The organism is Thalassococcus halodurans (assembly GCF_900108225.1).
Classification (GTDB): domain Bacteria; phylum Pseudomonadota; class Alphaproteobacteria; order Rhodobacterales; family Rhodobacteraceae; genus Thalassococcus; species Thalassococcus halodurans.
On record NZ_FNUZ01000003.1, the window covers coordinates 1 to 56112 of the forward strand.

The following is a 56112-nucleotide window of genomic DNA, read 5'->3' on the forward strand; positions in this document are numbered from 1 at the left end:
CATCAGTTCTTTGATCTTGTTTTCGCCGATTTCCGGGTCACGGCCTTCCATCGCCGCCAGAGCGGAACCTGCGATGATCGGAATATCGTCGCCCGGGAAGTCGTACTCGGACAGAAGTTCACGAACTTCCATCTCAACCAGTTCCAGCAGCTCTTCGTCGTCAACCTGGTCAACTTTGTTCAGGAAAACAACCATCGCCGGGATACCAACCTGACGGCCAAGCAGGATGTGCTCGCGTGTCTGGGGCATCGGGCCATCGGCCGCGTTCACAACCAGGATCGCGCCGTCCATCTGCGCCGCACCGGTGATCATGTTCTTAACATAGTCAGCGTGGCCGGGGCAGTCGACGTGTGCGTAGTGACGTGCTTCTGTTTCGTACTCAACGTGCGCAGTCGAGATCGTGATGCCGCGCGCTTTTTCTTCAGGCGCACCGTCAATCTGGTCGTACGCTTTGAAGTCACCAAAGTACTTCGTGATCGCCGCTGTCAGCGTCGTTTTGCCGTGGTCAACGTGACCAATCGTGCCAATGTTGCAGTGCGGCTTGCCGCGCTCAAACTTTTCCTTTGCCATCTCTCAAGACGCCTCACCGTTGGGGGGCCGAAACGGGCCCGAATTGCATCGCGGGCGGAGATATTGACTCGCGACGGGAAAATCAAGGCGCAGTTGCACCAAGATCGACAGAAGTGCCCCGACAACACAGGCCGGGGACAGTCATTTAGGCTTAATTCGGCGCATCCAGTTCCGGTTCGATGACCGGAGCCATGACCTCAGACGCGGCGCTTTCATCAGAGTAATCCAGCGCGGGGCCGCCAATTACTACATCATATTCAACGGGTTCGCCGGTTGCAGTCAGGTTGGCTTCCGGTCCTCCGAACCAGCCGGCCTCCTGCTGCATGCGGCGCATCCAGTTTTCGATCTGCAGGGCTGCATTTTTCGTCAGATTTTCCATCTGCTCTTCGGCGGATTGCGTCACGCCAGAGCCGACAATCGTTTCGGCTGACGCCGCTTCGAGCGCTGTGATTTGCTCGGGCACTTCATTCAGTTTTTTGCCGGTCGCATCTTCGAACACCGTAGCACGGACAATCACCACCGATTTCGGGCTGAAGACCAGCGGAATACCCGGCTGGGCCAGAACGAAGCCTTCGACGCTGACGCCGATGTGGTAAAAGCTGTCACCCTCATAGCGGCGGAAGCGTTCTTCGAGCGCGGCATCCATGGCCTTGTTCCACTCATCCGCATCCGCCTGACGGGACGCAGGGCCTTTCGTAATATTGGGCGACGTGACAACCGCATGGCCCAGCTTGAAATCACCAAGCGGCACAAACGGTTCCTTCAGTTCGCGGGCGCCATCAGCACAGGCTGCCAGAAGGGCCAAAATCGGAACAAAAACAAAGGTAGACAGACGCATGATATAGCTTCCCACATAGCTGTAGACATTGGCATATCGCACCGTCGCAATTGTCGCAATCAAACTAGGCTGGAAACTGCCGTTGTTGATACTATCCTAGCCGATATGGACGTACCCTACCGTGAACGACATGCGCCAGCGCCTGCCTGTTAAGCCCGCCTTTGCCCGCGGGCCTTTAACCACGTTGCAGACGCTCAAACACGTGCGGAAGAATGTTCTAAACATCATTCCGCAAACCGCTCTGAGCGAAAAGATCGTCACCGATCACAAACGCCCCCGCTGGCATATGGTCACCGACCCCGATCTGCTGCGCCGCGTTTTGAAAGACAACGTCGACAATTATCCGAAATCGCTTGTGATGAAGGCGCTTTTGCGGCCTGGTCTGGGGAATTCGATCCTGCTGGCTGACGGTGCGCCGTGGCGATGGCAGCGCCGGACCACCGCGCCTGTTTTCGCCCCGAACTATGTGCGCGCCTTGGGTCAAACGATGACCACCGCCACCGATCAGATCAGCCGCAAAATCGCGCGCAAGGCGGCCTCCGGCCCTGTGAACCTTTATGACGATATGACCGAGGTCACGTTTGACATCATCGCAAACGTCACGTTTTCCGGCGACGAGGGGTTGGATGGCAAGGCCATGCACCAGTTGATCAACGACTACACCTATTCGGTGGGCAAGCTGTCGTTGATGGATCTTATGGCGGTGCCCGAATGGGTCCCCCGCCCGAGCCATTTGCTGAACCGCCGGACGATCAAGGCGCTTCACCGGCAGGCTGAACGGGCCATCGATCTGCGACGCGAACTGGGAAACGCGAACCGCCCTGATGATCTGCTTGATTTGCTGCTACGGACAGAAGACCCGAAATCAGGTCGACGGATGACCACCAAAGAACTGCGCGACAATCTTCTGACCTTTGTGATTGCTGGCCACGAGACATCCGCGCTCGCGCTGAGTTGGGCGTTTTATTTGCTTGGGTTCGATCCCGAACGTCAGGCCAAGGCCCGCGCCGAAGCACAAGCCGTACTTGGAACGCGGACCGCAACCGCCGACGATGTTGAAAACCTGCCCTACATCCGCGCCATCATTGACGAAGCACTGCGGCTCTATCCGCCCGCGTCCTTGGTTGGACGTGCGATTTTGCGCGATGACGTGCTGGGCGACACCAAGGTTTTCGCAGGCGAAGCGATCATGATCCCGATCTTCGCCCTGCACCGGCATCGCGAACTTTGGGATGCGCCCGATGATTTTGTGCCCGAAAGATGGCTTCAGACGAAGTGGTCGGAACGGCGTTATTCCTACCTGCCGTTCGGGGATGGCCCGCGTGTTTGCATCGGGGCCAGTTTTGCCATTCAGGAAAGCGTGATTGTGCTGGCGACGCTGCTGGCACGGTTCGCGTTTGAAGCGGTGCCAGACAAGACACCGGAACCGGTGATGATATTGACGATGCGCCCGAGTGGCGGCGTCTGGATGAAGGTGACGCCGCTAAACGCTTAGCGGCTTGCGCCCGGCACCCACAGAACGTCGGCTTTGCCATCATCATTGGCAATGCGTGCGGCCACAAAGAACCAGTCCGACAGGCGGTTCAGGTACGTGACGGTCGCCGCATTCACATCCTCGGTCACGGACAACTCGATCACCAGACGTTCCGCGCGACGTGCCACGGTACGGCATTGGTGCAGATGCGCCGATAGTGCCGACCCACCTGGCAGGATAAAGCTGCGCAGCGGCTCAAGACGTTGGTTCATCTCGTCGATCTCGGCTTCCAGACGTTTCGTCTGGGCCGAAATCATCCGCAGCGGCGGATAGTCGGCCTCATCATCGCGGTCCATGTCGGGGCGGCACAGGTCCGCGCCCAGATCGAACAGATCGTTCTGAATGGTGGCCAGCATGGCGTCCATTGCACCTTCGGAATGCAAACGGGCAATACCAACGACAGAATTCAGTTCATCCGTCGTGCCATAGGCGATGACCCGCGGGGAATGCTTGGCAACACGGTCGCCATTTCCCAAGGCCGTTTCGCCTTGGTCACCGGTGCGGGTGTAGATGCGGTTCAGGACAACCATCGGCTCAGGCTCCTCTTCTGATCCAAACGAACAAGAGGATCAGTACCACCGCAAAGAACTGCGCGTAAATGCGGTAGCGCATGATGCGGTTGGCGTGTTTGCGGTTAAATTCGCCACCCTTGGCGAAACCGCCGATTCCGACCATCAAAATCCCCAAAACAAGGAGGATGGAGAACCCCATGACGATAAATAGTGGATCCTGAAGCATAGCGGACCTTTCAGATGTCTACGCGTGTCTGCGAAGACATAGCTGCCCTTGCAGAAAAAGCGAATGCGACTTTCACGCCCGCTTTAGAATCCAGTCTAGCACAGATTGCGGCAGAATGCGCTTGGCCACGGCCATGGCCTGCGTTGGCATGGTCACACGGTAGCGCGCGGGTGGATCTATCTCGGTCACGGCCTGAAACAGCTTTTCCGAAACTGCCGAGGCAGGCAGCGTGCCCTTCATCTCGCCGCTTCCTTTGTACAGCTTGTCCAGCAAGGTGCTGCGATACTCGTCGGCGCGGCGGGAATTTTCCCAATCCACCCATTTTTCGAATTGCTTGATCGCGTTATTCCGAAATTCAGATGTGATTGGGCCGGGTTCAATCAATACGACCTGAATATTTTCGCTTTCCAATTCCAGCCGCATCACATCGGCCCAACCTTCCAACGCGAATTTGGTCGATACATATGCACCGCGCCATTTCGTTCCGATAAATCCGAGAATTGAGGAATTCAAAACAATACGACCATGCCCCTGATCGCGCATCACCGGCAAAAGCTTTTGCGTCAATTCGTGCCAACCAAGGAAATTCGCTTGGAAAATCGTGCGCATCGCATCAGGAGAGATATCTTCCAATGGCCCCGGAATAGCGTAAGCGCCGTTGTGGAACACCGCATCAAGGGTGCCACCGGTCGCGGCCAGAATTTCTTCGATCGCAGGGGTAAAGGTGATGGGGTTTTCGTAGTCGATCAGCGGGCTATCAAACCCCATCTCGCGCAGGCGATTGCAATCTTCGGGTTTCCGGCAAGAGGCAAAGACGCGCCATCCGCGTCGTTGCATCATCTGCGCTGCGTCCAATCCAATACCGCTCGAACATCCGGTGATCAGTATGGATTTGGTCATGTCTCAGTCCCGTCTTCATTGCAGTCAGGACTGAGATGATCTGTTAGGGGCGCCACTTCAAGCCTTTCAAAGGCTTAGTTTGAGGCTGTGACCAGATAATCAGCCATCCAGCCCACTTGGTTGCTAGATTTTACGCGCAGTTTGATCCAGCCGTCGCCATTGTTGGACAGAACCTGAACTTCATCACCGCGCACCAGCTTATCCAGAACCGAATACCGTGTGCCGGGACCGTTGCGCAGATTCACTCGCGATGCAGTCACTTCACGCAGGTCAACTTCGTTTGCGACAGCCGCGACAACTTCGGGTTCGGACACGTCAACTTCGATAGGTTCGGCTTGTGTGTAAAGAACGTTCACAACGCGCGCACCTTGCGTGCCGTCAGCATTGTAGGAAACCGGAGTGACCAAAGGCTTGGCTGTGGCAACAGCGCCAAGGTCGTTGATACGCGTATCCGCCCGCGTCACGACCGGTTCTTCTTCTACTTTCGGCAGAACTGTTTCTTCGACAGCAGCAATCTCAACGCCGTCTTTATTCTCAATATACCATCCGGGTTCAAAATCAGCGCCGCCGCTCATTTCGTAAAAACCCCAGAATAGAAATCCAAAAGATGCAATAATGAAGCGGGCCATCCGCTCACCCCCAAAAATAGACCGTGTTACTGAACTAACGCCAAAAGGCAGCTGGCGTTCCCTCGGTCCTAGCGATTCTCTTTTTACGGGATAAGGGGAAAACGAAATAAAATGCATCAAGCGCAACTTGCCGAAGCACTTTCGCAGCGGTATCACGATGCCCATGAACGATAACATAACCGAGCCGGACACCCCTTCGCACACAAGTTCTGAACCCCTTCGCCGCGCGATCGGGGAACGGTATCTGACGTATGCGCTGTCGACGATCATGCACCGTGCGCTGCCTGATGCGCGGGACGGTCTGAAACCTGTTCACCGCCGCATTTTGTACGCGATGCGCGAACTGCGTCTGTCGTCGACGGGTGGCTTCCGGAAGTCCGCCAAGATTTCCGGCGACGTGATGGGCAACTATCACCCGCATGGCGACGCCGCGATCTATGACGCGATGGCGCGTTTGGCGCAGGACTTTGCCGTGCGCTATCCGCTGGTGGATGGTCAGGGCAACTTCGGCAACATCGACGGCGATAACCCTGCGGCCTCGCGTTACACCGAAGCGCGACTGACCGTCGTGGCCGAGGCGATGCTGGACGGGCTGAACGAAAACGCCGTCGACTTCCGCCCGAACTATGACGGCACCCTGGAAGAGCCGGTTGTTCTGCCCGCGTCTTTCCCGAACCTTCTGGCGAACGGCGCCAGCGGGATCGCGGTGGGCATGGCGACGAATATCCCGCCGCACAATATTTCCGAATTGATTGATGCCTGCCTGCATCTGATCAAGTCGCCCAACGCGCAGGACGACACCCTGTTGAATTACGTCCCTGGTCCGGATTTCCCGACAGGTGGCGTTTTGGTGGAATCGCCCGAAAACATCGCGCAAGCCTACAGCACCGGTCGTGGATCGTTCCGCCTGCGGGCAAAATGGGCGATCGAGGATCTGGGCCGCGGCGTCTATCAGATCGTCGTCACCGAAATTCCCTATCAGGTTCAGAAATCCAAGCTGGTCGAACGACTGGCCGAGCTGATCCAGACCAAAAAGGTTCCGATCCTTGCCGATGTGCGCGACGAAAGCGCCGAAGACATCCGCATGATCCTTGAACCCAAGTCCAAGAACGTGGACCCCGATGTTCTGATGAACATGCTGTTCCGTAACTCGGACCTCGAGATCAAGTTCAGCCTGAACATGAACGTGCTGATCGACGGCGTGACGCCTAAGGTCTGTTCGATGAAGGAAGTGCTGCGTGCCTTCCTTGATTTCCGTCGCGATGTTCTGTGCCGCCGCTCGGCGCACCGGATGGAAAAGATCGACCACCGCCTTGAGGTGTTGGAAGGCCTGATCATTGCCTTCCTCAACCTTGACCGGGTGATCGACATTATCCGCTACGATGACGATCCCAAGGCCGCGTTGATGCGTGAAGACTGGTCTCAGGATCACAAACGCGCCACTTCCGAGGCCGATTATGTCGGGCCGTCCGATGTGATCCCCGCGTCCGCCGTGACCCTGACCGAGGTTCAGGCCGAAGCGATCCTGAACATGCGCCTGCGGTCCTTGCGTCGTCTCGAAGAGATGGAATTGGTCGCGGAGCGGGATCGCCTGATGGAAGAGCGCGCCGGTCTGGAAGACCTGCTGGCCAGCGAAGACCTTCAGTGGACCCGCATCTCGGAACAGCTGCGTGAAACCAAGAAGGCGTTCGGCAAGGGCTATGCCGGTGGCGCACGTCGCACCATGCTGGCCGAGGCCGCCGAAGCCGAAGACGTTCCGATCGAAGCGATGATCGAGCGCGAGCCGATCACGGTGGTCTGTTCGCAAATGGGCTGGATCCGCGCGATGACAGGCCACATTGATCTGACACGCGAGCTAAAGTTCAAAGACGGCGACGGCCCGCGCTTTATCTTCCACGCGGAAACCACCGACAAACTGCTGGTCGCTGCGTCGAACGGGCGCTTCTACACCATTTCTGCCGCGAACCTGCCCGGCGGGCGCGGCATGGGTGAACCGCTGCGTCTGATGGTCGATCTGCCGAACGAGGCCGAGATTATGGATATCCTGATCCACAATCCCGACCGCAAATTGCTGGTTGCGTCCTCGGCCGGTGACGGCTTTGTCGTGCCCGAGGCCGATGTCGTGGCGCAGACGCGAACCGGCAAGCAGGTTCTGAACGTCAAGGAAGGCATCCGTCTGCTGGTCGTGAAACCGGTTGAAGGTAATGCCGTGGCTGTCGTTGGCGAAAACCGCAAGGTCCTGATCTTCCCGCTGGATGAACTTCCGGAAATGGGTCGGGGCAAAGGCGTGCGCCTGCAAAAGTACAAAGACGGCGGATTGTCCGACGCGAAAACCTTTGTGCTTGAGGTCGGCCTGAACTGGCTTGATCCCGCAGGCCGGACCCGCACCGTCACGCATGAAGAGCTGGACGAATGGATCGCCAAACGCGCCTCGGCGGGGCGCATGGCCCCACGCGGTTTCCCGCGGGACAACAAGTTTACCTGATACCGAGAACAAAAAAGGGTGCTTCAAGGCACCCTTTTTTAGTTTCGCAAATCAATCGCTTTGCCCTTTACCGAGCGCACAACTTTTAGCAGAGTGGCGGCAGTTAACCTTAGGGAAAGATATTTATGACCAGCCCATTAACAGGCTCAGCGAGCGGCGATTTAAACGTCAATTATAATGGCACCAAGAAAGAGATGTTCGGCCTTGCCTTCAAGACCGGCATGCTGACCATCGTGACCTTCGGCATCTACCGCTTCTGGCAGAAAACACGGCTGCGCCGGTACATCTGGTCGCGCGCCAATGTCGGCGGTGACACGTTTGAATACACTGGTACAGGGCTGGAAAAGCTGTTGGGCTTTCTTGTCGCGATCGTGTTTCTGGCGGTCTATCTGGGCATCATCCAGATGGTGCTGTTCTTCTTTGGCATGAACATCATGGTAGACCCCGAAAACGCATCACCGGCACAGGTGATTGGACAGATCCTGGCGATCTATATTTCGTTCTTTGCCGTGCTTCCGTTCCTGCTGTTCGCGGTCTACCGCGCACGCCGTTACAAGCTGGCCCGTACCCGTTGGCGGGGCATCCGCTTTGCAATGGAAAAGGGCGCGTGGGGCTATGTCTGGCGGGCGATTGGCCACGGTCTTTTGACGCTGGTTACCTTGGGCATCATGCTGCCGCGCCAGACCTATTACCTTGAAAAATACATGACCGACCGCAGCCACTTTGGTTCGGCCAAGTTCGAACAGACCGGTGAATGGAAAAAGCTGTATCCGGCGATGAAACATATCGCCATCGGCTTGGTTATTTTGGTCGGAGCAGTGGCCGCCGGTGTCTCAGGCAGTGGGGCATTGGCAGGTATTCTAGGCTTCGTCGGCTATGTCTGGCTGATTATCGGCAGCATCTATTACTCGGTCCACAGCTTTAAATATCTCACGAACAACAAGACCCTTGAAGATGTGCGGTTCAACGCAGACCCGAGCACGGGCACAGTCATTTCCAAGGCAATTCTCGGCGCGATCATCATCACTGCGATCATGGCAGCAGCGGCGCTGATCTTTGGCTTGGTCATGGGATTGTTCGGTGCCTTTGCGCAAGAAGGCGGAAGTCCGGTTATCCTGATCTTCATCGGGCTTGTCGGCTATCTGACGTTGCTGGTTCTGGCGCAGGCGCTTAGCCTTGTGTTCATCACCCAGCCCATTCTGGCGCACTACATCGACACGCTGACTGTGCTGAACCCCGATGGGCTGAACATGATCCATCAGCGCGAGGCCGACAGCAATCTGGATGCCGACGGCTTTGCCGACGCGCTGGATATCGGAGGCGCAATCTGATGCAGGAAACGCAGGCCGTTTTCTTTGATGGCAAGACAGCAGGCAGGATTCCGGTGACCGTGTCTCTGGGGCCTGACCGGCTGGCTCTGTTCATCACCGGCGACGGCCTGCCGGAACCGCTGCGCTGGCCTTTGGGCGAATTGCGCGGCCTGCATTCGGATGGCGCCAAACATCAGGTGATCCTGACACTGCGCCAAGAAGGCGATGACGAACTGGCGCGCCACACGGCGCGTCTTGTTTTAGAAGATACAGTTGCCAAAGAATGGCTTCTTACGACGCGGCCCGATCTGTTCCGCAAAGACGTGCCCAAAGGGACGATGAAGAAGATCGCCAAGTTCACAGGCATGGCAGTGGGGGCCACTGTGCTGATGCTGTTTGTGATCCTGCCGGCCATGGCGAACACACTGGCCGCGATCATTCCCATCGAACGCGAAGTTGCCTTTGGCAAAACCGTTGTGGCCCAGATCGCGCGGGTGTTTGGCGGCGTCGGAATAGATGAGCTGACCTGTCAGGGGGAAGAGGGCCAGATCGCCCTGCAAGTCATGGTCGACCGGCTGACCGAAAATCAGGACATGACCTACACCATATCAAGTCGCGTGTTTGATCATCCGATGGTTAACGCCTTTGCCGCACCCGGCGGGCAGGTGGTTGTGATGAAGGGCCTGATCGACAGCGCTGACAGCCCCGATGAGGTGGCCGCCGTGCTGGCCCACGAAATCGGCCATGTCGAATCGCGCGATGCGACACGCAATGCGCTCCGGTCCTCTGGATCGGCCGGTTTGCTGACCATGCTGATCGGGGATTTCACCGGCGGCGCGGTTATGGCGATTCTGGGGGAACAGCTTTTGTCGGCGTCCTACACGCGCGAAGCAGAAGGTCAGGCGGATGAATTCGCGCTTGAAATGCTGCAAAACGCCAATGTGTCCGCCGACGGGATGGCGCGTTTCTTTGAACTTCTGGACGAAACTTACGGCGAATCCGCGCTGCCTGCGTATCTGTCAACGCACCCCGTTACGCTTGAAAGGGCTCAGCGCGCACGGGACTTTGCCGAAACACAAAGCGCCACAAGTCCGGTCATCTCTGATTCCCAGTGGCAATCGCTTAAGCAAATCTGCGATTGAGCCAACTTGCGACCAAAGGCCCCGTTTTCATGGGGCAAAAAACACGTATGCCGAAACGTCATAATCAGAAAACGCGACGTCGAATGCACCCGATGTGACGTTTTTTCCCTGTTTCAGTGTTCGCTGAACGGTTATTCACGCCGTGGGAGAAAAGTTTTACCCGCGCATGGCCTCGGCCACGCGCCTGTACAAGGAGAGAAACGCATATGAAGGTACTCGTGCCTGTCAAGCGCGTGATCGACTACAACGTGAAAGTTCGTGTGAAAGCGGACGGAACCGGTGTCGATCTGGCTAACGTCAAAATGTCGATGAACCCCTTCGACGAAATCGCTGTAGAAGAAGCGATCCGTCTGAAAGAAGCGGGCAAAGCAGAAGAAGTCATCGCGGTATCCATCGGCGTCAAGCAGGCGCAGGAAACACTGCGGACCGCTCTGGCGATGGGCGCGGATCGCGCGATCCTCGTTGTTGCGGCTGACGACGTCCACACAGACATCGAACCGCTGGCGGTTGCCAAGATCCTTGCCAAGGTTGCCGAAGAAGAAGGCGCCGGTCTGGTTGTCTGCGGCAAGCAGGCGATCGACAACGACCTGAACGCGACAGGCCAGATGATGGCTGCGCTTCTGGGTTGGGCACAGGCGACAAACGCCAACACGCTGGACGTCGACGGCGACAACGCTGTTGTGGCCCGCGAAGTTGACGGCGGTCTGCAGACCATCAAGGTCAAGCTGCCCGCAATCGTCACAACCGACCTGCGTCTGAACGAGCCGCGCTATGCGTCTCTGCCGAACATCATGAAGGCCAAGAAAAAGCCTCTGGATGAGAAAACACCGGCGGACTACGGCGTCGACGCATCCCCGCGTCTGGAAGTTGTCAAAACATCCGAACCGGGTTCGCGCGAAGCGGGTGAAATGGTTGGCTCGGTTGACGAGCTGGTGGCGAAACTCAAAGAGAAGGGTGTTGTCTAATGGCTGTTCTTCTGCTTGCTGAAATCAACGACGGCGCATTGGCGATGGACGCCACAGCCAAGGCTGTGACTGCGGCCAAGGCACTGGGCGACGTGACTGTTCTGGCGGTTGGCGCAACGGCGAAAGCCGCAGCTGACGAAGCCGCGACAATCGACGGCGTGTCCAAAGTTCTGGTCGCCGAAGACGCGATCTACGGCCACCGTCTGGCGGAACCCGTCTCGGCTCTGATCGTTTCGCTGGCTGGCGGTTATTCGCACATCGTGGCACCCGCCACGACTGACGCGAAAAACATCCTGCCGCGCGTTGCGGCGCTGCTGGACGTGATGGTTCTGACAGACGTCACAGGCGTTGTAGATGCCGACACGTTCGAACGTCCGATCTATGCGGGTAACGCGATCCAGACCGTCAAATCCTCGGATGCGACAAAGGTCATCACCTTCCGTACATCGACATTCGATCTGGCGGGCACAGGCGGTTCTGCGTCAGTCGAAGCGGTTTCCGCTGCCGACAACCCTGCCCTGTCCGAATGGGTCGAAGACAAGATGGCCGAAAGCGATCGTCCGGAACTGACATCGGCTGGCGTCGTTGTCTCCGGTGGTCGTGGCGTTGGTTCGGAAGAGAACTTCAACCTGATCGAAGCGCTGGCGGACAAGCTGGGCGCAGCGGTTGGCGCATCCCGCGCCGCGGTTGACTCGGGCTTTGCCCCGAACGACTGGCAGGTGGGCCAGACCGGTAAGGTGGTTGCACCTGATCTGTACGTCGCCGTCGGCATCTCGGGCGCGATCCAGCACCTTGCGGGTATGAAAGACTCCAAGGTCATCGTCGCGATCAACAAAGACGAAGAAGCCCCGATCTTCCAGGTTGCCGACTATGGCCTGGTTGCGGACCTCTTCGATGCAGTTCCGGAACTGACCGAGAAACTGTGATCGACCCGATCATCTGAATTGGAAAAGCCCGCCGAATTCGGCGGGCTTTTTTTATTACAGCGACACTTCCAGCGCGGGTCTTAGTTTTTCCAGCAAATGCATGCTAAGCCGCCGGTGCGCATCCGGCCCGACACAGGCGCGTGCGGCGATCTCTTCGAAATCGGAAAAGATCATACCATCCGCGCGCTGGGGGCGGGGTGGGTCGCTGACCTCAACAAATCCCAGCAAGCGCGGGCGCAATTCGTCGATCATCGCCTTGGTGACAAACAACGGATCAGGCCCAAGCTGCTGGTTGGACTCGTAACTCACATGTTCGGGCACAGGTTTGTCTGACATCCAGACAAGTATCGTGCCGCCCAAGAAACCGCCGACCAGCGATTTCATCCGCGCGACCCAAGCCGTCTGAAGCTCTTCTATCACCTGATCGAACCTTTCCGGCCCGCGGTCGATCAGCGCCTGCAACAGATGGCGTGTAAAATTGAACTCGGTAAAATCGACCTCTGGATAGAGGTCTAACAATTTGTCCGACGCTTTCAGGAAGCGGTCATTCCGGCGTGGATGCACGCTGTAGTACCGGTTCGACATATTCGCCGCGCCCATCACCTGACAGACAACAAGCCGTGCCTCTTGCACCAAGGCCAACACATCTGGATCATTTCGAAACAGGTCGATGCCTGCGTTGATGACCCCGAAGTTGGCCACTGGCACATTCAGTCCGGCCTCGATCAACGTTGGATAAGGTTCCGGCACAAACCGCCCGTAGGTTTCTGTGCCCCCCAGACAGGCCAGATACGGCCCCTCTAACATGCGTCTGGGGCCACGAAAGCCCAGACGCGATTTTCCGTAACGACATGGATAATATTCCAGTCCCCCACGGGACTTTGACAGTTCCGTCATCTCACCACCTATATTTTCACCCACTTGGAAAATTCGGTGATTCCTCTTGCCGAAATCCTAAATTTCAAATTTGACAGGAACTTGCATGCTTGGCCTTGCGGTTCCCCTAGGGCACGCCCTACTGTTGCGCTGCAGCAAGATGAAAAGGGCACGACATGGAAATTAAGTCGGTGGGTGTCGTTGGCGCGGGCCAGATGGGCAACGGGATTGCACATGTTATGGCCGTAGCCGGCTATGATGTTGTGCTGAACGATCTGAACGCTGATGCGCTGGAACGCGCCATGGCGGTGATCGATAAGAACCTGGATCGTCAGGTCAGCCGGAACATCATCTCGGCCGATGACAAGGCTGCGTCGCTGGCGCGCATTTCATCCACGCAAGAACTGACCGAGTTGGGCCAATGCGATCTGATCGTCGAGGCGGCGACCGAGCGCGAAGAGATCAAGACGAAAATCTTTGAAACGCTTGTGCCGCACCTGAAGCCCAACACGATCCTGACATCGAACACGTCGTCCATTTCCATCACACGTCTGGCCAGCCGCACGGACCGGCCGGAAAAGTTCATGGGCTTCCACTTCATGAACCCCGTGCCTGTGATGCAACTGGTCGAACTGATCCGTGGCATCGCAACAGATCAGGAAACCTATCAAGCTTGCCTGAAAGTCGTTGAAGACCTTGGGAAAACCGCAGCCAGCGCCGAAGACTTCCCCGCCTTTATCGTAAACCGCATCCTGATGCCGATGATCAACGAAGCGGTCTATACGCTCTATGAAGGCGTGGGCAACGTGTCGTCGATCGACCAAGCGATGAAGCTGGGTGCAAACCACCCGATGGGGCCTTTGGAACTTGCAGACTTTATCGGTCTGGATACCTGTCTGGCGATTATGAACGTGCTGCACGACGGTCTGGGCGACACCAAATACCGTCCCTGCCCGCTTCTGTCGAAGTATGTCGAGGCCGGCTGGCTGGGCCGCAAAACCAGCCGAGGTTTCTATGACTATCGCGGCGACGCGCCTGTTCCGACCCGCTAATCAGTCAGCCCTACGCAAATCCAGCTTGCCAGCGACGTCGCGCAGAATGCCTGCGAGCGCGGTCGGGTCTTCTGTCGGGGTTTGATCCGGATCGAACATCAGGCTGATCACACGGGTCGCGTCGGCCATTTTCAGGGGCATCGTAAAAACCTCGCGCCGGTGAACCGCCTGGATACGGGCGAAAAGATCGGGGATAACGGCAACACCGGCACCGGTGGCGGCCATCAGCAGGATCGAATCCAGACTGGTGCCTTCGTAGTCATCCGACACGATCCCCCCGCTGGCCGCAGCAAGCCCGTACACAATCCGCGCCAGCCTGTGGCCCGTATCGAGCGTCAGCAAACGCTGGCCGCTCAGATCCTCGGCTGTGGCGCTTTTGCGGCCTGCCAGAGGATGATCGCGGGACACTGCAATCCACAGAGGTTCGGTGAACAGCGGCATCTGGCGGGTGTTCGGATGATCCTCGGGCGTCGAGATGATCGCATCAAAACGGCCATAGCGGATGCCTTCATCCAGACTAAGCGTGTTTTCCTCCCGCACGATTACGCGCAAATCCGGCTGGTCGCGGTGCAGCACCTGCATGGCTTGGGGCAACAGATACGGCCCGATGGACGGCAGAACGCCCAACCGCAGTCGCCCGCCGAACGGTGCGGAGGACGTCATCGCCCCGCGCAGGTTCGTCACCTCGGACAGAATGCGTCGGGCACGTTCGACGAACTCCAAGCCCTTGGCCGTCGTCTTTACGCCACTCCGGTTTCTGTGAAACAGCCGCACGCCCAATTCGGATTCGACAGTAGCGATCTGTGTCGACAGACTGGGCTGGCTGACGTTCAGCACCTCGGCGGCCAATCCGAAATTGCCCAACTGGTGCACCGTGACAATGTATTCAAGCTGCCTGAGCGTCGGACGCATACATAGCCTCAAACTATAATTAATGTGATCAATTTGTATTTAAGTTATCAAAATTGATCAGGCAACAGGGCGCGGATTTCATCTGGAGCCCTCCCCATGACCACCGTACTTGAAAGTCTGATCAGCAACTTGATGGTTCCGACCATCCTCTTTTTCGTTCTTGGCCTGATTGCGGCCGCTGTCCGCAGTGACCTGTCTATTCCCGAAGGTGCTGCCAAATTTATGTCGCTGTACCTGCTTCTGGCCATCGGGTTCAAAGGCGGGCACAGCCTGTCAAAGCACGGGCTTCAACCGGACCTGTTCCTGGCCATCGGAGTCGGTCTTCTTCTCTCATTCCTAATTCCTTTCATCGCTTTCGCGCTTCTGAAAACGATGACGCAGCTTGATACGCTGAACGCAGCCGCCGTTGCAGGGCATTACGGCTCGATTTCGATTGTCACCTTTGTTGCGGCGTCCAGCCTGCTCGAACTGTCAGGCATCACCTTTGACGGCTACATGGTCGCCGTCGCCGCCGCGATGGAGGTGCCTGCGATCCTGTCCGCCCTATGGATCGCCCACAAATACGGGAAAGCCGACGAAACAGCGTCGGTCCCCATGCGCGAACTGTTGGTGAACGGGTCGATCGTTCTTCTGGTCGGGGCCTTCTTTATCGGTGCGGTGACCCGTGAAAACGGGATGGAGATGATCGCCCCATTCGTCGTCACGCCTTTCACCGGCATCCTGTGCCTGTTCCTTCTGGACATGGGCCTGAACGCGGGGCGCAGCCTGATGCGGAACAAACACATGCTGAGCGGTGGTCTCTTCGCATTCGGGGTGGTTATGCCCATGATCGGCGCCCTGCTGGCCTGCGTGTTGGGCATGATGATCGACCTCGGCACCGGAAGCCTGTTCCTGCTGATGGTTCTGTCGGCATCGGCCTCTTACATCGCGGTACCCGCGGCCATGCGGATCGCCCTGCCCCAAGCCGAAGCAGGCATCTACCTGACGCTGTCACTGGGCGTGACGTTCCCCTTCAACATCACAGTGGGTCTGCCACTGTATCTGTGGCTGGCGACCTTGGCGGCTTGATAATTTAGCGGGCCAGACCCATCGTCTGTTCCCGCAACCTTGCCACCAATTCACGCCCGCCTTTGGCCAGCGCCTGAATATCGGCGGGCGACATAGGCTGACCCACAATCGGGGCTTGCGGTTTGCCGCAGGCCCGCATCACTTCGTGGATCAACAGACCCTGACGGATGGTCGGCGAAATCGTATTCGCCATCTGGTACGCGCGCGAGTTCTGACCGGTGAACCGGATAGGCACCACAGTTGCGCCGGATCGCTGGATCATCTTGGCCGTGAACGGGTTCCAATCGCGTTCAATCACCGGACCGAACATCGTGTCGGACGAGGCCACCACGCCGGACGGGAATAGAACGATCAAACCATCCTGTTTCAGGTGATCCATAGCCCGCGCCCGCATCTCAAGGCTTTGTTCCCGCGCATTTTCTTCATGGGGAAACGGCACGGGGATCATGAATTGCTCGATCTCGGAGATACCTGTCAGTAGCGACCGCGTCAGGATTTTATAATCGGTGCGGACGCGGCCAATCAATTCTGCCAGAACCATTCCGTCAACCAACCCGTGGGGATGGTTCGCAACGACAATGACGGGGCCGGATTTCGGAATATTGGCCAGCTCATGGTCGGGCGTCTCAACCGCGATGTTCATCAATCCCAGCGCCTGCGCCCAGAATTTCTGACCCTCGGCAGGCCCCATCCGTTCAAACCGGCGCACGAGCCGCAGCAACGGGATCTTGCCCGTCGCCCACTCCATCGCGCGGATGGTGTTGGCTTTCCATGGGTTGGTGAATGTGTTCGCGTAGCTAAGGCGGCGCTTGTCATAAGGCGCGTTTTGCGTGGCGACCGTGACACCGACGCCTTCTGGCTCTGCGGTCCCGGTATCACGCACGGTCATCCTGACGACCGATCAGCAGGGTTCGCCGAAGCGGTCGGCAATCAATGTTTCGATGGCATCGGCCAACGGCTCTGCGTCGGCGCCGCTGGTTTCCACATCAACCGACGTGCCACGCGAGGCAGCCAGCATCAGCAAGCCCATAATGCTGTCGCCGGACGCGCTCATGCCGTCTTTGGAAACTTCGGCGCGGGCGTCAAAGCCTTCTACAACCTCGACCAGCTTGGCCGACGCACGGGCATGAAGACCTTTTTCATTCACAATCTTATGGGTACGGCGGATAGAGTCAGTCATACAGGCACTTTTTCTTGTTATATCAGGCTGTTTTGGCGGCAGCGTCCGATCCGTCGTCGGACTTGATATTGACGCTGTCGATGTACTTCCGACCGGCTTCAAGCGCTTGCCGAACCGCGTCTGGCACAGGAAGGTGCCGGCTTTTGGCAAGCTTGATCAACATGGGCAAATTGGCCCCGTATAGAATGCGGCGGTTGTCGGGCTGACAGGCCATCAGGCTCAGGTTCGACGGAGACCCGCCAAACATGTCTGTCACAACAACAACACCTTGCCCCTGATCTACGGCATCCGCCGCGAGACAGATTTCTTTTTGCTTGGTCGCACGATCACAGTCGGCCTCGATGGCGATCGATTGAATGCCCTGCTGCGTGCCTACGACATGCTCTACCGCCGCGAGGTATTCGCGCGCCAGACCACCGTGGGCCACAATAACAATACCAATCAAACCAGAGCGTCCTTTTGTTCAGTGGGTAGAGTGGACGACCTCCAATTCGCCCGCCTCTCGGCCTCCCTATGCCTAATTGACACCCGCCAGCCGGACTCCGCAAGAGCACGCGCAACGATTTCCGTTACGGCGACGGAACGGTGTTGCCCGCCGGTACACCCAAAGGCGACAGAAAAATGTGCTTTTCCCTCGTCGCGATAGGCTGGCAGCAGGAATTTCAGCATTTCCACCACACGAGTGCGGAATTCGTCGAACCGCCCGTCTTTGGCGATGTAGTCCACGACCTCGCTGTCCAGCCCCGTCATATGGCGCAGCGCCGGGTCCCAGTGGGGATTCGTCAGAAAGCGGCAGTCAAAAACCATATCGGCGCCTTGGGGCAGTCCGCGCTTGTAGGAAAAGGAATGCAACGACACCGCCAGCCCCGCGCCCGCACTGACATCAAAGCGATCTTGTAGCGTATCGCGCAGGTCATGCGGGCTAAGTTCGGTGGTGTCGATCAACGTGTCAGCCACATCGCGCACCGGTTCCAGCAAGGCCAGTTCCTGCTTGATGCCTTCGGAAGGCGAAGTATCGGGCGACAGCGGATGGCGACGGCGTGTTTCGGAATAGCGGCGCAGCAAAACGTTCTGCGCACAATCAAGGTAGATCAGCTCAAGCGACAGACCCGGATCACGCTTCAGCTTTTCGTACAGCTCTAGCAAGGCCTGAACCGAAAAATCGCGGTTCCGGACATCGATCCCCAAGGCCATCGGCTGTGACGCCACCAGACCGTCCAGAAGACGGGGCACAAGGCTTAGGGGGATGTTGTCGATGGTCTCAAAGCCGATGTCCTCGAGAACATGGATAGTCGTCGTCCGACCAGCTCCGGATGGGCCGGTGACAAGAACCACACTCTGGGGCGCTGCGTTCAAGATGTTACTCCTTACGACCCTGCTTAAGATATTGCAGGATCGCGGCTGCAAAAGAGGGCTGCGCGGATTTGTGAACGACTGGAACCGTAACGTCCAGCAAAACCACGCTGCGATGCGGCGGCAATCGGTCGGTTTCGGTTTGGTTCATGTCCACGGCCAGCACGATTTGGGAGCTGTCGACGGTGACGGCGTTCAGAATACCGATACCACGCGCTTCTATCATACCATGCAAATTGGGTGCCGTCCGCGCAATCAGGCTTTGGTCGCGGGTTTCCAGAACCACACGATCATCGCTGACCAGATCGGCCCCATAGCCCATCAGTTCAAGCGCCAGTCCGGACTTGCCACTGCCTGACGGACCCATAATCAAAACGCCGCGCCCGTTTAAGGACACGGCGGTTGCATGAATGATACTGGACCCTTCGTTCAGGGACATAACACTGCCCCCGACAGATCAGATCGGCAGACCAACAACAAAACGCGCACCCAGCGGTTCGGACGTCACGTCCGCTTCTGTCGGGCGGATGTTTTCGGCCCAGATCACGCCGCCATGGGCTTCGACAATCTGTTTCGAAATCGCCAGACCAAGGCCCGAGTTGTTGCCAAAATCGCCTTCTGGACGGTGCGAATAGAACCGTTTGAAGATCTTGGTCAGCGACTGCTCCGGAATGCCCGGACCTGTGTCTTCGACGACGACCAGAACGCGGTTATCACGGCGGCGGATCCAGACGCGGATCGCATCGCCGTCTTCGCAGAAACTGATGGCGTTGGTGATCAGGTTTACAAACACCTGCGCCAGACGCGCCTCAAGGCCGGTGATCGAAATCGGATGCGGCGGCAGGTCGGTGATGAATTCGATCCCCTTACGCTTGGCATCTTCGCCAAGGTACTGGGACAGGTTGTCGATCATTTCGAGCAGGTTGAACTCTTGCTCTTCTTCTTTGACCAGTTCGGAATCCAGACGCGACGCGTTCGAGATGTCGCTGACAAGACGGTCCAAGCGGCGCACGTCGTGTTCGATCACATCCAGAAGCTTGCCGCGCTGTTCATCCTTTTTGACGATCCGAAGCGACCCGATCGCGGAACGAAGGCTGGCCAGCGGGTTCTTGATTTCGTGGGCCACATCAGCAGCAAACTGTTCGTTGCTGTCGATCCGGTCATAAAGCGCCGACACCATCCCACGCAAAGCACCGGACAGACGGCCGATTTCATCAGGGCGCGCTGTGAGGTCAGGAATACGGATACGGCCCGGTGCCACGTTGCGTTTGTTGCGATCGCGGCCAATTTCGGCGGCATCGGCAAGATCGGAAATCGGATTGGCGATGGTCGACGCTAGCACAAGGCTAAGCGCGATGGACACAAGCGTCGCCACCACAAACATCTGCAGAACGCGTTCGCGTTCCAGACGGACCACCGTGTCGATCTCGCTTGCGATGGTCACAAAGCCTACGGTGCCCACGACCTTGCCGGCATGGCGGATCGGGGCGAGCGCGGTGAATTGCGTTTCACCATCCTCGGAATTGTCTTGAATGACGCGGGTCTGATTAACGTTGCCGTCTTCGATCAGACGACGCAGGCGGTCTTCTTCGTCAACGGGTTCATCGCCGGACAGAATGCTGAACAGTTCCGACACCGACCGCCAAAGCGTCATCAGGAAATCGGAAATCACCGTGGGCTTATCGCCCTGTTCGTCCTGAAGGATAGATTGGCTGGGTGTCATCGTTCCGGTGGTTTCACCGACCAAAAAATTCTGGTCGTCAAACACCAGAACCCGCGATCCCTGCCGCAGATCAAGATTGCCCAAAGTCACCTGAACATTGACCGCGCCTTCGTCCGCCAGCCTGACTTGGGTTTCGCCTTCAAGCTGAGCTTCGAACACGTCTGCGATCAGTTCGACCTCGGCCTCCATCGCCACAGCGCGCTGGATGGCCAGCGTGTCACGCGATGAATTCAGGTACAGGATGCCTGCGACCAGAACATTCAGAGCAATCAGGTTGAACGTGATAATCTTGCGCGTCAAAGGCGAACGGTTGAGCGAGAAAAGGCCGCGACGTGCGCGGCTTTCCCTAAGCTCACGTTCGACTGTGGAATCCGGCGCAACCCAATCGTCACCCAGAACCACATCATCCTCCCGCTTTTCAGCGGGTGAAGAGTCGCGCATATCCATTCCTTCAGCCAGCGACACGGCTTATTCTTCGTTGTAGCGATACCCGATGCCGTACAGTGTTTCGATTGCCGAAAACTCGTCATCAACAGTACGCATCTTTTTCCGCAAACGCTTGATATGGCTGTCGATTGTGCGGTCGTCGACATAAACCTGATCGTCGTAGGCCACATCCATCAGTTGGTCGCGGGACTTAACAAAACCGGGGCGCTGTGCCAGCGCCTGAAGCAGCAGGAATTCTGTCACAGTCAGCGACACGTCCTTGCCCTTCCACGTCACCGAGTGGCGCAGCGGGTCCATCGACAGGCTGCCGCGTACCATCAGCTTGGTTTCTTCGGTGTCACCAACGGTGTTGTTGGCAACCGCTTCCTGACGGCGCAGAAGCGCGCGGATGCGTTCAACCAACAGGCGCTGCGAGAACGGTTTCTTGACATAGTCATCCGCGCCCATACGCAGGCCCAGAACTTCGTCGATCTCATCGTCTTTGGATGTCAGGAAGATGACCGGCATCTTCGATTTCTGACGGACGCGCTGAAGCAAATCCATACCATCCATGCGCGGCATCTTAATGTCGAACACGGCCATGTCGGGCAGCTTTTTGTTGAATGCATCCAACGCTGCCTGACCATCGTTATATGTTTCTACCTCGAACCCTTCGGCTTCAAGAGTCATGGCGACTGACGTCAGAATATTCCTGTCGTCGTCCACCAGTGCGATCTTGGACATGGTGTTATCCTTGTACTGCTCACAATTTATATTTTGGGCATATTATGGGGGGAATTGGCCGGTGCAGCAATTCCAAAGTGCGAATCACCAGTTGAAACAGGATGAACGATGGTGCGATTTTTCTTGTGAATGGCGAAATTGCCGCACTGCCCTGCGACAGATCGGACATGATTGCGCTAAACTGGCGATGGTTGCGCTAACGGCCTTGGAGAGGTCTGTTCACATGTGAAATCATCGTGTTACAGGCCCCGCATCCAACGGCATGCAGGTCGTAGGAGCACGTAGTTGGCGTGCAAACAGTGACCGCCGCACCCTTCGCGGCTACAGGAGCATCGAAAATGACATTTGGACGCGTAAATCCGCAGTTCCGCCTTGAAGACCAGGGAATTGAGGGTCTTGGGAATGTCTATTACAACCTCATGGAGCCCGCGCTGATCGAGGCTGCCCTCGAACGCAAAGAGGGCACTCTGGGCAAAGGCGGCTCGTTTCTCGTGACAACCGGCGCCTTCACCGGCCGTTCCCCCAAAGACAAGCACGTCGTCAAAACCGACAGCGTTGCCGACAGCATCTGGTGGGACAACAACGCCGAAATGTCGCCCGAAGGCTTTGACGCGCTTTATGCCGACATGGTCGAGCATATGAAGGGTCGCGATTACTTTGTGCAGGATCTGGTTGGCGGCGCTGACCCGGCCCACGCCATCGACGTTCGCGTTGTCACAGAACTGGCATGGCACGGCCTGTTCATCCGCCACATGCTGCGCCGTCCTGACCGCGAAGACCTGAACAGCTTTGTTGCTGATTTCACCATCATCAACTGCCCGTCGTTCAAAGCGGACCCCGCCAAGCACGGCTGCCGTTCGGAAACAGTGATCGCGCTGAACTTCGACAAGAAGCTGATCCTGATCGCCAACACAGAATACGCCGGTGAGAACAAGAAATCCGTCTTCACCCTGCTGAACTACCTGCTGCCCGAAAAAGGCATCATGCCGATGCACTGCTCGGCCAACCACGCCGTGGGCAACCCTGTCGACACAGCCGTTTTCTTCGGCCTGTCCGGCACCGGCAAAACCACCCTGTCCGCTGACCCCGATCGCATCCTGATCGGCGATGACGAACACGGCTGGTCCGACCGTGGCACCTTCAACTTTGAAGGCGGCTGCTATGCGAAGACAATCAACCTGTCGCGCGAAGCCGAGCCGGAAATCTACGACACGACCGAAAAGTTCGGCACTGTCATCGAAAACATGGTCTTTGACCCCGAGACCAAAGACCTTGATTTCGAAGACGACAGCCTGACAGCCAACATGCGCTGCGCATACCCGCTGAACTACATCTCGAACGCGTCCAGCACAGCGCTGGGTGGCCACCCGAAGAACATCATCATGCTGACATGTGATGCCTTCGGCGTTCTGCCTCCGATCGCGCGTCTGACACCGGCGCAGGCGATGTACCACTTCCTGTCCGGCTTCACATCGAAGGTTGCGGGCACAGAACGCGGCGTGACCGAGCCCGAGCCCACATTCTCGACCTGCTTTGGCGCACCGTTTATGCCGCGTCGTCCGGAAGTCTACGGCAACCTGCTGCGCGAAAAGATCGCCAAGCACGGCGCAACCTGCTGGCTGGTGAACACCGGCTGGACCGGCGGCGCCTACGGCACAGGTTCGCGTATGCCGATCAAGGCAACACGTTCCCTGCTGACAGCGGCCCTGTCCGGCCAGCTGACCGAAGCCGAGTTCCGCAAGGACCCGAACTTCGGCTTTGACGTGCCGGTCGCAGTCGAAGGCGTTCCGCAGCTTCTGCTGGATCCGCGCAAGACATGGGACGACAAAGCCGCCTATGACGCGCAGGCCGCGAAACTGGTTCAGATGTTCGCTGATAACTTCGAACAGTATGTTCCGTTCATCGACGAAGACGTCAAAGCCGTCGCAATCGGCTGAACCGGCTGAAAACTATACAAAAGGCGCGCGGATTTTCGCGCGCCTTTTCTTTTGCGCGGGCCACTGGTTGACACATCGCACCACCTAACCACTTTTGGCCTATGACTTCGCTTCGCCTCATCACCGGGTTTTGCCTGACCCTGACCGCGCCTGCCGCTTGGGCCAGTGCGGAATACGATGCCTCTACGCTCTGGCTGGAACAGGGCGTGTTCTGTGCCGTTCCAATCGTCGATGAAATGCCCGCCCCCGGCACCGCCGCCGGCAAGATCGAACTGTTCGAAGGCATTCCGGAATTCCAGTGGGTCACCAACGAAGTGCCCGCAGTCGAAAACATCAGTTTCGGTATCAAAACCGAGGCACTGGATGGTCGCGTCTATGACAACGTCATCCTGACCCTAACCCACCCAGAATTTCGCGACAGCGGCATCAACGTCCAGCGCTACGTCACATCACTGGGTGGTGTCGGAACATCTATCAACGCCTACAGCTTTGACACACTGGAAGAGATGGAGCCGGGCATCTGGACCTTTTCCGCCACCCGCGATGGCGAACTTATTTACCGCGCATCGTTCCGCGTGGTGCCCCCTGCCCTGTCGCCCGAGATCGCGGCGGCTTGCGGCGGGCTTCCCTTGTCTTGAACGACACCTTGATCAGAAGAACGCGCGACGCAGCAGGTTCAGGCCTGCGATGAACAGCACGAACAGCGTGGCCTTTTTGAACGCTGCCTGATCGATCCGGTCCTGCACCATTCCGCCCAGCTTCATTCCCAGAACGGCAGGAATGATCATCGTCGCGGAAAACAGGCCCGTTGTCAGATTCAGCACGCCTGACGAAATATGCGCGAAGGTCAGGGCAAAGGCCCCGAGGCCATAGATCACGCCCTGCACCCGCATCTGTTCGCGCTTTTCCGTCCCCAAGGCTGTCAGATAGGCCACCGTGGGCGGACCCCAAACACCGGACATGCCGCCGATAAAGCCCGCAAAGGCCGCAATCGCAACCTCAAGCTTGCGGCCGGCCTTGGTGCCTTCGGGCAGCGTGCCCTTCCAGCCGAGGATTTGCGCCAAGGCAAAGGCCGTGATCGGCACACCGATGATGGCCAGCATAAGCGACACAGGGATCACCGTGACCAACTGCGCCGACAACAGCAGCATCACCAGCCCCACCAACAGGAAGATGCGGAACCGTTTCACCGATTCCCACGCCGCTGCTGGACCCTGCCGCAGCGACTGCATGCCGTTCGTTACAAAGGTGGGCAAAATCAGCGCAGCCAGCGCCAGTTCGGGGGCAATCACCGATCCCATGCCAGAAATCATGATCATCGGCATGGCGAATCCCACCACGCCCTTGACGATGCCCGCAAGCAACGCAAGTCCTAGACAAATAACGAATTCGGTCGGTGTGATAAGCGTCAGAAGCTGTTCCATGATGTATCGATAGCACTGCTTGTCATGCTGCACCGCAAAAATCGAACGGGTAATAATTGAACAATTGGTCGCATCCATTGGCATTATTGTTGCGCTGCAACTGCGAAAAGACTATATCCCGTTTATCGAAAAAGAGGATATGATTCATGGCGCATGACGGACAGGATCTGACGCTGAATGGTAGCACCGTGCTGCCCGATTTGCTGACACTGACCAAGGCTGCGGTCGCTCCGGCGGAAGCGGTCCTTGAAACAGCAAAAGCGCGCGTTCGCGACTTGGTTTCCAAAGACGGCCGCGTTTCCGCGCGTCTGGTCGAAGACAATCAGACAGCCGCACACGGCATCGCATGGCTCGCGACTTACGTTGAATCTCTGCGCCAGATGCAGAACTGGGCCGAAAAGCTTCAGGGTGAAGGCAACTTTGGCGACGTTGAACAGCTGATCCACCAGATCGCCTTTGGTGAATACCTTGCGCAGATCGCAGGCGGCATCCAGATGAACCAAGGCGAAATCGTTCGCCTGAACGATCTGGGCCTTTCGGTTGACGATCAATCCCCACTGCAGAACGACGCCGTTCAGACGCTGATCCAGACCGGCAACACACAAGACGCGCGCACACGCCTAGTTCAGCTGATGCAGGAACGCGCAGCGGAAACCACCGTGGGTAAAACAGGCCTTGATGAAGAGCTTGAGATGATCCGCGAACAGTTCCGTCGCTACGCGGTCGAAAAGGTCGAACCCTTTGCGCACGAATGGCACCTGAAAGACGAACTGATCCCGCTTGAGGTCATCGACGAGCTGGCGGAAATGGGCGTCTTCGGCCTGACCATCCCCGAAGAATACGGCGGCTTCGGTCTGTCCAAAGCATCCATGTGCGTCGTCTCGGAAGAACTGTCGCGCGGCTATATCGGCGTGGGTTCTTTGGGCACACGTTCGGAGATCGCGGCAGAACTGATCATCGCGGGCGGCACGGAAGAGCAGAAGCAGAAGTGGCTTCCGCAACTGGCCAGCGCCGAAACCCTGCCGACGGCTGTTTTCACCGAGCCGAACACAGGGTCCGACCTTGGCAGCCTGCGCACCCGCGCGGTCAAGGACGAAAACGGCGACTACAAGATCACTGGCAACAAGACATGGATCACCCACGCGGCACGTACCCATGTTATGACGCTGCTGGCACGGACCGATCCGGAGACATCGGATTACAAAGGTCTGTCGATGTTCCTGGCTGAAAAGACGCCGGGCACAGACGAAAACCCGTTCCCGACCGAAGGCATGACCGGCGGCGAGATCGAGGTTCTGGGCTACCGCGGCATGAAGGAATACGAACTGGGCTTCGACAACTTCCATGTGAAGGGCGAAAACCTGCTGGGTGGAGAAGAAGGCAAAGGCTTTAAACAGCTGATGGAAACCTTCGAATCCGCACGTATCCAGACAGCTGCACGCGCCATCGGTGTTGCACAGTCCGCGATGGACGTGTCGATCAAATACGCCGAAGACCGCAAACAGTTCGGCAAGTCGCTGATCGAATTCCCGCGCGTTTCGTCCAAGCTGGCGATGATGGCGGTGGAAATCATGATCGCGCGTCAGCTGACCTACTTCTCGGCCTTTGAGAAGGACGAAGGTCGCCGCTGTGACGTCGAGGCCGGTATGGCGAAACTGCTGGGTGCCCGTGTGGCGTGGGCCTGTGCCGATAACGGCCTGCAAATCCACGGCGGCAACGGCTTTGCGTTGGAATATACCATCAGCCGCATCCTGTGTGACGCACGTATCCTGAACATCTTTGAAGGTGCGGCGGAAATTCAGGCTCAGGTCATCGCGCGCCGCGTATTGGCAAGCTCGAACTGATCCAGTTCACTCTGTTCTGAAAAAGAAACGCGCCCAACTCGGGCGCGTTTTTCTTTTGGGGTGATTAGTCTGCCGGACAGGCCGCGCCCGTATCAATCCACGCCTGTACGATCTGGCCGAACGCCTCTTGGCTACCGGGTGCAGGTTCGCGCCCCGGACCCGGGTGCCAGCCCCAACCAACCAGACCATCCTCGGCCATATGTTCATGGATCGCAGCAAGGTCGCGGCCGCCGTTGCGTTCCAGGTCTTTCAACTGGGTACAGATGTCAGCACCACTTAGCCCAACCCAACCCATGGATTTCGGCGCAAGGTGCCACGGCTCATGCCCCGGAATGGACCCGTCGCCCGTAACGAACGCAACATTCTCGGTCCCATGACAGGTGCTGCACATCATCCCCTCAGCGCCAAAGCCCGCGTCGCCGCGCACCACGGGTGGCATGTGCGGACGCATGTCATCGCCCTGTGTCGGCTTGTCGCCCACCGGATGGCAGTTCAGGCAACGGGGATGTTCGATCACCTTCAGCATCTCTTCGAACAGCGCGACCGAGCGTTCGGTTTCATCCGGGATACGGTCAAACGATCCGACAGGTTGCAGGTCTTCGGCAGAAACCGAGCCGGCCCATAGGCACGCAACCGCGATGGAAACAGAGACCCGCATACCCCTACCCCTCAAGCGACTTGGCGGCGGCATGGATGGCCCTCCGGATACGCACATAGGTCGCACAGCGGCACAGGTTTCCGGCCATGGCGCGATCAATGTCCTCGTCTGTTGGCGTCGGGTTCAGGCGCAACAGCGCGGTCGCGCTCATGATCTGGCCGGACTGGCACCACCCGCACTGTGGCACGGCGATATCCACCCATGCCTCTTGCACGGCCTGCGCCTCAGGTCCTTCGACCGCTTCGATGGTCTCGATCTCGGCCCCGTCAACGCTTCCCAGCGGCGTGACGCATGACCGGCGTGGCGATCCGTCAACCATCACGGTGCAGGCCCCGCATTGCGCGACACCACACCCGAATTTGGTGCCGGTCATATTCAGCCCGTCGCGCAGAGCCCAAAGCAAGGGCGTATCATCCGTCATATCGACGGTCACATCCTGCCCATTTACCGTAAAAGTCGCCATACGCCCCCCAGACTGCGTTTGTTGATCACATAAAGCCGCAGCGTGACCAATCAACTGGTTCGGAAATACTATCCCCTTGGAACTTTGCTGCCAGCGTTTCGTTGGGTCACATTGAAATGCATGCAAAACCCCGAACAAGGGCAAGGACCCGCGCAGATCGCATTTATGTGCGTGACATCTGCTGGCGCAACAGCCGCAACAGCGCTAGATTCACCCTATAGTTTTTGACCGAAAGGCCAACGCGACCGTGTTACGCAAAACCTCATTTATGGCGTTGGCCTGTGCTCTGGCTTTCGCTGCGCCGACAGGCACCGCCATTGCGTTGGAAGATCTGGATTTCGCGGTAGACGCGCCTAGCCCCGAAAAAGAAGAAACGGTCAAAGCGGCCCTGCGCGCCGCATCCAACCTGCGCACAGCTGAAAACGAAGGCCGGACAGACGCGCAGGATTTGCTGGCCGCAGCCTTGGCCGATTACAGCGCACTGACACTGGCGCTTTATTCCGAGGGCTATTACGGCGGCGTGGTCAGTATTCTGATCGACGGTCAGGAAGCCTCGCAAATCCCGCTGTTGAAAGTGCCGCAAACCATCAACCGCGTCGAAATCCGCGTCAAATCGGGACCCAAGTTCGAATTCGACCGTGCCCGCATTGATCCGTTGGCAGGTGGCACCGACCTGCCTGAAGATTTTGCCAAGGGCCGAACCGCGCGATCCACGGTCATCACCGAAGCCGCCGACGCCGCCATCAGCGGCTGGCGCGACAAGGGCTATGCCAAAGCGCACATCGAACAAGACCGCGCCGTGGCGGATCATGCACGGGGTAAACTCTCTGTCGATATCGATATTGATCGGGGGCCTTTGGTCAGTTTTGGCGATCTGATCATTACCAAGCCCAGCTCCGTGCGGAACAACGCGCTCCGTCGTATCGCCGGTTTCCCGACAGGCGAGCGGTTCTCACCGGCCGAAGTTGAAACCGTCCTTGCCCGTTTGCGCAGAACCCGCGCGTTTTCATCGGTCACATTGACCGAGGCAGACACAGTCGATCCGGACGGCAGCATGGATATGAAGCTGGCTGTCACCGACCAGAAATCCCGCCGCATCGGGTTTGGCGCGGAATATTCGACGCAAGACGGCGCTGCACTGTCTGCCTTCTGGCTACACCGCAATTTCTATGGCGGGGCCGAACGACTACGCTTTGATGTGTCGATCAAGAACATTTCGACCGTCAGCAGTGGTATGGATTACAGCGTTTCGGGGCGCTTTGACGTGCCTGCGATCTATGGCGCAGACACACACGGATTTACGCTGATCGCGCTTGAACATCTGGACGAGCCGACCTTTGAAACCGACCGAGCCGAAGTGCGCTTTGGCTTTACCCGTCCTCTCAATGAGTATCTAAGCATCGAAAGCGGGATCGGCTTTGTCTGGTCCCACACGAACGATGACCTTGGCGAACGGGAATTCACGCTTGTGACCCTGCCGACAACCATCACCTGGGACAAACGCAACAATTCGCTGAACCCGCGACAGGGCCATTATGTGGCGTTGCAACTGACGCCCTACGCAGGCCTGAACGGCAGCCAGTCCGGCGGACGTCTTTACGCGGACGCGCGCGGGTACTTCGGCTACGGCGATGGTGACCCCACGGTTTTGGCGACACGATTGCAGCTGGGCTCCGTCGTCGGTTCCGACATCGAAGGCACGCCACCTGAATACCTGTTCCACTCGGGCGGCGGCGGCACTGTTCGCGGCCAGCCCTATCAATCATTGAACGTCGATTTGGGCAATGGCGACGAAACCGGTGGCCGGAGTTTCGCGGCCCTCTCGGTCGAACTGCGGCAGGACCTGACCGAAAATCTTGGCGTCGTGGCTTTTGCCGACGCAGGGTACGTTGGCGAAGGCAGCCAGTTCGACAATAACGGCGAATGGCATTCCGGTGCGGGCCTTGGCGTCCGGTATCAGACCGGTCTTGGACCCATCCGCTTTGACGTGGCCGGCCCGACAGGGGGCGAAACAAGCGACGGAGTGCAATTCTACATCGGGATTGGACAAGCGTTTTGAAGCGGTTTCTCGTATACACCACTGTCGGCGCGACCTTTCTGTTTCCCGCCATCGCCCCGTCGCAAGAAAGCGACGAAACCGCACAAGAGGCCGCAGACCGCGGCTATCTTGAGGCGCTGATCGAAGACAACCTGTCGAACGGCGACTTCGCCGTGGATATCGTCGATTTCCAAGGCGCGCTCAGTTCACGCGCGACGGTGGCCGAACTTCGGATTTCGGACGCGCAAGGCACATGGCTGACCTTGCGAGGTGTGGAACTGGACTGGAACCGCTCTGCCCTTTTGCGGGGGCAGCTGGATGTGACCGAACTCTCTGCCCAAGAGATCATCGTGCCACGCCTGCCCGGATCATCCAGCGACGCCCCCAGCCCCGAAGCCTCACCCTTTGCCCTACCAGAATTGCCCGTTGGCGTGCAGATCGGTCGTATTGCAGCGGAACGTGTTGAACTGGGCGAACCTATCCTTGGTCAGATCGCCATCCTCAGCGTCGAGGGCTCTGCGCAACTGGCGGAAGGCTCTGGCAACATATCGATCGCCGCGCAACGGCTTGACGGTGCCAGCGGCGCATTTGGGGTCGAAGGCAGTTTCGACAACGCGACGCGCATACTGGCGCTGGATGTGTCGCTGGAAGAGGGCGAAAACGGCATTGCGGCTTCGCTGCTTGGGTTGCCGGGCCAGCCATCTGTCGCATTGAACATCGATGGCGAAGGCCCGCTTTCGGACTTTACCGCAGACATCGGTCTGGCCACCGACGGACAGGACCGGATCAGTGGCACTGTGGCGCTTTTGGCCAATGACAACGGCGAACCTGGAACGTCGTTCACCGCCGATATTTCCGGCGATATACGCCCCCTGCTTGAACCTGAAAGCCGCGAGTTCTTTGGCGAAGACCTGTCGCTGAAAGTGGACGGCACGCGGTATCAAAGTGGTGCGCTGGATCTGATGGATCTGACGGTGACGTCAGATGCCATCAACATCTCTGGCTCCGCGGCCTTCGGCGAAGACCTGTGGCCCAGCCGCGTCGCGCTGACAGGGGATATCGCAGCACCGGAAGGCGGCAAGATTGAGCTGCCAATTCCGGGTGAAGTTACCCGACTGGATCGCGCCGATCTGGACATCCTTTACAACGCAGAAACCAGCGATGACTGGTCCGCCCGTATCGAGGTCGTGGGCCTTGACCGCCCTACCCTGTCCGCCCGCCTGCTGCGCATCGACGGTGCGGGTTCACTGTCACGGGGCGAAGGCACGGCGCTTGGGCAACTGGCGGGGACGTTCGATGTTCAAGCTGAAAATCTGGAATTCACGGACCCCAACCTGTCGCAAGCCGTTGGTACAGATGCCACCGGCCAGTTCGAAGTCAGCTATATCGAAGACTCGCCCTTCAAGATCAGCAACCTGACCCTGTCCGGCGCAGGAACCGAAGTTGCGGGTGATCTGGAATTTGACGGTTTGGGCGACGATCTGAACCTGATCATCTCGGGTGATCTGCAGGCCGATGTGGATGACATCAGCCGCTTTTCCGGCCTTGCCCAGCGCGAAGTTGCAGGCGCTGCTGACGTCCGCGTTGTCGGCAATATCGCCCCTCTGTCAGGTGGTTTTGACGCGCTGATCACCGGATCGACGCGCGATCTGATCGTCGGGATCGAACAACTGGACACTCTGGTCGCGGGGCAAACCGATCTGACACTTAGCGTTCTGCGCGATGAAAACGGGATCACGCTGCGCGATCTGACCACCGAAAGCTCGGCTGCGAAAATCGAAGCGAACGGCCTTCTGGCCAGCGACAACAGCGAAATCTCTTTCGACGCCCGCCTGACCGATCTGGGCGATGTTCTGGAAGGCGCGAATGGCGCGACCAGCCTAGCAGGTATGGCCACACAAACCGGCCCGCGCTGGGGCGTCGACCTGAAGGCACAGGCCCCCGGTCAAACGGCTGTGGATGCGACCCTTGGACTGCTGCTGATCGATGGCGAACCCTCTGATATTTCCGGCCAAGGCACGCTGTCCGCCAATGATCTGTCGGTCTGGTCGACAATCGCGAACCGCCCCCTTGGCGGCGGGATCGAAGCCACCGCCAACGGGCGCTACAGCCTGCCGACCGGTTATTTCAACGTCGCAGCGGATGGTGCTTTGAGCAGCCCCAAAACAGGCATTGCCGAAGCCGACCGCATTCTGGAAGGCCGCAGCACGTTCAAGATCGATACGATTATGGATGCGCTTGGCCTGACGGTTAGCGACTTTAACATCATCGCGCCGCGGGGTTCAGTTCAGGCCGATGGCCTGTACACCCCCGACGGTGATGGCAGCCGGATCACGTTCAAATCCGAACTGACGAACCTGAACGATATCTACCCCAACATGTCCGGCAGCGCCTATCTGAACGGCAACGCCACACAAAGCGGCGAGACGCTGGATTACATCGTACAGGGCGCAGGCCCTGGTGGATCAAAGATCGATGTCAGCGGTCAGGCCGAGATTGCAGATTTCAAACCGACGTCAGTCACGGCAGAGGGTGCAATCAACATCAATGATCTGTCGCCCCTGTCCGGCCTTGTCGGGCAATCCTTGGGCGGCGCGGCACAGCTTTCCGGCTCTGGCAGCGTGGATCTGACTGACGGGTCTTTTGCGACAAACGTCAGGGGCCAAACCGTCAACCTGCGCACCGGCATTGATGCGGTGAACAAGTTGATGCGCGGCACGGCTGATCTGACCGCTATTCTGGAACGTTCTGATACTGGCACGATCAGGATCGACACGCTGAACGTCGATGCGACCGAGTTTGATATTCAGGCGTCGGGCAGCAGCGATGACCAGAACGATGTCATCCGCTTTTCCGCCGATCTGCGGGATGTCGGGCTGTTCGCGCCTGACTTTAGTGGTCCGGCATCCGCAACAGGTACAGCGCGTCGCTCTGGCGAAACGCTTTTTGTTGATACGGTCCTGAATGCGGCTGGCGGCACCACCGCCACGATCAACGGCACCGTCGCGCAGGACGGCAGCACAGCGAACCTGACGATTGACGGCAATGCGCCTCTCGGGCTGGCGAACTTTGCGCTGACCCCGAACGTCGTATCCGGCACGGGCCGCTTTGATTTGCGCCTGAACGGGCCTTTGCAGCTGTCATCGCTAAGCGGGCGCATCGCCACTGAGAACGCAAGCCTTACTGTCCCGACCCAAGGGCTGGCGTTTGATCCGCTGACAGCAACGATCGATCTGAACGCAGGCCGTGCGCAGATCGACGTAGACGGCCGCTCGACCACCGGTGGGCGGATACAGGTGAATGGTCCCGTGTCACTGGAGGCACCCTTTAACGGCGATCTGAACATCCGTCTGCGCAGCCTCGGGTTCGAAGACCCGTCGCTTTATGCAACAACTGTCGAAGGCCGGCTAAATCTGAACGGTCCGCTGGCGTCGACGGCCCGCCTGTCGGGCACGGTCGATTTGGGGCAAACCGAACTGCGCGTTCCGTCGGGTGGTACCGGTTCAACTGCGCTGACCTTCCAATTGGCACATGTCAACGAACCCGCCGCGGTGCGCACGTCCCGCGCTAGGGCGGGTCTGCTTGACACGGCCGAGGCGAAACCTGAGGGCCTATTGGATTATCTGTTGGATGTGACAGTAAATGCCCTGTCGCGCATTTTCGTGCGTGGCCGCGGCCTGGATGCCGAACTGGGTGGTACGGTTCGTGTTGGCGGCAGTTTGAAGAACGTCACGCCGACTGGCCGCTTCGATCTGATCCGCGGTCGTCTGGATATCCTCGGTCAACGCCTGACGCTAAGCGAGGCCTCTATCGTCCTGCAGGGCGATCTTGATCCCTACCTGCAGGTGCGCGCCGATGCATCCCGTGCGGATACCGAAATTCAGGTCAACATCGTTGGGCCGGTGTCTGACCCCGAGGTGACCTTTACCTCGAACCCCGACCGCCCCGAGGAAGAGGTTCTGGCCCTGCTTCTGTTCGGTCGCGACCTAACCCAAATCTCGGGCCTGCAAGCGCTGCGCATCGCCGCCGCGCTGAATACGCTGGCCGGTCGCAGCGGCAATTCAATCATCGACAACATCCGGATGAGCACGGGCCTGGACGATCTGGATGTCCAGACCTCTGAGGACGGCACAACCGAGCTACAGTTGGGCAAGTACATCAATGATCGCACCTATACCGACGTGACGGTAGGCAGCGACGGAACATCCGAAATCAACCTGAACCTGACGGTGACGCCAAACATCACCGCCCGTGGCACTGTTGGCTCGGACGGGAATACCGGCGTGGGTGTGTATTTTGAAAAAGACTACTAGGCTTTGGACTGGCGGGCCAATTGGACCGCCAGAATGCCCGCCGCGATGATCGCAACCCCAATCACGTCCCAAAGACCAAGGTTTTCGTTCAGCAGAACCGCAGCAATCGCCACGCCGAAAAACGGGTTGAGGAAGTGGAAGGTCGCGGCCTTGACCGCGCCGATGCGATCCACCAGCAGGAACCACACCAAGGTGGCCAACACGCCCGGAACCAGTGTCGTGTAGGCAAAGGCCGCCAACAGGGTCCACGATGGTTCAAACGTCAGCGTCTCAAACGCCAGCGACGGCACGATCAGGGCGGCAGAGCCGACCAGCATCTGTAGGCCCACGATCATCATAACATTGCCACCAGCCGTCACGGATTTCACCGTCAACGTCGCCACAGCCAATGACGCCGCGCCGATCACACAGAGCGCCAGACCGATCAGATCGACCCCACCGGTCACACGCATCCCCATGATCAACAGAACGCCCGCGACACCGGCAAACAGGCCGATCACACCCATCAGGGGAAGGCGCTGACCAAGGAAGGCCCAGCCTGCAAAGGCCACGATCAGGGGCATGGTTGATGCGATGATGGCCGCCAGTGATGCCTCGACCGTTTGCATCGCGACAAAGTTCAGGCCCAGATAAAGCGCGTTCTGGCACAGACCGAAGATCACCACGCCGCGCCATTGCGACCTCGTCAGGTTCATATTCTGGCCCAGCGCGCGGGCTATGAGGATCGCCAGAACACCCGATATCAGAAAGCGCAGGGAAAGGGCCGCCAAGGGCGGGGCCGACATGACGATGATACGGGCCGAGGCAAAGGCCGACGACCACATCAAAGCAAAGGCCAGCCCCATAAAGATTGCGCGAATATCCATAAAGCCCTCTGCCCTGTGTTTCCGGCACCTGATCCGAAGGCCGGGTTAACGTCAAGGCAACCCCGCTATGTGCACAAATCGCGACTTGCATGGTTCTGCCCAGATATGGAGCGCCCAGAGAAGGCCAGGGGATATGCGATCACCGCTTTCCTTTGACCAACTCTCTGTCATGCTCGGATCAGAAATTTTGCCGCTGGAGCGCAAATATGATTCTGGATCCCGAGACCGACCTGAGCTTTTCTCTGACCCTAAACGCCCCTAGGGCCGTGATCTGGCAGTGCTGGACACAGCCACAGCACCTCAAAGAATTCTTCGTGCCCAAACCCCACTTTATTGAATCCTGCGATGTCGATCTTCGCGTGGGTGGACGGTTCAACACGGTCATGAATGTCGAGGGGAATTCGATGTCCAACGATGGCGTCTTTCTTGAGATTGTTCCGGACGAGAAACTTGTCTTTACCGACGCCTATCAAGAAGGTTGGAAGCCCGCCGCCGACCCGTTCATGACGGCAATCATCGAGCTCGCCGATACCGATGGCGGAACGCTTTACACCGTGACGGCGCGGCACCGATCTGCCGAAGCGTGCAAAGCGCATAAAGACATGGGGTTTTTCGACGGCTGGGGAACCGTGGCGCGCCAACTGGAAAGCTATGCGCAGACCCTGATCTGAACCCTGCACACTGCGTGACATTCTTAAATAAGAAAACACGCCGCGTTTTGATCCAACGCGGCGTGTCCAAAGATGTCTGACGATCTGTCGCTAGTGCGATTTAGTTGCGGCCTTTACCGTTGCCGCCACCGTTTCCACCGCCATTGCCGCCGCCGTTACCGTTGCCGCCGCCGTTGCCGCCGCCGTTTCCACCACCGTTGCCACCGCCACGGTTGCCTTTGTCGCCGCTGTCACGGCTTGTGGCACCGGCGTCACGCTCGGCTTTGCGTTCCGCGTTGCGGGCTTTGGCAGCCTCGCTATTGCCACCGGCGTTGTTGCCTGCACGCACTTCATCGAGGGTCACGATACCGTCGCCGTCCGCGTCAAATTTCAGCAGCGCGCGTGTCGCGTTGGGACCGAAGGCATGTGTCAGCTCTTCTTCGTCCAGTTCGCCGTCGTCATCTGTGTCGATCTCGTCGAACGTCAGCTGACCGTCGTCATTTGTATCCAGCTCTTCAGTCGGCGTCTGTTCCTCTGTCGGCGTCGGCTCTTCAGTTGTTTCTTGGGCAGAAACCGAAGTTGTTGCCAGTGCCAGACCCAAAATCAGTGCCGTCGTCGAAGTTGTAAATTTGAGCATGAGAACCCTCTTTAGATATCCAATTTTCCGTCTTCCGCACCGTCATCTTCAATTTTTGTGCCAAAATTAGGGCCAAACTGCGATTTTTCATTCAAAGGATCAGATGTGATGAACAATCAGACACATAGCTGTCGCATTTGCCTGCCCAAACCAAAAAGCCCCGCCTGACAGACAGGCGGGGAAGGTCGCGTCACGTAGGCGGCTACGGACGCGGGCGGTAAACTATTCTGTGTTTTCGGCTTAGTTCGGACGGTCTTCCATCTCGGCGCGGATCTGCTGGCGCAGGACGTCGATCGGAACGGTTTTGCCGTCTTTCTTGAAGTGCCAGTAGGTCCAGCCGTTGCACGACGGTGCGCCTTCCAGATGGGCGCCGACCTGATGGATCGACCCTTTGACATCCAGACCGACCAGAGTGCCGTCTGCACGCACCTTGGCGCTTTTGCCCGACGGGGACACAAGCGTTTCGCCCGGACGCAGCATGCCGCGTTCCACCAACTGACCGAACGGCACACGCGGCTCGGCGCGTTTTGCGCGGGTCACTTCCAGCGCGGCCTTGTCGAATTTGCGGATGTTCGCGATACGCTTTTCCGCGACTTCACGGTAGGCGGCTTCGCGTTCGATGCCGATCCAGTCACGGCCAAGCATTTTGGCGACGGCACCAGTTGTGCCTGTGCCAAAGAACGGGTCCAGAACCACATCACCGGGGTTGGTCGAACCAACCAGAACACGGTGCAGCAGGGATTCCGGCTTTTGCGTCGGGTGTGCCTTGTCGCCATTGGCGTCCTTCAGGCGTTCGCCACCGTTGCAAATCGGCAGAACCCAGTCGGAACGCATCTGGATGCCTTCGTTCAGGGATTTCAGCGCCTCATAGTTAAAGGTGTACTTGGCACCCTCAGATTTGGACGCCCAGATCATTGTTTCATGCGCGTTGGTGAAACGCTTACCGCGGAAGTTCGGCATCGGGTTCGACTTGCGCCAGACCACGTCGTTCAGGATCCAGTAACCTGCGTCCTGAAGCGCGGACCCCACGCGGAAAATGTTGTGATAAGAACCGATGACCCAGATCGCGCCATTCGGTTTCAGAAGACGACGGGCCGCCGACAGCCATTCGCGTGTGAACTCATCATAGGCGCCAAAACTCGAAAACTGGTCCCAGTGGTCATCTACGGCGTCAACGCGCGAGTTATCGGGGCGGTGAAGCTGCCCTTTCAGCTGAAGATTATACGGCGGATCTGCAAAAATCAGATCGACAGAATTCTCCGGCAGGGACCGCATTATATCAATGCAATCCCCCGATAGAATCGTGTTGAGAGGGAGCGCTTGCGCGCTCTTAATATCGGTCATCTTCGTCATACTCTGCCTCTGTCCCGTTGGCGCTTTTGCGCTCTGTGGTTGGGTACAATGGTGAGTCAAACGTGATTCGGGGTCAAATTCTTTTTTGAATCAGTAAGTTAGAAATTATTCTTGATACAAGATATTGTGTATCGGTTTGAAGCTACGTCTATGATGTGGGGTAACACCAAAATCTCGGAGCGCTTCTTTGTGGCTTTTTGACGGGTATCCCGCGTTCGAGTCCCAGCCATACTGCGGATAGTGTTGCGCCAAATCACACATCACCCTGTCGCGCCATATTTTGGCCACAATTGCAGCCGCCGAAATCGACACCGATTTGGCATCGCCCTTGATGATCGCGCTGGCGGGAATGGTCAGGTCTTTGGGGATCATATTGCCATCGACCAGCACATGCTCGGGCTGCTCGGGCAGCGCCGCAATCGCACGGCACATCGCCACGTGGCTGGCGCGCAAGATGTTGATTTCGTCGATTTCCTCGACCGTCGCCTCGCCGATCGCATAGCGGCAGTTCGCGGTGATCAGTTCGGACAATGCCGCCAGCTTTTTCTTGGACAGCGCTTTTGAATCGCGCAGGCCGTCGGGCAAGGTCGCCGGATCAAACAGAACAGCCGCCGCCACCACAGGCCCCGCCAACGGCCCGCGCCCGACCTCGTCCACACCGGCAATCAATTTGCACCCTTGAGAGATCAGCGCACGTTCATGGGAATCGTCAGGAATAGTCATGGTTGCTGGGATACCTGACAGGCATCGGTGCAACCACATCAAAAGTTTGAGTAGTCTTGAAAGCGAGAGAGTCTGGTTTAAGCCCATATTGTCCGAAGCTGCTCAATACGTGAATGCCTGCTTTGCCAGTGGCGGTTGCGTATCAGACAAACATTGGCTTTCTTTACGCGCTTTGCCGAAAGCTCAGTTACCGACTAGGATTGGTTTTTGGCGCAACTAAGACTGAGTGAATTGTGGACTTTACTGTTTCAATGGCAAGTTAGCAAAAGCAGACACAAGAGCCCCAAGAAAAACATATCCCGATACAGCCTCGACGGCACTCAATGCTCTGCAAATTCCAATGGGTTGAATGTCTCCATACCCAAGCGTCGTGAACGTAACATAAGAGAAGTACAAGTGGTCTAAAACGGTTTCGGAATTCTGAAGGCATTTTTGGTAGTCTCCTGCAAGTAAATACAGGGTGGCAAAAGCCACGGGAGCTACCCAAACAACTACAATCGACCAGAAAATAACCCTTTGGAGAGGTGAGATAACTTCACGCTTTATCGAAGTTGCAGTAAAAAATGTCATTACGGCAATAAAGCAAACCGATTGACCAAGCCGCATCCAAAAACTCCCATCTGGGTCAAGTGACGCAAACATAAATGCGCCGCCCGCGACGGTGACAAGCGTCGCACTATTGAGAAGGAACTCATATGTCGAATTGGAAACCGGAAAAATACATCTATCAGGCAAGGTAGACCTCTGCTAGTTTTACTGCCAATTCACATAATTGATCCTATGCGTTCGTGACCATGTTCGGAAGCAGACATTTGCGCAGGCGCAGCGAAAACTCACTCTGTCCCCCATAGCAGACAAAGCCACATTTCTTGCGCCATCCCACAAAGTAAGACGCGCGGCCTTCTTTGGGCCGCGCGTCTGTGGCGATGCAAAGGGACAGGGGATCAAACCCGATGCATCTCCTGCTCGAAAGGGATCAGCGGCGGCGCATTACGTAGCCGCGCTTTCGCAGGCACTGGGCGCCATAGGCATGGGCGTAACCGCGCTGGGTGCGCACCTCGGTCCGGCATTTACGCGGCAGGCGGTTGGACGCGTCGTATTTGCGGTTCAGGCAGCGCGCGCTGAAAACGGCGTCGTGTTTTCTCGAACCGTTGCGCGGCACCCATAGGCATTCGGCGGGAAGCGGCGGGCGCATGCGGTTCTGGAAGTTATTCTTGCCGTACTGCGGCCAGGCCCGTTCGTAGATCAGCTCTTTCTGTTTTTTGGTGACCTTACCGTCCTTGCGTTCCCGCGCCTGTTCGGCGGCATTGGCGATCACATAGATCGTGGCGGCACCAGCCAGAAGCTTCACAAGATCATCGGCATCGGCGGCACGGGCGCTGGAGGCCCCGAAGCTTGTCAGGGCAAGGGCGGTGCTTAGGACGGCGGCAATAAAACGGCGGGACATGGGGCGGCTCCTGTGGGCTGTTGGACATTTCGGTGATGCGCCTGATCGAGTGTGACCAAGCTTGTGTCCCGAACCTGTCCCAGCCCCCCGAAGTCAGGCAATGACGACCGCCTGTTATCGGATAACAGCCCTTATTTTGCGCGTTGTTATTGAATTGCAGCGTCCATTGCGTGCAATCATGTGCCTATGAAAAACGCCCTGATCCTTTCCCTGCTTCTTGCCCTGCCCGCCGCGGCAGAGGCCGGTTGCTATGCCGATTACAAGGCCAAGCAGGAAGACCCGTTGCGCCTGCATTACGGGGTGGCCGAGATTTCTGGCGACTGCAGCAAGAAATCCGCCAAGAAAGAGCTGAAGCCCCGCCTGAAAGACGCAGGCTGGACTTTGCTGAATGTTGTGTCTGTATTTGACGAAAGTGGTTTGGAGGAAAGGAAGACCAGTGCCGGAAACAACTACCTCCGCTACTGAGGCGCGCCGGTCCGGCACGCGTATCGTCAGCCTCGGGATTATCGCGATCGTCGCCTTGTTGGCGGGTGCAGGGATCTGGCTGTTGCTGGCCCTGCCCGACGCCAACGCCTTTGATGCGCAGGTCGAACGTATCTTTATTGAAAACGACGACCTGACATCGCAGGCCGAAATCAAACTGCTGGAAATTCTGGCCCAGTCCGGCAATGCCTTTGCCGAAACGCTGGCCAGCTATCGGATGGTCATTTTCGTCCTTCTGATCTTTGCCACCGCCATGCTGGTCGCCGCCTTGGTGTTCCTGATCATGCTGGTCACGATGAACCGCCGCATGGCCCAGATCGAACGGTCAGGGATCGAGGTGTCGTCGCTGATCATCAGCCGCGATGAAAAGACGGTCTATCTGAACACCATGGGCTTCAAACTGACCGACGCGATGATGGAGACGATATCGGTTCTGGCCGAGGCCCGCATGGACGACGAAATGCTGACCGGCGTCCAGATCGAGGCGATGATTTCCGGCCGGTCCGAGGCCGACTGCGACGAAGCCGCCGGTGCCACCCGCATCAAACGCCTGCGCGACGGGCTGGGCAACCAGTTGGTCAGCGAACTGCTGGTCAAAACCATCGCCAAACGTGGCTATGTGCTGGCCATCGATAAAGGTGTGATCGAGGTGGTGTAGGAAGCTGCTGCAAAGGCAGCTTCTTTTAGCCCCATCAGTCACCCCAGAGCGGATAGTGCCGCATTGGTCGCCTCGCGTTCGTAACGGAACACCGGAACGGCGGCATAATCCACGGCTCGGCAGGTGAAGGATTGCTTGAGTTCGTTGAACATCTCCTCCTGCCCCGCTTCAAAGGCTTTCATCTCGGAAATGTCGTCGAAATTGATCGTCACGTACAACGAGCCTTCCTTGCACAGGAAGATATTCAGGCCTGTCATATTGTGCTTAGCGATCGATCCGCCCAGTTCCTCGGCAACGTAGGACGCAGCAATCTTGCCTTCGGTTATGCTGGTCAGCTTGATCTGATAGATTTTGGTGTACATCGTGCTACTCCATCATTGCAAAGAGATCTTCGACGTCCAGCGTCGCTTTGGGGGCCAGAATTTTGCGTCGGAACATCGCGGCAGACAGGCCCTGATTGCCCTGAACCTCTCGGCCCATGGCGGACAGCTCTGCGCCAATTCCTTTCTTTTCAGCCAACCCCATTCCAATCAGCGTTCCCAAAGTGTCCTTGGACACCGGGTTGCCAGCACAGAGGCTTAGAAAGCCTTCCAACTCGGGCAAGCCCATTTCCGGGTATTCACGACCAAGGTTTCGGCAAACTTCGGACATGCGCTCTGTGACCGCACCACGTTCTTCCATTTGCAACGTGATCATCAGGGTCATGTTGGACGCGAGTTCAACCATACGGTCCACGACCTCGGGTGACATGACCCTTGGCTTGTAATCCACGGTGCAAAGCGTTCCCAAAACCAGACCGTCACTGGTTACAAGGGGATAGGCCCCCCAGAACACCCAATGGGGTGCCTCGAGCACGAGTGGATTGTTTTTAAGCTTTTCGTGTTCTCGCAGGTCCGGAACAATTGTGGGGGCCGTACTGCCTAATGCGTATTGGCACAGGGTCATTTTACGCGGCACTTCAGTGGCGTCGATCAGCCCGTTGAAATCCTGAGCAAGGAAAAACTGGCGGTCTTCGTCCAGAAGCCCTGTATAGGCGACCGGACAATCCGTAATCAGCTTTGCAAGATCGACATATATATCCCACCGGTCAGGCTGATCTACATCCATGACCCCGGATCGGTGGACCCGTGCGTTGCGTGCTTCTTCGTTCGCAGGCAAGGGTGCGGCTTCGTATGCTGGATGCATATCTCCTCCTCCACGATAAGCTTCCGTAACGTAAAGCTTGTTCGAAATTTCGATTTGACGAGATTTCCAAAGGCCACCGGAGATTTGTCTAATGTGCTTGGTGTCTGCGAAAGACATCCAAAATGGATATAACATTCGGCCGGGCACTGCCGTTCACGCGAGGCGGCATATTTTTAAATCGAAAACTGCTGACCAATGAACCGCGTACAGCTTGATGCACTTTGGCTGAAAGGAAAAAGCTTCAAAGGTGCTTTTCAATCCGTACTCGGCATTCTAGGGTCTGCCTGTCTTGGCAATAAAGGCATTGCGCGCTGCTGTCAGGATGAGCGGAGCTTTCCCTCTTGGTCAGACGCCCGGATGCGTCGGCCGCGTGCACAAGGCTCCTTTCAAAGAAACAGGCGGCGCGCCGCCGGAACCGATAGGTGAGCCATGCTTCGCAACGACCAACTTGAACAGTGGGACCGCGACAACTTTTTCCACCCCTCCACACATCTGGCCGAGTTCGCCCGCGGCAATGTCCCGCAGCGCGTCGTCACCGGCGGATCGGGCTGTCACATCGAAGATCGTGACGGCAACCGTCTGCTGGATGCCTTTGCCGGTCTTTACTGTGTGAACGTCGGCTATGGCCGGTCCGACATTGCCGATGCGATTGCCGATCAGGCCAAGGAACTGGCCTATTACCATTCCTATGTGGGTCACGGCACCGAGGCATCGATCACGCTGGCCAAAATGGTTCTGGACCGCGCGCCCGATCACATGTCCAAGGTCTATTTCGGCCTGTCCGGATCAGACGCGAACGAGACCAACATCAAGCTGGTCTGGTATTTCAACAATATCCTTGGCCGCCCCGAGAAGAAAAAGATCATCTCGCGCTGGCGCGGCTATCACGGCTCGGGCCTGATGACCGGATCGCTGACGGGGCTTGAGCTGTTCCACAAGAAGTTCGATCTGCCACTGACGCAGGTGATCCACACAGAGGCCCCCTACTATTTCCGCCGCCCCGATCTGGACATGACCGAAGAACAGTTCACCGCCCATTGCGCGGCCGAACTTGAGGCGCTGATCGAACGCGAAGGCGCCGACACCATCGCCGCCTTCATCGGCGAACCGGTACTGGGCACAGGCGGCATCGTTCCCCCACCCGCAGGCTACTGGCAGGCCATTCAGGCGGTTCTGGACAAACACGACATCCTGCTGATCGCGGATGAGGTCGTGACAGGCTTCGGCCGTCTGGGCACCATGTTCGGGTCTGATCACTTCGGCATGCGCCCTGACATCATCACAATCGCGAAAGGCCTGACCTCGGCCTACGCGCCTTTGTCCGGCTCGATCGTGTCTGACAAAGTGTGGAAGGTGCTGGAGCAAGGCACAGACGAAAACGGCCCCATCGGCCACGGCTGGACCTATTCCGCCCACCCCATCGGCGCCGCGGCAGGTGTGGCGAACCTGAAACTGATTGACGAACTGGACCTTGTCACCAAGGCAGGCGACGTGGGCGGCTATCTGAACAAAACCATGTCCGAGGCGCTGTCAGACCATACCCATGTGGGCGAGGTTCGCGGCGAAGGCATGCTTTGTGCCGTCGAGTTCGTCAAAGACCGCGACAGCCGGACATTCTATGACGCCGCAGACAAAATCGGCCCACAAATCGCAGCGGCCCTACTAGAGCAAAGCAACATCATCGCCCGCGCCATGCCCCAAGGCGACATCCTAGGCTTCGCCCCGCCCTTCTGCCTGACAAAACAAGAGGCAGACGGGATCGTCGCTGCAACCAAGCGCGCTGTGACGTCGGTTTTGGGCTGATCAATGCACTAAGTTCAAAAATGAATCCTGGCGATCCCGGCAGGATTCGAACCTGCAACCTGCCCCTTAGGAGGGGGCTGCTCTATCCAGTTGAGCCACGGGACCGCACGGGTTTTTTGCATATCGTCTGCATCAAGGCTTGTCATCCCTGAATGGACTGTCGTTTGCCTTGTATGATCTTATGCGATTGCGCTAGACTTTTAGAAAAGCACAGGAAAACACCGTGGCCCCGACAGACCATCGCCCCTTGACGCTCCGCGACGTTTCAGAAGCTTCTGGCGTTTCCGAAATGACCGTGAGCCGCGTTTTGCGCAATCGTGGCGATGTCAGCCCAGCCACCCGCGAAAAGGTCCTCGAAGCGGCCAAGGCGCTTGGGTACGTGCCCAACAAAATTGCAGGCGCGCTGGCCAGCCAGCGGGTCAACCTTGTGGCCGTCATTATTCCCAGCCTGCGCAACATGGTGTTCCCCGAGGTCCTTTCCGGCATCTCGAACGTGCTGGAAACAACTGACCTTCAACCGGTTGTTGGCGTCACGGACTACCTGCCGGAAAAAGAAGAGCGCGTTCTGTATGAGATGCTGTCGTGGCGTCCCTCGGGCGTGATCATTGCCGGTCTGGAACATTCCGATGCGTCCCGCGCCATGATGCGCGCGGCAGGCATCCCGATTGTCGAGATTATGGATATCGACGGCACGCCCATTGATGCAGCCGTCGGTATTTCACACCGTCGTGCAGGCCGCGAGATGGCGCAGGCGATCCTGAAACAGGGCTACCAGCACATCGGCTTTATGGGCACTAAGATGCCCTTGGACCACCGTGCGCGGAAGCGTTTCGAAGGCTTTACCGAGGTTCTCGCCAAAAACGGGATCGAGGTCGAGGATCAGGAATTCTATTCCGGAGGATCCGCTTTGGCGAAGGGTCGCGAGATGACCGAAGCCATGCTGGAACGCTCGCCCGAGCTGGATTTCCTCTATTACTCAAACGACATGATCGGTGCCGGTGGCCTCCTGTATCTGCTGGAAAAGGGCTATGACGTGCCGGGCAAGATCGGTCTGGCCGGTTTCAACGGGGTCGAGTTGCTGGATGGTCTGCCGCGCAAGCTGGCCACGATGAACGCGGGCCGGAGCGAGATTGGCACCAAGGCTGCCGAAATCATTGCAGAACGCGTTGCTGACCCCACCAAAGAGGTCGAGCGTATTGTCGAGCTTAGCCCCAAGGTTCTTTACGGCGACACGCTGAAACGCCGCTAAATTTACGCCCTAAACGGGTTTTGTCATTATCCCGATACACGCGACGTCTAAACTGGCGTCATGGAGCAGCGTCTTTTTTCACCTCAGAAATCGCGCCGCCTGTCGCTTCGCCTGACAGGGGTCGAGGTTTTGCGCGACGGGAAAATGCAACGCAGGTCTGTCGCCATCCAAAACGGTCGGGTCACCAAGGGGCCTTTGCCCGAAGTTGACCTGTCCGGATATTTTGTGATGCCCGGGATCGTCGACCTGTGTGGTCTTGGCTTTCAGAACCGGATGACTGCGTCCGACATGTCGATGCAATCAGCGTTGCTTACGACTGCACGCGATGCTGCGGCCAACGGGATCACGACGGCCCGCATTGCCCAAGGATGGGGATGGGAGGCCGAACACTCAGACCCGGATGTTGCACGAACTGTGCTGGCCTTGATCGAGCATATGCGCCCCAGCAGTCTGATTGATATGCGGGCCGTGTTGCTGTGCGACACGCACACCACCACGATACGTGATGCTCTGCTGGCTTCGGTCCGCCGCCATGGCGTGGATCTGGTACTGTTCACCGATTTGCTGAAACGTATCGAGCTCGGAAAGCTTGATCGCCGCCCATTGATGGAAAAAGCGGCCTCTGTGGCGGCCGAAAAACGTGATGTACCGCGCCATCTGTGCCGTTTGGCCGAAGCCTTTGATCTTTTGGGCACTGTGTACGGCAGTCTGGATGACCCCGACGGGGAAACGCGGGAAACCTATTCGATGCTGGGCGCCAAGCTCTGCGCGCGACCCGACAACCGTAAACCCGCCGCATTGGCCAAAGCCGTTGGTGATCCGGTGATCCTGCCCGCCTCGGATATCCTGCGAAGCGATCAAGCTGCTCTGACGACAGATCTTCTGCGCTCGGGATTGTGTCAGGCTTTGATGTCGGAGCACCATTACGCCGATTTGGTGCGCGCCGTATTCAAGATCGTGGACGACGGGCGCATGTCCCTGCCCCGTGCTTGGGCGCTGATATCACAAACTCCGGCCGAGATTTTGCGACTGCCCGATCGGGGGCATATCGATTATGGCCGCCGCGCGGATCTGGTTGTGGTGCATGCCACCACGAAAAAGGTCGAGGCCACCATCGCTGACGGGCGCATCGCCTATCTGGCGGGCGGTGCCGCACAGCGTTTTCTAGCGGCGGGCAGCGAAGTCGCGCTGGCCGCAGAATAGCACTGTTACCGAACTGTCATCGGAATCACCTAGCCTACCTTTGCGAGTAGTGACCGCGCTTGGTCCGTCCCACGGACCGCTTTATTACTTTGGCCTTCGGGCATAAATTTTCCAAACGTCTCTGGGGTGGCTTAGGCCGCCCCAATTCCTTTGCAGCCGCAGCATAGCAGCCCTGCAAATTGCGGCTTTAGCCATGCAAATAATGGAAACCGGCTATTACCAGACAGCTCTTTTTTTGCCGCGCCGCAGCATATATCAATGTCTCAAGGGAGCAGACTTGAACAGGAGTTTGTCGAAATGGCACTTGCAGAAACAACACTCGTCCGCGAATCCAGCAACGTATTCGCAAATATCGGTAACGCGATCCTGCGTACCATGACAGCAATCGCAGAAGCCGACGGTCGCGTCCGTCGCGTTCAGCAGCTGCAGGCAATGAGCGACGCAGAACTGGCGAAGCGCGGCCTGAAGCGTGACGAAATCGTCCACCATGTTTTCCGGTCCACATACTACATGTAATCCGGTTTATCCGTATTCTGAAAAAGGCCGTGCCCACTGGGCGCGGCCTTTTCTTTTGCCCGATCGCCAGATGACTGACGCCAAAAAACAAAAAGGCCGCATCGAATGATGCGGCCTTTCCGTATGGGGTGGCGCGGAACCTTAGTTCTGCGCGTAGAATTCGATGACCAGGTTCGGTTCCATGACGACCGGGTACGGTACGTCGGACAGGCCCGGCTGGCGAACGTATGTCGCTTTCATCTTGCTGTGGTCAGCGTCGATGTAGTCCGGAACGTCACGCTCTGTCAGCTGAGTTGCTTCCAGCAGAACGGCCATTTGCTTGGACTTCTCGCGAACTTCGATCACGTCACCTTCTTTAACGCGGTAGGACGGGATGTTAACGCGCTTGCCGTTCACCAGGACGTGGCCGTGGTTTACGAACTGACGAGCAGCGAAAACTGTCGCAACGAACTTGGCGCGGTAAACAACGGCGTCCAGACGGCGCTCGAGCAGACCGATCAGGTTTTCACCTGTATCACCCTTGATACGTTCCGCGTCCGAGAAGATGCGACGGAACTGTTTTTCGGTCAGGTCGCCGTAGTAACCCTTCAGCTTCTGCTTGGCGCGCAGCTGGATACCGAAGTCGGACAGTTTGCCCTTACGACGCTGGCCGTGCTGGCCGGGGCCGTATTCACGACGGTTAACGGGGGATTTCGGACGACCCCAGATGTTTTCACCCATCCGGCGGTCAATTTTGTACTTGGCAGAGGTGCGTTTTGTCACCGTCTGATCTCCTTCTGTAGGCGACACCCCTTCGGTGGTCTTGGGGGTATCTATGAAGGGCGTTGTCCTCTGGGTCGAAACCCTGACAGGCATCCCCTTGCGGGGGCCACCAACACCAATGAAGCCGCGCTTATATGCGCACACCTTTCAGAGTCAAGCGCTTTGCCACTGGGCCCCTGATTTTAAAGGCGCAGAGGGAAATAGGTGGCATTTGAATAGAGCCTGATTTCTTAACCAACCCGTTAACCTCTGGCGGGCACTTTGGCGATGGCCATAGTGGAAGAGTGGATCAATGCGCCCGCAACACCAGAAAATGAAATCCAACGCCCTGTCAGAGGCAGTTCGCAACCGTGACAAGGATATTCCGTCAATGGTTGCCGCGGCCGTGCGGCACAAAGAGGTGAAACTGGCCTATCAACCCATCGTGCAGGCCAGTGCCCAGAACCGCGTGGCGTTTTGGGAAGGCCTGATCAGGGTGACCGACCCCACGGGCCGCATCATCCCTGCGCGGGAATTCATCGGATATGTCGAAGAACAGGAAACCGGCAGGCTGCTGGATTGCCATGCCTTGGAACACGGGCTGCGGATGCTGGCCAAAGTGCCCGATCTGCGTCTGTCGATAAATATGTCTGCCCGTTCGATCGGATATATGCGGTGGCAACGCATTCTGGATCGTCAATTGTCCGCCAACCCGACACTGGCCGAGCGACTGATTCTCGAAATTTCCGAAGACTCAGCCATGCGCGTGCCCGAATTGGTGACCGAATTTGCACGGCGATTGCGGAAAAAAGGCATTTCTTTTGCCCTCGATTCTTTCGGTGCGGGGCAAACGGTGTTCCGCCATTTCAAGCAATTGGACTTCGATATCCTGAAAATCGACGGGCATTTTGTCGCAAACGTGGCCCATGATTCAGACAATCAGGTGGCCATCCGCGCCCTTGCGGCGGTGGGGGGCGAATTTGGTATGATTACTGTCGCAGAACGGGTGGAAACCCTAGAAGATGCAGCCTTTTTGGCCAGTGTAGGCATTGACTGTTTGCAAGGTTACGCCTTTTCCGCGCCCACGCTTTCTCCGCCTTTTGTTCACAAGCCCTAGGTTTGTGTATTTCATCCACTTCACCCAGCACACGAATTGGCCGCCCTGCCCTCTCGGGCAGTGATTGGGGCACCTTCGGGCAGGTTGCCGCGTTGGAATTGCTGCTGTAACCGTTACACAGGAGGAATTGTGCGGCGGTGCAGAAAGCACGTCGCATAAGCTCATTGGATGGAGAACCAAATATGACCAACATCGTCATCGCATCCGCAGCGCGTACTGCTGTAGGTAGCTTCAACGGCTCTTTTGCCAACACCCCCGCGCACGATCTTGGCGCTGCCGTTCTTGAGGCACTGGTCGCACGCGCAGGCATCGACAAAGCGGATGTGTCGGAAACCATTTTGGGTCAGGTTCTGACCGCGGCTCAGGGCCAGAACCCTGCCCGTCAGGCGCACATCAACGCTGGCCTGCCGAAAGAGGCAGCAGCCTGGGGCATCAACCAGGTGTGTGGTTCGGGTCTTCGCGCTGTTGCGCTGGGTGCACAGCACATCCAACTGGGTGATGCAGACATCATCTGTGCGGGTGGCCAGGAAAACATGTCGCTGTCCACACACGCCGCGCACCTGCGTGCGGGCCACAAAATGGGCGACGTGAAATACATCGACACGATGATCCGCGACGGTCTGTGGGATGCGTTCAACGGCTACCACATGGGCCAGACAGCCGAAAACGTCGCCGAGCAGTGGCAGATCAGCCGCGACATGCAGGACGAATTCGCGCTGGCATCGCAGAACAAAGCCGAAGCCGCGCAAAACGCGGGCAAGTTCGATGACGAGGTGATCCCCTTCACCATCAAGACACGCAAAGGCGAAATCGTCGTCGACAAAGACGAATATATCCGCCACGGCGCAACCATCGAAAGCATGCAGAAACTGCGTCCGGCCTTTACCAAAGACGGTTCGGTCACAGCGGCCAACGCATCCGGCATCAACGACGGCGCGGCGGGCGTTCTGCTGATGACAGCAGACAACGCAGAAAAGCGCGGTATCGAGCCTCTGGCACGCATCGTGTCCTACGCGACAGCCGGTCTGGACCCGTCCATCATGGGTGTTGGCCCGATCTACGCATCGCGCAAAGCGCTGGATAAAGCAGGCTGGAAGGCCGAGGATCTGGATCTGGTCGAAGCCAACGAAGCCTTTGCTGCTCAGGCCTGCGCCGTGAACAAGGACATGGGCTGGAACCCCGAGATCGTGAACGTGAACGGTGGCGCAATCGCCATCGGCCACCCGATCGGCGCATCCGGTGCCCGCGTTCTGAACACGCTGTTGTTCGAAATGAAACGCCGCAACGCCAAGAAGGGTCTCGCCACCCTTTGCATCGGCGGCGGTATGGGCGTCGCCATGTGCGTCGAACGTCCGTAACAAACAAAGGCGGGTCGGAAACGACCCGCCTTTTTCTTTTGTACATTGGCGATTGCTTTTTTAAGATTTTCATCGGGACAAACAGTGGAAACGCGGCCAAATCACGCACAGGAAACGGTGATTTAGCCCATTCGTCTGCTTGACGTCCCCCGCGAAACCTGTTTTTTGAAAAGTAACAATCTTGCAAAAACAATGCAGGTTTGCGCAATAGAATTACTCAGTGCTTGGAGGACAAGACATGGCACGTACAGCATTGGTCACAGGCGGCAGCCGCGGAATCGGCGCTTCGATTTCCAAAGCCCTGAAGGACGCAGGTTATCAGGTTGCGGCAACATTTGCCGGCAACGAAGAAAAGGCCGCGGCTTTCACTGCCGAAACCGGCATCAAGACCTACAAGTGGAACGTTGCGGATTATGAAGAATCCAAAGCGGGCCTTGCACAGGTCGAAGCCGATCTGGGCCCCATCGATGTTGTTGTTGCCAACGCTGGCATCACCCGCGACGCACCGTTCCACAAAATGACACCGGAACAGTGGCACGAAGTGGTCGACACAAACCTGACAGGCGTTTTCAACACTGTGCACCCCGTCTGGGGCGGCATGCGTGAGCGTAAGTTCGGCCGTATCATCGTGATCTCGTCGATCAACGGTCAGAAAGGCCAGTTCGCTCAGGTGAACTACGCGGCGACCAAAGCGGGCGATCTGGGTATCGTGAAATCGCTGGCCCAAGAAGGCGCACGCGCAGGCATCACAGCCAACGCAATCTGCCCGGGCTACATCGCGACAGACATGGTTATGGCGGTTCCGGAAAAGGTCCGTGAATCGATCATCGCGCAAATCCCCACTGGCCGTCTGGGCGAGCCGGAAGAAATCGCACGCTGCGTTGTGTTCCTTGCGTCCGACGACGCGGGCTTTATCAACGGATCGACAATCTCGGCGAACGGCGGTCAGTTCTTCGTCTGATCCGACCGAAAATCAAACGCGAAACCCCGTCCCTTGTGGCGGGGTTTTGTGTATCAGCGCACAGGATCAGCGCTACACGTGGAATTTACGCACACCGATTGCGGCCTATATTGCGGACCAAACGCTATAGGAGCTTTCCATGATCCGCGACATTCAGGGCCTTCATCACGTCACATCGCTGGCGTCTGACGCCCAGAAGAACAACGACTTCTTTACCAAAGTGCTCGGCCTGCGCCGCGTCAAAAAGACGGTGAACTTCGACGCACCCGAGGTCTATCACCTGTATTACGGAGATGAGCTGGGCACGCCCGGAACCGTGATGACGTACTTCCCCTTCCCCGGCGCGCGCCGTGGCCGCGCAGGTATTGGCGAGGTCGGCACCACGGTGTTTGCCATCCCGACCGGTGCCGTCGGCTATTGGCAGGAACGCCTGACCAAAGCAGGCGTCGCCAACATCAGCTCTGACACCTATTTCGGCGCGCCGCGCCTACGGTTCTCTGGCCCCGACGGTGATGCCTTTGCTGTGGTCGAGGTCGATAATCACAGCCGCGACCCATGGACAGGCAACGGCGTGCCCGCCGATGTGGCGATCCGTGGCTTCCACTCCACCGACATGCGTCTCTGGGATGCAACGGCCACCGCGGAACTGTTGGAATTCATGGGCTACGAAAAGCAGGATCAAAGCGGGTCAGTGACGCGCTACCACATTCCCGGCGGCAACGATGCCAATGTGATTGATCTGGCCCAACTGCAGGCATCGCCCGCCGCGCAGGGCGCAGGATCGGTGCACCATGTGGCCTTTGCCGTGGAAAACCGCGCCAAACAGCTGGAAGTGCGCAAGGCGCTTATGGACACAGGATACCAAGTGACGCCTGTGATTGACCGCGATTACTTCTGGGCGATCTACTTCCGCACTCCGGGCGGTGTCCTGTTCGAAATCGCAACAAACGAACCCGGCTTTGACCGCGACGAAGATACCGCGCATCTGGGCGAGGCGCTCAAGCTTCCATCACAGCACGAACATCTGCGCCACTTGCTGGAACAGAAATATCTGGAGCCGATCCATGACTGATCTGGTCTTTGCTGAAACCCAAGGGACCGCAGGCGCGCCGCTGGTCTTTACCTTCCATGGCACAGGCGGTTCGGAACGACAGTTTCACGACTTTGCCCAAAGCCTGATCCCCGGCGCGCATGTGATTTCGCCGCGCGGCACCGTGAACGAACACGGGGCGTTGCGTTATTTCAAACGTACGGGCGAAGGTGTCTATGACATGGACGACCTGCGCGAACGGACCCAAGACATGGCCCGTTTCCTGTCCGATCATAAGACACGTTTGGGCGCGGATCGGGTGGTTGGCCTTGGCTATTCGAACGGTGCCAACATTCTGATGAACGTGATGTTGGAGCATCCGGATATCTTTACCGATGCGATGCTGCTGCACCCGCTGATCCCATGGTCGCCTGCCCCGCAACCGGGGCTGGCGCAATCACGCATTCTGATCACGGCGGGCGAGATGGATCCGATCTGTCCGGCCCAGCAGACACGGGCCTTGATTGCTTATCTGGAACAACAAGGCGCGGATATCCGCGCAGACTGGCATTCCGGCGGCCACAACATCATGCAGAACGAAGTCGATGCCATGACCGATTTCTGCGCTGCGATCACCGCCTGATTCCCAATTGCCCTGAAACCGAAAACGCCCTCATGAAAAATCATGAGGGCGTTGAAAACTACTATCATGCGATGCCTTCAGGCACCGGCGTTATGCGTCAGTGCATCGTCTGAGGAGACAGACGTGTAATTTCTTCTTTAAGCTTAAGCTTTTGCTTTTTCAGTTGGGCCACGCGCAAATCGTCAACGCCGGGCGATCTTTGCGCCTCTTCTACTGCGTCTGACAGAACACGGTGCTTCTTCTTCAGTTCCTGCAAATGCGAACTCAAGCTCATAGTGACCTCCTGTTTGTGAATAGAATTTCAGTGCATCATATTTTTTTTACAAAGTCACGCTGCACGCGCATTCTTGGGCGAGGAATATCAAAAGTATTTAGCAAAAGTTGTGCCGGCGCCTAGAAAGATAGCGCGCCGCCATGGCGAAGGATGGCCCTGATCTCGGGGCGATAGTCATCCCCGTCGGTCATATGCTGGCGGCCTTGATGCAATACGATAGGCGCATGCAGACGGAACGGCGCGCGGCCTTCCTTGCGTCCGCGGATCAACACCAACCCCGCATCACGACCTGTGCGCGGCACAAAGGGTTTCACTTCGACCGAGCCCAGATATTTCGCAAATCCGGAAATAAGTTCCGGCAATTTTTCGGCGCGATGGATGAACGTCACGGTGCCACGCGGCGCGGTGCGCTTAGCAGCGGCCTTGATCCAATCGGCCAAGGGCGTTTCGATGGAAAGCCCCGCCTCTTTCCCACTGTCTTGCGCAGGAACGCGTTGGGACGGATCGTAATACGGCGGATTGGCGATCACATGGTCAAAGGACATTTGCCGCAGCTCAGCAGACAGATCGCGCAGGTCGTTTGTTTCGATCACAGCGTCCAGACCGTTGCTTTCGGCGTTCCAGCGCGCCAGTTCGGAATAGTCAGGCTGCCGTTCGACGCCCCACAGGTGCAATCCGCTGACGCGTGCGCCCAGACATAGCAACGCAGGCCCTGCCCCGCAGCCAAGTTCGAGCACACGGTCACCGGGCTTTGCCGGAACGCTGGCGGCCAGAAAAACAGGGTCAACGCCCGCGCGATATCCAATGCGCGGTTGGCGTAACGTCAGTTTGCCGCCCAAAAAGGCGTCCTGCGTCAGTTCGTCGTCTGAAAAGGTTCTAACCTTCGAATTTAACACCGTTTTCCCAAAGAATTGTTCTTGCACGTGCAAGGTCCTGCGCCCTAACCATAAGGCGGCGTGGCAAAATGCCAATGGACCCTTCGAGCACGCTCATATTTACGTCGAGTTCAAAGGTTTCTATACCCGCGTCGTCCAGCACTGTGCGGGCAAGTGGAATAAGAGTAATATCGGTCGTGCGCAAAAGCTCTTCCATATTTCTCATCTAAACATCGGGGTCGGCCAAAGTCGACCCTTGGGGAGCATCACAATGGGTTTGGATCACACATCTGTAAAACCGCATGAACGCCTCGCTCAGGTCCTGTCGGGCGAGATGGAACAGGTGAACACGCTGATCCGCGACCGGATGGCATCGGAACATGCCCCGCGCATCCCAGAAGTGACCGCCCATTTGGTTGAGGCCGGCGGCAAGCGCCTGCGCCCCATGCTGACACTCGCATCTGCCAAGATGTGTGGCTACGACGGCCCTTATCATGTGCATCTGGCGGCCACTGTGGAATTCATTCACACCGCGACCCTGCTGCATGACGACGTCGTCGACGAAAGCGCCCAGCGTCGTGGGCGCCCGACGGCAAACCTGCTTTGGGACAACAAATCCAGCGTTCTGGTGGGCGATTATCTGTTCGCCCGATCGTTCCAGTTGATGGTGGAAACCGGATCACTGCGCGTTCTGGATATTCTGGCCAATGCCTCGGCCACGATTGCCGAAGGAGAAGTGCTGCAACTGTCCGCCGCGACCGACCTGCGCACGGACGAATCCGTCTACCTTCAGATCGTGCGTGGCAAAACAGCGGCGCTGTTCTCGGCTGCGATGGAAGTGGGCGGCGTGATTGCAGGCGTCGATGATGCGCTGACACAGGCGCTGTTTGACTACGGCGATGCGTTGGGCATTGCCTTCCAGATTGTGGACGATCTACTCGATTATCAGGGCGACACGAAAGCCACCGGTAAAAACGTTGGTGACGATTTCCGTGAACGCAAACTGACCCTGCCGGTGATCAAGGCCATCGCCAAAGCCGACGATGAAGAACGCGCCTTCTGGAAGCGGACCATCGAGAAAGGCAAACAGGAAGACGGTGATCTGGAACACGCCTTGGATCTTCTGAACCGTCACGGTGCGCTTGAAGCAACGCGCGACGATGCGCTGGAATGGGCTGATAAAGCCAAGACAGCACTGTCCGCGATCCCGCAAAGCGATCTGCGCGACATGCTGATTGATCTGGCCGATTACGTGGTCGCGCGGATCAACTGATCACGGGTTCAGCGTAACGGGCGCAACCCACCAATCCGGACGCTTGGCCGCAATGCGCAAGGCCGCCTGTTGGGCGGTCTCCGTATCGGGATATAGCCCGAAGCACGTCGCCCCCGATCCCGACATCCGCGCCAAAAGCGCATCATCCAGAACCGCCAGAACATCGTCGATCACAGGAGCAATCTCGCGCGCGGGAGCGGACAAATCATTGCGTTGGCCCGCCAACCAGTCCGCTGCCGCGGTCACATCGACAAAGTCCGGGATGACGTCTGGCATCGGCGCATTATTCTTTGTCGCCAATCCTTTGAACGCTGCCGGTGTCGGAACGCCCACGCGCGGATTGACCAGTACGGCGGGCATGGCGGGCAGTCCTTCGACGGGCATCCGCCCTTCGCCTGCGCCGGAAATACGCGCCGCTTTCGGATCCAGACACATCGGCACATCAGCACCCAGCGTCATCGCATTGCCCGGCAGGGGCATCCCCCACATCTCACCCAGCGCGCGCAGCGTTGCCGCCGCATCAGACGATCCCCCGCCAATACCCGCGGCCGACGGCAATTCCTTGTACAAGTGGATTGATGCACCGCGCACCGGATCCAAGAGGCGCGCGGCTTTCAGAACCAGATTTTCCTCGCCGGTCGGGACGCCATCGGCAAAGGGGCCTTCGACGCTCAGCGCCAGTTCGCTGTTCGGGGACACTTCGATGCGGTCGCCAAAGTCAGCGAATACAACCAGCGAATCCAATAGGTGATAGCCGTCTGGGCGTTGGCCCAAGACGTGAAGGGTCAGGTTGATCTTTGCCGGAGCAAAGTCGTTAATTTTTGTCATCAGTTACCATGTTCAGCGGATCAGCGCCTTCTTCTTCAAGAAGCTGATCCAGGCCGACTTCCAATTTGCGCCGGATGCGGTCGGCATCCGCGTCTTCGGACACATTTTCGTAGTCCACAAAACTTAAGGCACGTCGCCACATAAACTGCGCCTCGGTCCGACGGCCAACAGCCCAATAGCTGTCCCCGAGG

The 56112-nt window shown here is 57.8% G+C and carries 58 protein-coding genes and 1 tRNA gene (1 of these 59 only partly in view); 26 read left to right on the forward strand and 33 right to left on the reverse strand.

The genetic code is table 11. From position 1 onward, the window contains the following. The coding region (locus C4S59_RS09925; RefSeq protein ID WP_146064527.1) for a GTP-binding protein at nt 1-570 on the reverse strand (570 nt) is incomplete at its 3' end. A 151-nt stretch (nt 571-721) separates the two neighbouring features. After that, the gene (locus C4S59_RS09930) at nt 722-1408 is read right to left on the reverse strand and encodes a hypothetical protein (protein WP_200813207.1); all 687 of its coding nucleotides are present in this window, start codon (nt 1406-1408) and stop codon (nt 722-724) included. A 130-nt stretch (nt 1409-1538) separates the two neighbouring features. On the opposite strand from C4S59_RS09930, the gene C4S59_RS09935 reads away from it, so the two are divergent. After that, nucleotides 1539-2903, forward strand: coding sequence for a cytochrome P450 (locus C4S59_RS09935; protein ID WP_103910359.1), 1365 nt, complete (start codon nt 1539-1541; stop codon nt 2901-2903). Here C4S59_RS09935 and C4S59_RS09940 read toward each other — a convergent pair. The 4 genes from C4S59_RS09940 to C4S59_RS19800 all read right to left on the reverse strand — a co-directional run bounded on the left by C4S59_RS09940 (nt 2900) and on the right by C4S59_RS19800 (nt 5209). After that, nucleotides 2900-3472 carry a cob(I)yrinic acid a,c-diamide adenosyltransferase gene (locus C4S59_RS09940; protein WP_103910360.1) on the reverse strand — a complete coding sequence of 191 codons (573 nt, stop codon included), beginning with the start codon at nt 3470-3472 and terminating at the stop codon, nt 2900-2902. The two genes, C4S59_RS09935 and C4S59_RS09940, sit on opposite strands and share 4 nt — an antisense overlap. A gap of 4 nt (nt 3473-3476) precedes the next feature. Then, nucleotides 3477-3680 (reverse strand): twin transmembrane helix small protein, encoded by a 204-nt coding sequence (locus C4S59_RS09945; RefSeq protein WP_103910361.1) that lies wholly within the window; start codon nt 3678-3680, stop codon nt 3477-3479. Between the two features lie 72 nt (nt 3681-3752). Continuing rightward, nucleotides 3753-4580 carry an SDR family NAD(P)-dependent oxidoreductase gene (locus C4S59_RS09950; protein WP_103910362.1) on the reverse strand — a complete coding sequence of 276 codons (828 nt, stop codon included), beginning with the start codon at nt 4578-4580 and terminating at the stop codon, nt 3753-3755. A 74-nt stretch (nt 4581-4654) separates the two neighbouring features. Then, on the reverse strand, nt 4655-5209 hold the full coding sequence (locus tag C4S59_RS19800; protein ID WP_103910363.1) for an SH3 domain-containing protein: 555 nt from the start codon (nt 5207-5209) through the stop codon (nt 4655-4657). Nucleotides 5210-5372: 163 nt separating this feature from the next. Between C4S59_RS19800 and C4S59_RS09960 the strand changes: the two genes are divergently transcribed. From C4S59_RS09960 to C4S59_RS09980, 5 genes are all read left to right on the forward strand, one after another. Beyond that, nucleotides 5373-7694, forward strand: a complete 2322-nt coding sequence (locus C4S59_RS09960) for a DNA topoisomerase IV subunit A (protein WP_103910364.1) — start codon at nt 5373-5375, stop codon at nt 7692-7694. A gap of 125 nt (nt 7695-7819) precedes the next feature. Beyond that, nucleotides 7820-9025, forward strand: coding sequence for a YjgN family protein (locus tag C4S59_RS09965; RefSeq protein WP_103910365.1), 1206 nt, complete (start codon nt 7820-7822; stop codon nt 9023-9025). Then, nucleotides 9025-10146: a M48 family metallopeptidase gene (locus tag C4S59_RS09970; RefSeq protein WP_103910366.1), complete on the forward strand. Its 1122-nt coding sequence runs from the start codon at nt 9025-9027 to the stop codon at nt 10144-10146. The genes C4S59_RS09965 and C4S59_RS09970 overlap by 1 nt, the downstream gene beginning before the upstream one ends. A gap of 206 nt (nt 10147-10352) precedes the next feature. Beyond that, complete coding sequence (locus C4S59_RS09975; RefSeq protein WP_103910367.1) at nt 10353-11111, forward strand: electron transfer flavoprotein subunit beta/FixA family protein; 759 nt, start codon at nt 10353-10355, stop codon at nt 11109-11111. Beyond that, complete coding sequence (locus C4S59_RS09980; protein ID WP_103910368.1) at nt 11111-12037, forward strand: electron transfer flavoprotein subunit alpha/FixB family protein; 927 nt, start codon at nt 11111-11113, stop codon at nt 12035-12037. Before C4S59_RS09975 ends, C4S59_RS09980 begins: the two co-directional genes overlap by 1 nt. A 54-nt stretch (nt 12038-12091) precedes the next feature. Here the strand turns inward: C4S59_RS09980 and C4S59_RS09985 are convergent, their stop codons facing one another. Continuing rightward, nucleotides 12092-12934 carry a DUF6473 family protein gene (locus tag C4S59_RS09985; RefSeq protein ID WP_103910369.1) on the reverse strand — a complete coding sequence of 281 codons (843 nt, stop codon included), beginning with the start codon at nt 12932-12934 and terminating at the stop codon, nt 12092-12094. 155 nt (nt 12935-13089) lie between these two features. On the opposite strand from C4S59_RS09985, the gene C4S59_RS09990 reads away from it, so the two are divergent. Continuing rightward, complete coding sequence (locus C4S59_RS09990; protein ID WP_103910370.1) at nt 13090-13965, forward strand: 3-hydroxybutyryl-CoA dehydrogenase; 876 nt, start codon at nt 13090-13092, stop codon at nt 13963-13965. Here C4S59_RS09990 and C4S59_RS09995 read toward each other — a convergent pair whose 3' ends face one another. Next, nucleotides 13966-14877 carry a hydrogen peroxide-inducible genes activator gene (locus C4S59_RS09995; RefSeq protein ID WP_103910371.1) on the reverse strand — a complete coding sequence of 304 codons (912 nt, stop codon included), beginning with the start codon at nt 14875-14877 and terminating at the stop codon, nt 13966-13968. Between the two features lie 96 nt (nt 14878-14973). Between C4S59_RS09995 and C4S59_RS10000 the strand changes: the two genes are divergently transcribed. Then, nucleotides 14974-15945, forward strand: a complete 972-nt coding sequence (locus tag C4S59_RS10000; RefSeq protein WP_103910372.1) for a sodium-dependent bicarbonate transport family permease — start codon at nt 14974-14976, stop codon at nt 15943-15945. A gap of 4 nt (nt 15946-15949) precedes the next feature. Here C4S59_RS10000 and C4S59_RS10005 read toward each other — a convergent pair whose 3' ends face one another. From C4S59_RS10005 to C4S59_RS10035, 7 genes are read right to left on the reverse strand one after another with little or no spacing between them, the layout of a single operon-like run. Beyond that, nucleotides 15950-16834: a lysophospholipid acyltransferase family protein gene (locus tag C4S59_RS10005; protein WP_103910373.1), complete on the reverse strand. Its 885-nt coding sequence runs from the start codon at nt 16832-16834 to the stop codon at nt 15950-15952. Nucleotides 16835-16846: 12 nt separating this feature from the next. Next, a complete protein-coding gene (locus C4S59_RS10010; protein ID WP_103910374.1) occupies nt 16847-17125 on the reverse strand; it encodes an HPr family phosphocarrier protein in 279 nt (92 codons plus the stop codon). Between the two features lie 22 nt (nt 17126-17147). Then, nucleotides 17148-17570, reverse strand: coding sequence for a PTS sugar transporter subunit IIA (locus C4S59_RS10015; protein WP_103910375.1), 423 nt, complete (start codon nt 17568-17570; stop codon nt 17148-17150). Then, nucleotides 17567-18481, reverse strand: a complete 915-nt coding sequence (rapZ, locus tag C4S59_RS10020) for an RNase adapter RapZ (protein WP_234994735.1) — start codon at nt 18479-18481, stop codon at nt 17567-17569. The genes C4S59_RS10015 and rapZ overlap by 4 nt, the downstream gene beginning before the upstream one ends. 4 nt (nt 18482-18485) lie before the next feature. Beyond that, nucleotides 18486-18917, reverse strand: coding sequence for an HPr kinase/phosphorylase (locus C4S59_RS10025; protein ID WP_103910376.1), 432 nt, complete (start codon nt 18915-18917; stop codon nt 18486-18488). An 18-nt stretch (nt 18918-18935) separates the two neighbouring features. Further along, nucleotides 18936-20642: a sensor histidine kinase gene (locus C4S59_RS10030; RefSeq protein WP_103910377.1), complete on the reverse strand. Its 1707-nt coding sequence runs from the start codon at nt 20640-20642 to the stop codon at nt 18936-18938. A 27-nt stretch (nt 20643-20669) separates the two neighbouring features. Next, nucleotides 20670-21371 (reverse strand): response regulator transcription factor, encoded by a 702-nt coding sequence (locus C4S59_RS10035; protein WP_103910378.1) that lies wholly within the window; start codon nt 21369-21371, stop codon nt 20670-20672. Nucleotides 21372-21709: 338 nt separating this feature from the next. On the opposite strand from C4S59_RS10035, the gene C4S59_RS10040 reads away from it, so the two are divergent. Together C4S59_RS10040 and C4S59_RS10045 are read left to right on the forward strand one after the other, a co-directional pair. Further along, entirely contained in the window at nt 21710-23308 is a 1599-nt protein-coding gene (locus C4S59_RS10040) for a phosphoenolpyruvate carboxykinase (RefSeq protein WP_103910379.1), read from the forward strand. Between the two features lie 101 nt (nt 23309-23409). Further along, nucleotides 23410-23946, forward strand: a complete 537-nt coding sequence (locus tag C4S59_RS10045) for a DUF3859 domain-containing protein (RefSeq protein ID WP_103910380.1) — start codon at nt 23410-23412, stop codon at nt 23944-23946. Nucleotides 23947-23958: 12 nt separating this feature from the next. Here the strand turns inward: C4S59_RS10045 and C4S59_RS10050 are convergent, their stop codons facing one another. Beyond that, the gene (locus C4S59_RS10050; protein WP_103910381.1) at nt 23959-24732 is read right to left on the reverse strand and encodes a sulfite exporter TauE/SafE family protein; all 774 of its coding nucleotides are present in this window, start codon (nt 24730-24732) and stop codon (nt 23959-23961) included. A 146-nt stretch (nt 24733-24878) separates the two neighbouring features. Here C4S59_RS10050 and C4S59_RS10055 point away from each other — a divergent pair, with 146 nt between their 5' ends. After that, nucleotides 24879-26576, forward strand: a complete 1698-nt coding sequence (locus C4S59_RS10055; RefSeq protein ID WP_103910382.1) for an acyl-CoA dehydrogenase family protein — start codon at nt 24879-24881, stop codon at nt 26574-26576. 64 nt (nt 26577-26640) lie between these two features. Here the strand turns inward: C4S59_RS10055 and C4S59_RS10060 are convergent, their stop codons facing one another. Both C4S59_RS10060 and C4S59_RS10065 read right to left on the reverse strand, forming a co-directional pair. Beyond that, nucleotides 26641-27234, reverse strand: a complete 594-nt coding sequence (locus C4S59_RS10060) for an Isoquinoline 1-oxidoreductase subunit (protein ID WP_103910383.1) — start codon at nt 27232-27234, stop codon at nt 26641-26643. 4 nt (nt 27235-27238) lie between these two features. Next, nucleotides 27239-27697 (reverse strand): (2Fe-2S)-binding protein, encoded by a 459-nt coding sequence (locus C4S59_RS10065; protein WP_103910384.1) that lies wholly within the window; start codon nt 27695-27697, stop codon nt 27239-27241. A 247-nt stretch (nt 27698-27944) separates the two neighbouring features. On the opposite strand from C4S59_RS10065, the gene C4S59_RS10070 reads away from it, so the two are divergent. After that, a complete protein-coding gene (locus C4S59_RS10070; RefSeq protein WP_234994736.1) occupies nt 27945-29756 on the forward strand; it encodes an autotransporter assembly complex protein TamA in 1812 nt (603 codons plus the stop codon). Then, nucleotides 29753-34048, forward strand: a complete 4296-nt coding sequence (locus tag C4S59_RS10075) for a translocation/assembly module TamB domain-containing protein (protein ID WP_103910386.1) — start codon at nt 29753-29755, stop codon at nt 34046-34048. The genes C4S59_RS10070 and C4S59_RS10075 overlap by 4 nt, the downstream gene beginning before the upstream one ends. Here the strand turns inward: C4S59_RS10075 and C4S59_RS10080 are convergent. Then, on the reverse strand, nt 34045-34914 hold the full coding sequence (locus C4S59_RS10080) for a DMT family transporter (protein ID WP_103910387.1): 870 nt from the start codon (nt 34912-34914) through the stop codon (nt 34045-34047). The genes C4S59_RS10075 and C4S59_RS10080 overlap by 4 nt on opposite strands. A 206-nt stretch (nt 34915-35120) precedes the next feature. Here C4S59_RS10080 and C4S59_RS10085 point away from each other — a divergent pair, with 206 nt between their 5' ends. Next, nucleotides 35121-35585 carry an SRPBCC family protein gene (locus tag C4S59_RS10085; RefSeq protein WP_103910388.1) on the forward strand — a complete coding sequence of 155 codons (465 nt, stop codon included), beginning with the start codon at nt 35121-35123 and terminating at the stop codon, nt 35583-35585. Nucleotides 35586-35685: 100 nt separating this feature from the next. On the opposite strand, the gene C4S59_RS10090 is transcribed toward C4S59_RS10085, so the two are convergent. From C4S59_RS10090 to C4S59_RS10110, 5 genes are all read right to left on the reverse strand, one after another. After that, nucleotides 35686-36201 (reverse strand): hypothetical protein, encoded by a 516-nt coding sequence (locus C4S59_RS10090; RefSeq protein ID WP_103910389.1) that lies wholly within the window; start codon nt 36199-36201, stop codon nt 35686-35688. Between the two features lie 240 nt (nt 36202-36441). Then, on the reverse strand, nt 36442-37554 hold the full coding sequence (locus C4S59_RS10095; protein WP_103910390.1) for a site-specific DNA-methyltransferase: 1113 nt from the start codon (nt 37552-37554) through the stop codon (nt 36442-36444). A 105-nt stretch (nt 37555-37659) separates the two neighbouring features. Next, complete coding sequence (locus C4S59_RS10100; RefSeq protein WP_103910825.1) at nt 37660-38277, reverse strand: ribonuclease HII; 618 nt, start codon at nt 38275-38277, stop codon at nt 37660-37662. Nucleotides 38278-38517: 240 nt separating this feature from the next. Next, on the reverse strand, nt 38518-38919 hold the full coding sequence (locus tag C4S59_RS10105) for a potassium channel family protein (RefSeq protein WP_200813208.1): 402 nt from the start codon (nt 38917-38919) through the stop codon (nt 38518-38520). Between the two features lie 334 nt (nt 38920-39253). Then, nucleotides 39254-39724 carry a hypothetical protein gene (locus tag C4S59_RS10110; RefSeq protein WP_103910391.1) on the reverse strand — a complete coding sequence of 157 codons (471 nt, stop codon included), beginning with the start codon at nt 39722-39724 and terminating at the stop codon, nt 39254-39256. Between the two features lie 186 nt (nt 39725-39910). On the opposite strand from C4S59_RS10110, the gene C4S59_RS10115 reads away from it, so the two are divergent. After that, nucleotides 39911-40189, forward strand: coding sequence for a hypothetical protein (locus tag C4S59_RS10115; protein WP_103910392.1), 279 nt, complete (start codon nt 39911-39913; stop codon nt 40187-40189). After that, complete coding sequence (locus C4S59_RS10120) at nt 40113-40865, forward strand: hypothetical protein (RefSeq protein ID WP_407703050.1); 753 nt, start codon at nt 40113-40115, stop codon at nt 40863-40865. Before C4S59_RS10115 ends, C4S59_RS10120 begins: the two co-directional genes overlap by 77 nt. A 38-nt stretch (nt 40866-40903) precedes the next feature. On the opposite strand, the gene C4S59_RS10125 is transcribed toward C4S59_RS10120, so the two are convergent. Both C4S59_RS10125 and C4S59_RS10130 read right to left on the reverse strand, forming a co-directional pair. Beyond that, nucleotides 40904-41227 carry a hypothetical protein gene (locus C4S59_RS10125; protein ID WP_103910394.1) on the reverse strand — a complete coding sequence of 108 codons (324 nt, stop codon included), beginning with the start codon at nt 41225-41227 and terminating at the stop codon, nt 40904-40906. A gap of 4 nt (nt 41228-41231) precedes the next feature. Next, nucleotides 41232-42050 carry a GAF domain-containing protein gene (locus tag C4S59_RS10130; protein WP_103910395.1) on the reverse strand — a complete coding sequence of 273 codons (819 nt, stop codon included), beginning with the start codon at nt 42048-42050 and terminating at the stop codon, nt 41232-41234. A 429-nt stretch (nt 42051-42479) separates the two neighbouring features. Here C4S59_RS10130 and C4S59_RS10135 point away from each other — a divergent pair, with 429 nt between their 5' ends. Continuing rightward, nucleotides 42480-43853, forward strand: coding sequence for an aspartate aminotransferase family protein (locus C4S59_RS10135; RefSeq protein ID WP_103910396.1), 1374 nt, complete (start codon nt 42480-42482; stop codon nt 43851-43853). A gap of 28 nt (nt 43854-43881) precedes the next feature. Here C4S59_RS10135 and C4S59_RS10140 read toward each other — a convergent pair. Next, a tRNA-Arg gene (locus C4S59_RS10140) sits at nt 43882-43958 on the reverse strand. Nucleotides 43959-44076: 118 nt separating this feature from the next. On the opposite strand from C4S59_RS10140, the gene C4S59_RS10145 reads away from it, so the two are divergent. The 3 genes from C4S59_RS10145 (at nt 44077) to C4S59_RS10155 (ending at nt 46821) form a co-directional block, all read left to right on the forward strand. Continuing rightward, nucleotides 44077-45102, forward strand: coding sequence for a LacI family DNA-binding transcriptional regulator (locus C4S59_RS10145; protein WP_103910397.1), 1026 nt, complete (start codon nt 44077-44079; stop codon nt 45100-45102). A gap of 60 nt (nt 45103-45162) precedes the next feature. Next, entirely contained in the window at nt 45163-46305 is a 1143-nt protein-coding gene (locus C4S59_RS10150; protein WP_103910398.1) for an amidohydrolase family protein, read from the forward strand. 297 nt (nt 46306-46602) lie between these two features. Beyond that, on the forward strand, nt 46603-46821 hold the full coding sequence (locus tag C4S59_RS10155) for a DUF1127 domain-containing protein (protein WP_103910399.1): 219 nt from the start codon (nt 46603-46605) through the stop codon (nt 46819-46821). A 141-nt stretch (nt 46822-46962) separates the two neighbouring features. Here C4S59_RS10155 and rpsD read toward each other — a convergent pair whose 3' ends face one another. Next, complete coding sequence (rpsD, locus tag C4S59_RS10160) at nt 46963-47583, reverse strand: 30S ribosomal protein S4 (RefSeq protein ID WP_103910400.1); 621 nt, start codon at nt 47581-47583, stop codon at nt 46963-46965. A gap of 292 nt (nt 47584-47875) precedes the next feature. On the opposite strand from rpsD, the gene C4S59_RS10165 reads away from it, so the two are divergent. From C4S59_RS10165 to C4S59_RS10185, 5 genes are all read left to right on the forward strand, one after another. Then, nucleotides 47876-48679 carry an EAL domain-containing protein gene (locus C4S59_RS10165; protein WP_103910401.1) on the forward strand — a complete coding sequence of 268 codons (804 nt, stop codon included), beginning with the start codon at nt 47876-47878 and terminating at the stop codon, nt 48677-48679. A gap of 182 nt (nt 48680-48861) precedes the next feature. Then, the gene (locus tag C4S59_RS10170; RefSeq protein ID WP_103910402.1) at nt 48862-50037 is read left to right on the forward strand and encodes an acetyl-CoA C-acetyltransferase; all 1176 of its coding nucleotides are present in this window, start codon (nt 48862-48864) and stop codon (nt 50035-50037) included. Nucleotides 50038-50275: 238 nt separating this feature from the next. After that, a complete protein-coding gene (gene phbB / locus C4S59_RS10175) occupies nt 50276-50998 on the forward strand; it encodes an acetoacetyl-CoA reductase (RefSeq protein ID WP_103910403.1) in 723 nt (240 codons plus the stop codon). Between the two features lie 139 nt (nt 50999-51137). Beyond that, on the forward strand, nt 51138-52070 hold the full coding sequence (locus tag C4S59_RS10180) for a VOC family protein (protein ID WP_103910404.1): 933 nt from the start codon (nt 51138-51140) through the stop codon (nt 52068-52070). Beyond that, complete coding sequence (locus C4S59_RS10185) at nt 52063-52671, forward strand: alpha/beta hydrolase (protein ID WP_103910405.1); 609 nt, start codon at nt 52063-52065, stop codon at nt 52669-52671. The genes C4S59_RS10180 and C4S59_RS10185 overlap by 8 nt, the downstream gene beginning before the upstream one ends. Before the next feature lie 97 nt (nt 52672-52768). On the opposite strand, the gene C4S59_RS10190 is transcribed toward C4S59_RS10185, so the two are convergent. From C4S59_RS10190 to C4S59_RS10200, 3 genes are all read right to left on the reverse strand, one after another. Then, complete coding sequence (locus C4S59_RS10190; protein WP_103910406.1) at nt 52769-52945, reverse strand: YdcH family protein; 177 nt, start codon at nt 52943-52945, stop codon at nt 52769-52771. Nucleotides 52946-53064: 119 nt separating this feature from the next. Continuing rightward, a complete protein-coding gene (locus C4S59_RS10195; RefSeq protein WP_234994737.1) occupies nt 53065-53784 on the reverse strand; it encodes a tRNA1(Val) (adenine(37)-N6)-methyltransferase in 720 nt (239 codons plus the stop codon). Between the two features lie 37 nt (nt 53785-53821). Further along, the gene (locus C4S59_RS10200; protein WP_103910408.1) at nt 53822-54037 is read right to left on the reverse strand and encodes a putative signal transducing protein; all 216 of its coding nucleotides are present in this window, start codon (nt 54035-54037) and stop codon (nt 53822-53824) included. A 54-nt stretch (nt 54038-54091) separates the two neighbouring features. Between C4S59_RS10200 and C4S59_RS10205 the strand changes: the two genes are divergently transcribed. Continuing rightward, nucleotides 54092-55093 (forward strand): polyprenyl synthetase family protein, encoded by a 1002-nt coding sequence (locus tag C4S59_RS10205; protein ID WP_103910409.1) that lies wholly within the window; start codon nt 54092-54094, stop codon nt 55091-55093. Here the strand turns inward: C4S59_RS10205 and C4S59_RS10210 are convergent, their stop codons facing one another. Together C4S59_RS10210 and C4S59_RS10215 are read right to left on the reverse strand one after the other, a co-directional pair. Next, nucleotides 55094-55921 (reverse strand): 4-(cytidine 5'-diphospho)-2-C-methyl-D-erythritol kinase, encoded by an 828-nt coding sequence (locus C4S59_RS10210; RefSeq protein ID WP_103910410.1) that lies wholly within the window; start codon nt 55919-55921, stop codon nt 55094-55096. It abuts the gene before it with no gap. Then, nucleotides 55908-56112, reverse strand: the 3' portion of a protein-coding gene (locus C4S59_RS10215) for a tetratricopeptide repeat protein (RefSeq protein WP_103910411.1). Its footprint extends 1514 nt past the window's final position; 205 of the gene's 1719 nt are visible here — the last part of the coding sequence; the start codon falls outside the window, past its right edge; its stop codon occupies nt 55908-55910. The genes C4S59_RS10210 and C4S59_RS10215 overlap by 14 nt, the downstream gene beginning before the upstream one ends.

Excerpts from the sequence above, each read along its gene's own strand:
- C4S59_RS10110 (WP_103910391.1), bottom strand. The coding sequence starts at position 39,724 with ATGTCCCGCCGTTTTATTGCCGCCGTCCTAAGCACCGCCCTTGCCCTG.
- phbB (WP_103910403.1), top strand. The coding sequence starts at position 50,276 with ATGGCACGTACAGCATTGGTCACAGGCGGCAGCCGCGGAATCGGCGCT.
- C4S59_RS10005 (WP_103910373.1), bottom strand. The coding sequence starts at position 16,834 with ATGACCGTGCGTGATACCGGGACCGCAGAGCCAGAAGGCGTCGGTGTC.
- C4S59_RS10130 (WP_103910395.1), bottom strand. The coding sequence starts at position 42,050 with ATGCATCCAGCATACGAAGCCGCACCCTTGCCTGCGAACGAAGAAGCA.
- C4S59_RS10120 (WP_407703050.1), top strand. The coding sequence starts at position 40,113 with ATGTTGTGTCTGTATTTGACGAAAGTGGTTTGGAGGAAAGGAAGACCA.
- C4S59_RS09990 (WP_103910370.1), top strand. The coding sequence starts at position 13,090 with ATGGAAATTAAGTCGGTGGGTGTCGTTGGCGCGGGCCAGATGGGCAAC.
- C4S59_RS10035 (WP_103910378.1), bottom strand. The coding sequence starts at position 21,371 with ATGTCCAAGATCGCACTGGTGGACGACGACAGGAATATTCTGACGTCA.
- C4S59_RS09995 (WP_103910371.1), bottom strand. The coding sequence starts at position 14,877 with ATGCGTCCGACGCTCAGGCAGCTTGAATACATTGTCACGGTGCACCAG.
- C4S59_RS09985 (WP_103910369.1), bottom strand. The coding sequence starts at position 12,934 with ATGACGGAACTGTCAAAGTCCCGTGGGGGACTGGAATATTATCCATGT.
- C4S59_RS10190 (WP_103910406.1), bottom strand. The coding sequence starts at position 52,945 with ATGAGCTTGAGTTCGCATTTGCAGGAACTGAAGAAGAAGCACCGTGTT.
- C4S59_RS10115 (WP_103910392.1), top strand. The coding sequence starts at position 39,911 with ATGAAAAACGCCCTGATCCTTTCCCTGCTTCTTGCCCTGCCCGCCGCG.
- C4S59_RS09945 (WP_103910361.1), bottom strand. The coding sequence starts at position 3,680 with ATGCTTCAGGATCCACTATTTATCGTCATGGGGTTCTCCATCCTCCTT.
- C4S59_RS09940 (WP_103910360.1), bottom strand. The coding sequence starts at position 3,472 with ATGGTTGTCCTGAACCGCATCTACACCCGCACCGGTGACCAAGGCGAA.
- C4S59_RS10135 (WP_103910396.1), top strand. The coding sequence starts at position 42,480 with ATGCTTCGCAACGACCAACTTGAACAGTGGGACCGCGACAACTTTTTC.
- C4S59_RS10080 (WP_103910387.1), bottom strand. The coding sequence starts at position 34,914 with ATGGATATTCGCGCAATCTTTATGGGGCTGGCCTTTGCTTTGATGTGG.
- C4S59_RS10095 (WP_103910390.1), bottom strand. The coding sequence starts at position 37,554 with ATGACGAAGATGACCGATATTAAGAGCGCGCAAGCGCTCCCTCTCAAC.
- C4S59_RS10085 (WP_103910388.1), top strand. The coding sequence starts at position 35,121 with ATGATTCTGGATCCCGAGACCGACCTGAGCTTTTCTCTGACCCTAAAC.
- C4S59_RS10025 (WP_103910376.1), bottom strand. The coding sequence starts at position 18,917 with ATGTCCCTGAACGAAGGGTCCAGTATCATTCATGCAACCGCCGTGTCC.
- C4S59_RS10045 (WP_103910380.1), top strand. The coding sequence starts at position 23,410 with ATGACTTCGCTTCGCCTCATCACCGGGTTTTGCCTGACCCTGACCGCG.
- C4S59_RS10205 (WP_103910409.1), top strand. The coding sequence starts at position 54,092 with ATGGGTTTGGATCACACATCTGTAAAACCGCATGAACGCCTCGCTCAG.
- C4S59_RS09965 (WP_103910365.1), top strand. The coding sequence starts at position 7,820 with ATGACCAGCCCATTAACAGGCTCAGCGAGCGGCGATTTAAACGTCAAT.
- C4S59_RS10100 (WP_103910825.1), bottom strand. The coding sequence starts at position 38,277 with ATGACTATTCCTGACGATTCCCATGAACGTGCGCTGATCTCTCAAGGG.
- C4S59_RS09970 (WP_103910366.1), top strand. The coding sequence starts at position 9,025 with ATGCAGGAAACGCAGGCCGTTTTCTTTGATGGCAAGACAGCAGGCAGG.
- C4S59_RS10165 (WP_103910401.1), top strand. The coding sequence starts at position 47,876 with ATGCGCCCGCAACACCAGAAAATGAAATCCAACGCCCTGTCAGAGGCA.
- C4S59_RS10155 (WP_103910399.1), top strand. The coding sequence starts at position 46,603 with ATGGCACTTGCAGAAACAACACTCGTCCGCGAATCCAGCAACGTATTC.
- C4S59_RS10090 (WP_103910389.1), bottom strand. The coding sequence starts at position 36,201 with ATGCTCAAATTTACAACTTCGACGACGGCACTGATTTTGGGTCTGGCA.
- C4S59_RS10210 (WP_103910410.1), bottom strand. The coding sequence starts at position 55,921 with ATGACAAAAATTAACGACTTTGCTCCGGCAAAGATCAACCTGACCCTT.
- C4S59_RS10150 (WP_103910398.1), top strand. The coding sequence starts at position 45,163 with ATGGAGCAGCGTCTTTTTTCACCTCAGAAATCGCGCCGCCTGTCGCTT.
- C4S59_RS10040 (WP_103910379.1), top strand. The coding sequence starts at position 21,710 with ATGACATTTGGACGCGTAAATCCGCAGTTCCGCCTTGAAGACCAGGGA.
- C4S59_RS09950 (WP_103910362.1), bottom strand. The coding sequence starts at position 4,580 with ATGACCAAATCCATACTGATCACCGGATGTTCGAGCGGTATTGGATTG.
- C4S59_RS10105 (WP_200813208.1), bottom strand. The coding sequence starts at position 38,919 with ATGTTTGCGTCACTTGACCCAGATGGGAGTTTTTGGATGCGGCTTGGT.
- C4S59_RS10010 (WP_103910374.1), bottom strand. The coding sequence starts at position 17,125 with ATGACTGACTCTATCCGCCGTACCCATAAGATTGTGAATGAAAAAGGT.
- C4S59_RS10170 (WP_103910402.1), top strand. The coding sequence starts at position 48,862 with ATGACCAACATCGTCATCGCATCCGCAGCGCGTACTGCTGTAGGTAGC.
- C4S59_RS10065 (WP_103910384.1), bottom strand. The coding sequence starts at position 27,697 with ATGGCGACTTTTACGGTAAATGGGCAGGATGTGACCGTCGATATGACG.
- C4S59_RS09975 (WP_103910367.1), top strand. The coding sequence starts at position 10,353 with ATGAAGGTACTCGTGCCTGTCAAGCGCGTGATCGACTACAACGTGAAA.
- C4S59_RS10000 (WP_103910372.1), top strand. The coding sequence starts at position 14,974 with ATGACCACCGTACTTGAAAGTCTGATCAGCAACTTGATGGTTCCGACC.
- C4S59_RS10180 (WP_103910404.1), top strand. The coding sequence starts at position 51,138 with ATGATCCGCGACATTCAGGGCCTTCATCACGTCACATCGCTGGCGTCT.
- C4S59_RS09935 (WP_103910359.1), top strand. The coding sequence starts at position 1,539 with ATGCGCCAGCGCCTGCCTGTTAAGCCCGCCTTTGCCCGCGGGCCTTTA.
- C4S59_RS10185 (WP_103910405.1), top strand. The coding sequence starts at position 52,063 with ATGACTGATCTGGTCTTTGCTGAAACCCAAGGGACCGCAGGCGCGCCG.
- C4S59_RS10060 (WP_103910383.1), bottom strand. The coding sequence starts at position 27,234 with ATGCGGGTCTCTGTTTCCATCGCGGTTGCGTGCCTATGGGCCGGCTCG.
- C4S59_RS09930 (WP_200813207.1), bottom strand. The coding sequence starts at position 1,408 with ATGCGTCTGTCTACCTTTGTTTTTGTTCCGATTTTGGCCCTTCTGGCA.
- C4S59_RS10125 (WP_103910394.1), bottom strand. The coding sequence starts at position 41,227 with ATGTACACCAAAATCTATCAGATCAAGCTGACCAGCATAACCGAAGGC.
- C4S59_RS19800 (WP_103910363.1), bottom strand. The coding sequence starts at position 5,209 with ATGGCCCGCTTCATTATTGCATCTTTTGGATTTCTATTCTGGGGTTTT.
- C4S59_RS09960 (WP_103910364.1), top strand. The coding sequence starts at position 5,373 with ATGAACGATAACATAACCGAGCCGGACACCCCTTCGCACACAAGTTCT.
- C4S59_RS10030 (WP_103910377.1), bottom strand. The coding sequence starts at position 20,642 with ATGCGCGACTCTTCACCCGCTGAAAAGCGGGAGGATGATGTGGTTCTG.
- C4S59_RS10050 (WP_103910381.1), bottom strand. The coding sequence starts at position 24,732 with ATGGAACAGCTTCTGACGCTTATCACACCGACCGAATTCGTTATTTGT.
- C4S59_RS10055 (WP_103910382.1), top strand. The coding sequence starts at position 24,879 with ATGGCGCATGACGGACAGGATCTGACGCTGAATGGTAGCACCGTGCTG.
- C4S59_RS09980 (WP_103910368.1), top strand. The coding sequence starts at position 11,111 with ATGGCTGTTCTTCTGCTTGCTGAAATCAACGACGGCGCATTGGCGATG.
- C4S59_RS10200 (WP_103910408.1), bottom strand. The coding sequence starts at position 54,037 with ATGGAAGAGCTTTTGCGCACGACCGATATTACTCTTATTCCACTTGCC.